General features: G+C 72.0%; 50 protein-coding genes (1 of these 50 only partly in view). 18 read left to right on the forward strand and 32 right to left on the reverse strand.

Annotation, left to right across the window (positions count from 1 at the left end; translation table 11 throughout):
* Positions 1–143: 143 nt before the first annotated feature.
* Positions 144–914: a sporulation protein gene (locus tag QEZ54_RS00005; protein WP_281302337.1), complete on the reverse strand. Its 771-nt coding sequence runs from the start codon at positions 912–914 to the stop codon at positions 144–146.
* A gap of 148 nt (positions 915–1062) precedes the next feature.
* On the opposite strand from QEZ54_RS00005, the gene sigB reads away from it, so the two are divergent.
* Complete coding sequence (sigB, locus tag QEZ54_RS00010) at positions 1063–2058, forward strand: RNA polymerase sigma factor SigB (protein ID WP_281302338.1); 996 nt, start codon at positions 1063–1065, stop codon at positions 2056–2058.
* 160 nt (positions 2059–2218) lie between these two features.
* On the opposite strand, the gene QEZ54_RS00015 is transcribed toward sigB, so the two are convergent.
* Genes QEZ54_RS00015 through QEZ54_RS00025 form a run of 3 tightly spaced genes read right to left on the reverse strand, consistent with a single transcriptional unit; the run spans position 2219 to position 6696 of the window.
* A complete protein-coding gene (locus QEZ54_RS00015) occupies positions 2219–4702 on the reverse strand; it encodes a GNAT family N-acetyltransferase (protein ID WP_281302339.1) in 2484 nt (827 codons plus the stop codon).
* 3 nt (positions 4703–4705) lie between these two features.
* On the reverse strand, positions 4706–5881 hold the full coding sequence (locus QEZ54_RS00020) for an acetoin utilization protein AcuC (protein WP_281302340.1): 1176 nt from the start codon (positions 5879–5881) through the stop codon (positions 4706–4708).
* Positions 5878–6696, reverse strand: a complete 819-nt coding sequence (locus tag QEZ54_RS00025) for a sulfurtransferase (protein WP_281302341.1) — start codon at positions 6694–6696, stop codon at positions 5878–5880. The genes QEZ54_RS00020 and QEZ54_RS00025 overlap by 4 nt, the downstream gene beginning before the upstream one ends.
* 206 nt (positions 6697–6902) lie before the next feature.
* Between QEZ54_RS00025 and QEZ54_RS00030 the strand changes: the two genes are divergently transcribed.
* Positions 6903–7589, forward strand: a complete 687-nt coding sequence (locus QEZ54_RS00030) for a metal-dependent transcriptional regulator (protein ID WP_281302342.1) — start codon at positions 6903–6905, stop codon at positions 7587–7589.
* Between the two features lie 9 nt (positions 7590–7598).
* Here QEZ54_RS00030 and QEZ54_RS00035 read toward each other — a convergent pair whose 3' ends face one another.
* On the reverse strand, positions 7599–8132 hold the full coding sequence (locus QEZ54_RS00035) for a hypothetical protein (protein WP_281302343.1): 534 nt from the start codon (positions 8130–8132) through the stop codon (positions 7599–7601).
* Between the two features lie 73 nt (positions 8133–8205).
* On the opposite strand from QEZ54_RS00035, the gene QEZ54_RS00040 reads away from it, so the two are divergent.
* Complete coding sequence (locus tag QEZ54_RS00040) at positions 8206–8583, forward strand: VOC family protein (RefSeq protein WP_281302344.1); 378 nt, start codon at positions 8206–8208, stop codon at positions 8581–8583.
* Between the two features lie 65 nt (positions 8584–8648).
* On the opposite strand, the gene QEZ54_RS00045 is transcribed toward QEZ54_RS00040, so the two are convergent.
* Positions 8649–9380, reverse strand: a complete 732-nt coding sequence (locus QEZ54_RS00045) for a hypothetical protein (RefSeq protein ID WP_281302345.1) — start codon at positions 9378–9380, stop codon at positions 8649–8651.
* Between the two features lie 144 nt (positions 9381–9524).
* Here QEZ54_RS00045 and QEZ54_RS00050 point away from each other — a divergent pair, with 144 nt between their 5' ends.
* Complete coding sequence (locus QEZ54_RS00050) at positions 9525–10526, forward strand: aldo/keto reductase (protein ID WP_281302346.1); 1002 nt, start codon at positions 9525–9527, stop codon at positions 10524–10526.
* 285 nt (positions 10527–10811) lie between these two features.
* Positions 10812–12014 (forward strand): cellulose binding domain-containing protein, encoded by a 1203-nt coding sequence (locus QEZ54_RS00055; protein ID WP_281302993.1) that lies wholly within the window; start codon positions 10812–10814, stop codon positions 12012–12014.
* 245 nt (positions 12015–12259) lie between these two features.
* Here QEZ54_RS00055 and QEZ54_RS00060 read toward each other — a convergent pair whose 3' ends face one another.
* Positions 12260–13159, reverse strand: coding sequence for a DMT family transporter (locus QEZ54_RS00060; RefSeq protein ID WP_281302347.1), 900 nt, complete (start codon positions 13157–13159; stop codon positions 12260–12262).
* A gap of 196 nt (positions 13160–13355) precedes the next feature.
* Here QEZ54_RS00060 and QEZ54_RS00065 point away from each other — a divergent pair, with 196 nt between their 5' ends.
* Complete coding sequence (locus tag QEZ54_RS00065; protein WP_281302348.1) at positions 13356–13667, forward strand: tetratricopeptide repeat protein; 312 nt, start codon at positions 13356–13358, stop codon at positions 13665–13667.
* Between the two features lie 156 nt (positions 13668–13823).
* Here the strand turns inward: QEZ54_RS00065 and QEZ54_RS00070 are convergent, their stop codons facing one another.
* From QEZ54_RS00070 to nrdR, 6 genes are all read right to left on the reverse strand, one after another.
* Positions 13824–14966, reverse strand: a complete 1143-nt coding sequence (locus tag QEZ54_RS00070; RefSeq protein ID WP_281302349.1) for an epoxide hydrolase family protein — start codon at positions 14964–14966, stop codon at positions 13824–13826.
* A gap of 38 nt (positions 14967–15004) precedes the next feature.
* The gene (locus QEZ54_RS00075) at positions 15005–15169 is read right to left on the reverse strand and encodes a hypothetical protein (protein ID WP_281302350.1); all 165 of its coding nucleotides are present in this window, start codon (positions 15167–15169) and stop codon (positions 15005–15007) included.
* A gap of 83 nt (positions 15170–15252) precedes the next feature.
* Positions 15253–15687, reverse strand: a complete 435-nt coding sequence (locus QEZ54_RS00080) for a PIN domain-containing protein (RefSeq protein ID WP_281302351.1) — start codon at positions 15685–15687, stop codon at positions 15253–15255.
* A complete protein-coding gene (locus tag QEZ54_RS00085; protein WP_281302352.1) occupies positions 15672–16049 on the reverse strand; it encodes a hypothetical protein in 378 nt (125 codons plus the stop codon). Before QEZ54_RS00085 ends, QEZ54_RS00080 begins: the two co-directional genes overlap by 16 nt.
* Positions 16050–16615: 566 nt before the next feature.
* On the reverse strand, positions 16616–19435 hold the full coding sequence (locus QEZ54_RS00090; protein ID WP_281302353.1) for a vitamin B12-dependent ribonucleotide reductase: 2820 nt from the start codon (positions 19433–19435) through the stop codon (positions 16616–16618).
* Positions 19436–19509: 74 nt separating this feature from the next.
* Positions 19510–20040 (reverse strand): transcriptional regulator NrdR, encoded by a 531-nt coding sequence (gene nrdR / locus QEZ54_RS00095; RefSeq protein WP_281302354.1) that lies wholly within the window; start codon positions 20038–20040, stop codon positions 19510–19512.
* A 444-nt stretch (positions 20041–20484) separates the two neighbouring features.
* Here nrdR and lexA point away from each other — a divergent pair, with 444 nt between their 5' ends.
* Entirely contained in the window at positions 20485–21228 is a 744-nt protein-coding gene (gene lexA, locus QEZ54_RS00100) for a transcriptional repressor LexA (protein ID WP_281302355.1), read from the forward strand.
* A gap of 115 nt (positions 21229–21343) precedes the next feature.
* On the opposite strand, the gene QEZ54_RS00105 is transcribed toward lexA, so the two are convergent.
* Together QEZ54_RS00105 and hflX are read right to left on the reverse strand one after the other, a co-directional pair.
* Positions 21344–22969 carry a hypothetical protein gene (locus QEZ54_RS00105; protein WP_281302356.1) on the reverse strand — a complete coding sequence of 542 codons (1626 nt, stop codon included), beginning with the start codon at positions 22967–22969 and terminating at the stop codon, positions 21344–21346.
* A gap of 51 nt (positions 22970–23020) precedes the next feature.
* The gene (hflX, locus tag QEZ54_RS00110; protein WP_281302357.1) at positions 23021–24457 is read right to left on the reverse strand and encodes a GTPase HflX; all 1437 of its coding nucleotides are present in this window, start codon (positions 24455–24457) and stop codon (positions 23021–23023) included.
* Positions 24458–24625: 168 nt separating this feature from the next.
* Between hflX and QEZ54_RS00115 the strand changes: the two genes are divergently transcribed.
* Positions 24626–26062: an NAD-dependent malic enzyme gene (locus QEZ54_RS00115; protein ID WP_281302358.1), complete on the forward strand. Its 1437-nt coding sequence runs from the start codon at positions 24626–24628 to the stop codon at positions 26060–26062.
* A gap of 168 nt (positions 26063–26230) precedes the next feature.
* Here the strand turns inward: QEZ54_RS00115 and dapF are convergent, their stop codons facing one another.
* Complete coding sequence (gene dapF, locus QEZ54_RS00120) at positions 26231–27019, reverse strand: diaminopimelate epimerase (protein WP_281302359.1); 789 nt, start codon at positions 27017–27019, stop codon at positions 26231–26233.
* 82 nt (positions 27020–27101) lie between these two features.
* The gene (gene miaA, locus QEZ54_RS00125) at positions 27102–28064 is read right to left on the reverse strand and encodes a tRNA (adenosine(37)-N6)-dimethylallyltransferase MiaA (protein WP_281302360.1); all 963 of its coding nucleotides are present in this window, start codon (positions 28062–28064) and stop codon (positions 27102–27104) included.
* A gap of 235 nt (positions 28065–28299) precedes the next feature.
* Here miaA and QEZ54_RS00130 point away from each other — a divergent pair, with 235 nt between their 5' ends.
* Both QEZ54_RS00130 and QEZ54_RS00135 read left to right on the forward strand, forming a co-directional pair.
* Positions 28300–29508, forward strand: coding sequence for a DUF349 domain-containing protein (locus QEZ54_RS00130; RefSeq protein WP_281302361.1), 1209 nt, complete (start codon positions 28300–28302; stop codon positions 29506–29508).
* Between the two features lie 151 nt (positions 29509–29659).
* A complete protein-coding gene (locus tag QEZ54_RS00135) occupies positions 29660–31327 on the forward strand; it encodes a cellulase family glycosylhydrolase (protein ID WP_281302362.1) in 1668 nt (555 codons plus the stop codon).
* Positions 31328–31734: 407 nt separating this feature from the next.
* On the opposite strand, the gene QEZ54_RS00140 is transcribed toward QEZ54_RS00135, so the two are convergent.
* The 8 genes from QEZ54_RS00140 to miaB all read right to left on the reverse strand — a co-directional run bounded on the left by QEZ54_RS00140 (position 31735) and on the right by miaB (position 41617).
* Complete coding sequence (locus tag QEZ54_RS00140; protein ID WP_281302363.1) at positions 31735–32649, reverse strand: aldo/keto reductase; 915 nt, start codon at positions 32647–32649, stop codon at positions 31735–31737.
* Positions 32650–32730: 81 nt separating this feature from the next.
* Entirely contained in the window at positions 32731–34128 is a 1398-nt protein-coding gene (locus QEZ54_RS00145; protein ID WP_281302364.1) for a nucleotide pyrophosphatase/phosphodiesterase family protein, read from the reverse strand.
* Positions 34116–35378, reverse strand: coding sequence for a metabolite traffic protein EboE (gene eboE, locus QEZ54_RS00150; RefSeq protein WP_281302365.1), 1263 nt, complete (start codon positions 35376–35378; stop codon positions 34116–34118). Before eboE ends, QEZ54_RS00145 begins: the two co-directional genes overlap by 13 nt.
* Positions 35378–36226 carry a TatD family hydrolase gene (locus tag QEZ54_RS00155; protein ID WP_281302366.1) on the reverse strand — a complete coding sequence of 283 codons (849 nt, stop codon included), beginning with the start codon at positions 36224–36226 and terminating at the stop codon, positions 35378–35380. Before QEZ54_RS00155 ends, eboE begins: the two co-directional genes overlap by 1 nt.
* Positions 36226–37761 carry an EboA domain-containing protein gene (locus QEZ54_RS36345; RefSeq protein ID WP_348650493.1) on the reverse strand — a complete coding sequence of 512 codons (1536 nt, stop codon included), beginning with the start codon at positions 37759–37761 and terminating at the stop codon, positions 36226–36228. Before QEZ54_RS36345 ends, QEZ54_RS00155 begins: the two co-directional genes overlap by 1 nt.
* Positions 37758–38777 (reverse strand): SCO3242 family prenyltransferase, encoded by a 1020-nt coding sequence (locus QEZ54_RS00170; RefSeq protein WP_348650494.1) that lies wholly within the window; start codon positions 38775–38777, stop codon positions 37758–37760. Before QEZ54_RS00170 ends, QEZ54_RS36345 begins: the two co-directional genes overlap by 4 nt.
* Positions 38774–39907 carry an inositol-3-phosphate synthase gene (locus QEZ54_RS00175; RefSeq protein ID WP_281302367.1) on the reverse strand — a complete coding sequence of 378 codons (1134 nt, stop codon included), beginning with the start codon at positions 39905–39907 and terminating at the stop codon, positions 38774–38776. Before QEZ54_RS00175 ends, QEZ54_RS00170 begins: the two co-directional genes overlap by 4 nt.
* A gap of 207 nt (positions 39908–40114) precedes the next feature.
* The gene (gene miaB / locus QEZ54_RS00180) at positions 40115–41617 is read right to left on the reverse strand and encodes a tRNA (N6-isopentenyl adenosine(37)-C2)-methylthiotransferase MiaB (RefSeq protein WP_281302996.1); all 1503 of its coding nucleotides are present in this window, start codon (positions 41615–41617) and stop codon (positions 40115–40117) included.
* Between the two features lie 191 nt (positions 41618–41808).
* On the opposite strand from miaB, the gene QEZ54_RS00185 reads away from it, so the two are divergent.
* From QEZ54_RS00185 to QEZ54_RS00200, 4 genes are all read left to right on the forward strand, one after another.
* The gene (locus QEZ54_RS00185) at positions 41809–42552 is read left to right on the forward strand and encodes an amino acid ABC transporter ATP-binding protein (RefSeq protein ID WP_281302368.1); all 744 of its coding nucleotides are present in this window, start codon (positions 41809–41811) and stop codon (positions 42550–42552) included.
* A 110-nt stretch (positions 42553–42662) separates the two neighbouring features.
* Positions 42663–43517 (forward strand): glutamate ABC transporter substrate-binding protein, encoded by an 855-nt coding sequence (locus tag QEZ54_RS00190; RefSeq protein ID WP_281302369.1) that lies wholly within the window; start codon positions 42663–42665, stop codon positions 43515–43517.
* A gap of 76 nt (positions 43518–43593) precedes the next feature.
* On the forward strand, positions 43594–44268 hold the full coding sequence (locus QEZ54_RS00195) for an amino acid ABC transporter permease (RefSeq protein WP_281302370.1): 675 nt from the start codon (positions 43594–43596) through the stop codon (positions 44266–44268).
* 28 nt (positions 44269–44296) lie between these two features.
* Entirely contained in the window at positions 44297–45202 is a 906-nt protein-coding gene (locus QEZ54_RS00200; protein ID WP_281302371.1) for an amino acid ABC transporter permease, read from the forward strand.
* A gap of 49 nt (positions 45203–45251) precedes the next feature.
* Here the strand turns inward: QEZ54_RS00200 and rny are convergent, their stop codons facing one another.
* The 5 genes from rny to QEZ54_RS00225 form a co-directional block, all read right to left on the reverse strand.
* On the reverse strand, positions 45252–47108 hold the full coding sequence (gene rny / locus QEZ54_RS00205; RefSeq protein WP_281302372.1) for a ribonuclease Y: 1857 nt from the start codon (positions 47106–47108) through the stop codon (positions 45252–45254).
* A 991-nt stretch (positions 47109–48099) separates the two neighbouring features.
* Positions 48100–48765 carry a regulatory protein RecX gene (locus tag QEZ54_RS00210; protein ID WP_281302373.1) on the reverse strand — a complete coding sequence of 222 codons (666 nt, stop codon included), beginning with the start codon at positions 48763–48765 and terminating at the stop codon, positions 48100–48102.
* Between the two features lie 26 nt (positions 48766–48791).
* Positions 48792–49844: a recombinase RecA gene (gene recA, locus QEZ54_RS00215; RefSeq protein WP_281302374.1), complete on the reverse strand. Its 1053-nt coding sequence runs from the start codon at positions 49842–49844 to the stop codon at positions 48792–48794.
* 193 nt (positions 49845–50037) lie between these two features.
* Positions 50038–50238, reverse strand: coding sequence for a DUF3046 domain-containing protein (locus QEZ54_RS00220; RefSeq protein ID WP_281302375.1), 201 nt, complete (start codon positions 50236–50238; stop codon positions 50038–50040).
* A gap of 202 nt (positions 50239–50440) precedes the next feature.
* The gene (locus tag QEZ54_RS00225) at positions 50441–51832 is read right to left on the reverse strand and encodes an MFS transporter (protein ID WP_281302376.1); all 1392 of its coding nucleotides are present in this window, start codon (positions 51830–51832) and stop codon (positions 50441–50443) included.
* Positions 51833–52192: 360 nt separating this feature from the next.
* On the opposite strand from QEZ54_RS00225, the gene QEZ54_RS00230 reads away from it, so the two are divergent.
* Positions 52193–53080 (forward strand): phytanoyl-CoA dioxygenase family protein, encoded by an 888-nt coding sequence (locus tag QEZ54_RS00230; protein WP_281302377.1) that lies wholly within the window; start codon positions 52193–52195, stop codon positions 53078–53080.
* Between the two features lie 91 nt (positions 53081–53171).
* On the forward strand, positions 53172–53606 hold the full coding sequence (locus QEZ54_RS00235) for a zf-TFIIB domain-containing protein (protein ID WP_281302378.1): 435 nt from the start codon (positions 53172–53174) through the stop codon (positions 53604–53606).
* On the opposite strand, the gene QEZ54_RS00240 is transcribed toward QEZ54_RS00235, so the two are convergent.
* Positions 53607–54941: an aminotransferase class I/II-fold pyridoxal phosphate-dependent enzyme gene (locus tag QEZ54_RS00240; protein WP_281302379.1), complete on the reverse strand. Its 1335-nt coding sequence runs from the start codon at positions 54939–54941 to the stop codon at positions 53607–53609.
* Between the two features lie 49 nt (positions 54942–54990).
* Here QEZ54_RS00240 and QEZ54_RS00245 point away from each other — a divergent pair, with 49 nt between their 5' ends.
* Together QEZ54_RS00245 and leuE are read left to right on the forward strand one after the other, a co-directional pair.
* A complete protein-coding gene (locus QEZ54_RS00245) occupies positions 54991–56238 on the forward strand; it encodes a bifunctional pyridoxamine 5'-phosphate oxidase family protein/GNAT family N-acetyltransferase (RefSeq protein WP_281302380.1) in 1248 nt (415 codons plus the stop codon).
* A gap of 9 nt (positions 56239–56247) precedes the next feature.
* Positions 56248–56898 carry a leucine efflux protein LeuE gene (leuE, locus tag QEZ54_RS00250; protein WP_281302381.1) on the forward strand — a complete coding sequence of 217 codons (651 nt, stop codon included), beginning with the start codon at positions 56248–56250 and terminating at the stop codon, positions 56896–56898.
* A gap of 291 nt (positions 56899–57189) precedes the next feature.
* Here the strand turns inward: leuE and QEZ54_RS00255 are convergent, their stop codons facing one another.
* On the reverse strand, positions 57190–57210 hold the end of the coding sequence (locus tag QEZ54_RS00255) for a hypothetical protein (protein WP_281302382.1). Its footprint extends 315 nt past the window's final position; the window shows 21 of its 336 coding nt (coding positions 316–336); the start codon falls outside the window, past its right edge — the gene reads right to left on this strand; its stop codon occupies positions 57190–57192.

Consider the following 57210-nt stretch of genomic DNA (forward strand, 5'->3'; position numbering starts at 1 on the left):
TCGGGAAGCTCATGCAACCTCGGAACCCGACACCGATCAAGTGCCGAACTCCCTTACATGACCCGGAAGTCGATCAGGAAGCCGTGCCCACGACACGCCGTCGAGCTGTGCCATAAGTTCATGATCGACGCCGAAGAGAGGGGCTACAGGAGGGGGCCGCGGCGGGGAGTGGTGGACTGGGTGAGCCAGTCGCCGAGGAGGCCCTTCCAATCGGTGTCGGCGAGGGTGGCGGGGTCGACGGTGAAGCGGCCGAAGATGTCGCGGTCCGCGAGGAGGCCTACCCGGCGGTCCAGTTCCAGGACCACGTGGAGCTTGCGGTCCGTGGTGACGAAGGTGGCTTCCAGGTGGCGCAGGTGCTGGGCGTACGCGGGGCCGGGCAGGAACTCGATCTCCTGGTAGAACGGCAGGGTCTGGGGCAGGCTGCGCAGGCGCCCGCGCTCCAGGTCGGCCTTGACGAACTGGAAGCCCAGCTTCACCAGGGTGTCCAGGATGTGCTGCTGGGCGGGGGTCGGGTCGATCTCGACCGGGTCCTCGTCGGTACGGTCGACCTCCCGCGCCACCTCCAGCTCGGTCCGCAGCCCCACCTTCATGCCGGCCAGCTGCTGGCCGAAGGCGCGGGTCAGCGGGGTCTCCAGGGGTACGTCGCAGACGACGTCGAACACCCGCCGCTCCCGCGCGGCCAGCGTGAAGCCCTCCACCACCCGCTGCCGGTGGAACTCCACGGCGGACACCCGCCCCGGCAGCCCGCCCTCGACGCCCACGTCGGCGACCAGCGCCAGGGCCACGTACCCGATGGCGACCTGGTGGTCGCCGCCGGTCACCTCGACCGTGCCCTTGAACCTGCCGCCGGGCTTGGCCCGCGACACCGACAGCTCCGTCCGAACCGTCGGACCACCCACTCCGAACAACCGCATCAGGCGCTTCACGACCACACGTCCTCCCCGAGTCTGTGTCCGCCGAATCCGAGAATCGTCTCACCGCCGCCTCACGCGCCATGCACCAAGCTGTCAAACAGTTGCCAGTACGGCACAGCGGTGCAAGGGAACACGGGGAGGAACGGCAATGACCGAGAACGTCGAGACCATGGACATGGCCAGCGTGACCGAGATCACGGTGGATCTGGACGAGACGGACGACCGCGGTGTCTCCACCGACCTCGTCCGGGCGTACCTGAACCTGATCGGCCGCACCAAGCTGCTCACCGCCGAGCAGGAGGTGCAGCTGGCCCGCCGGATCGAGGCCGGCCTGATGGCCGAGTACATCCTGGAGTCCGAAGACGACCCCCGCGCCGAGACCCTGCGCCGCGAGCTGGAGCTCGTGGCCCGCGAGGGCAAGGCCGCCAAGGACCACCTGCTGGAGGCGAACCTCCGCCTGGTGGTCAGCATCGCCAAGCGCTACACCGGCCGCGGCATGGCGTTCCTGGACCTGATCCAGGAGGGCAACCTCGGCCTCATCCGCGCCGTCGAGAAGTTCGACTACACCAAGGGCTACAAGTTCTCCACGTACGCCACCTGGTGGATCCGGCAGGCCATCACCCGCGCCATGGCCGACCAGGCCCGCACCATCCGCATCCCGGTGCACATGGTGGAGCAGGTCAACCGCATGGTCCGGGTGCGCCGCGACCTCGCCACCGCGCTGGGCCGCGAGCCGTCCATCGCGCAGATCGCGCAGGCGCTCGACGTGCCGGAGTACCAGGTCATCGAGCTCATCTCGTACGACCGGGAGCCGGTGAGCCTGGACCAGGCCGTCGGCGAGGACGGCGAGAGCGCGCTGGGCGACTTCGTCGCCGCCGTCGACCCCCGGGGCGACGCCGCCGACGCGCTGGCCCAGGGTCAGCTGCGCGACGAGGTGGAGATCGTGCTGGGCACCCTGTCGCAGCGCGAGCAGGAGGTCATCCGGCTGCGCTTCGGCCTGGACGACGGCCGCCAGCGCACGCTGGACGAGGTGGGCAAGGAGTTCGGCCTGTCCCGCGAGCGCATCCGCCAGATCGAGAAGACCACCCTGCTGAAGCTGCGCAGCGGCGACCGCGCCGAGCGCCTGTCGGTGTACGCCGCCTGACCCGCGGCGCCCCCTGCTCCGGCAGGGTGCCGCCCCGGCCGCCCCGGCCCCACCTAGCATTGACGCTGGCCTATCTAGAGGACGGATTTCCGAAAATCGTCCACTAGATAGGCCAGCGTCAATTTAAGGACGGGGCGGGCAGCGGGCTGGAGGGGTCCGGTCAGCGCAGGTGGCGGGGGCCGGTGTCGGGGCGGGGCTGGGGGTCGGCGAGTTCGCCGCTCGCGTGCAGCACCGACAGCCCCGTGGGCCGGACCAGCACCGGGTTCAGCGTCAGCCGCCGCAGCCGCGGCGCCTCCTCGGCCAGTTGCCCCACCCGCACCAGCAGCTCCGCCAGCGCGTCCAGATCAGCGCCGTGCAGCAGCGGAAACGCCCTCGGCGCCCGTACCAGCGCCGCCGCGTCGGCGTCGGTCAGCGGCGCCGCCCGCCAGGCCCGGTCCCCCACCAGCTCGGTAACCGGCCCGCCCAGCCCGAACCCGACCACCGGCCCGAACGCCGGATCGTCGGCCACCTCGACCACCACCGCCACGCCCGGCGCGACCATCGGCTGCACCAGCGCCTCGACCCCGGCCCCGAACAGCTGCTCCAGGTCGGCGTACGCGCGGCGCGCCTCGTCCGGCCCGGCCAGGTTGAGCCGTACCGCGCCGAGGTCGATCCGGTGCGGCCGGTCGGCCACCTTCAACGCCACCGGCCCCGCGGCCGCCTCGACCGCCGCGGCCACGGCCCCGGCTCCGACGGCCCGCACCGAGCCGACCACGTCCACGCCGTACGACGCGAGCAGGGCCTCGACGGTGGGCGCGTCCGGGTCGGCGCCGGGGGGCGGGGGCGGCAGGACGCCCGGGGGCACCCGCAGCCAGGCGGCGCGCCGGATCACCTGGGCCAGCGCCCGCACCGCCTCCTCGATGGACCGGAACGACGGCACCCCGGCGGGCCCCTGCCCGGCCAGGAAGCTCGCCACCACCGGCTTGTCCGCCTCGGCCACCGCCCGCGCCAGCGCCGCCGCGTACGGCGCGAGCAGCTCCGTCTCGGCGCTCTGGTCGGCGGCCAGCGGCCCGGTCGGCAGCGGCGGCGCCACGACCACCACCAGCGCGTCCACGTCGTCGCTGCGCACCACGTCGCGCACCGCCGCTCCGAACTCGGCCGGGTCCGCGCCGGGGCCGACCGAGCCGGCGCGCCCGACCGGCAGCCCGCTCGCGCGGATCTCGGCGGCGGCCAGCGCGGCCAGCGGGTACGCGTTGGCGATGACGCCGATGCGCTCGCCGGTGGGCACGGGCTGGCCGGCCAGCACCACCGCCACGTCGAACAGCTCGCCGACGGTGCCGACCTCGATCACGCCGGAGTGGGCGCGCAGCGCCTGCATGGCGGCGTCGTCCAGCGCCGAGCCGCCGATGCCGGTGTGCCCGGCGAGCATCACGATCGGCTTGTGCCGCCCGACGGCGCGGGCGATGCGGGCGAACTTGCGCGGGTTGCCGAACGTCTCCAGGTACGTCGCGATGACGTCGGTGTGCGGGTCCTGGGCCCAGAACTGGAGCAGGTCGTTGCCGGAGACGTCGGCGCGGCGCCCGGCGCTGACGAACGACGAGACGCCCAGCCCGCGGCGGTCGGCCTCGGCGAGCAGCAGCAGGCCCAGCGTGCCGGAGTGGCAGAACAGGCCGACCCGGCCCGGCGGCGCGGGCGGGGCGGGCCAGGGCAGGCGGGGCACGAGCGTGGCGTTGAGCCGTACCGTCGCGTCGGCGACGCCGAGGCTGCCCGGCCCGATCACCCGCATGCCCGCGGCCCGGGCCGCCCGGACCAGTTCGCGCCGGGCGGCCGGGTCCAGCTCGGTGAGGACCAGCAGGCCGTGCACGCCCCCGGCGGCCGCGTCGGCGACGACGTCCGCGATGGCCGGGGGCGGCACCGCGACCACGGCCAGGTCGACCGGACCGTCCACCTGCGACACGGTGGTGACCGGGCCCTTCGGGTGGATCTCGTGGACCGGTCCGGCGAACCCGGCGCCGCGCAGGTGGGCCAGGACCGCCGCGCCGACGCCGTGCCCGGCCGAGCTGGCGCCGTAGACCGCGACCGCGCCGGGGCGCAGCAGCCGCGCCACGGAGCGGGCCTCGGTGCGCTGCTCGCGGTCGGCCTGCACGGCCCGGGACCGCTCGGTCGGGGCGACCGGGAACGTCAGCGCCACCACGCCGTCGGCGAACTTGCGGCTCACCTCGTACCCGGCGTCGGTGAACACGCGCAGCATGGCGCCGTTCTCCGGCAGCACCTCGGCCACGAACCGGCTGATGCCGACCTCGCCCGCGGCGGCGGACAGGTACTCCAGCAGCACCGAGCCGACGCCCCGGCCCTGGTAGGCGTCCTCGACCACGAACGCGACCTCGGCCACGGGCGCGCCCTCGCCCAGGCGCTCGTAGCGGCCGACCGCGATCAGCCGGTCGCCCGCCGCGACCACGAACGCCTCGCGGTCGACGTGGTCGACGTTGACGAACCGGTGCAGGTCGCGGGCGGGAATCCGGGGGTACGGCGAGAAGTAGCGCAGGTAGCGGGTGCGCTCGGAGAACCGGGCGTGCATCGCCACCACCGCGTCGGCGTCGCTCGGCTCCACCTGGCGCAGGTGGACCGCGGTGCCGTCGGCGAGCAGGACGTCCGCGCTGCGCACCGCTCAGTCCCTCGGGTCGTGCGGGTCGAGCCCGTGCAGCGGGTACACCGCGCGCCGGGTCGCCATTATCGCCCGGTCCAGCGGATCGGCCTCGGCCTCGGGCTGCCACGGCGTGTACGTCGGCGTCGCGCCGTCGCCCAGCGTCGCGGGCACCGCCCGGTCGGGGCGCAGCCGCTGCGCCAGGTCCCGCCAGGCCTGCGGGGTGGGCGTGGCCGGGTCCAGCGGGTCGCCGGTGATCATCGCCAGCAGGTGGGTCCAGGTCCGGGGCACCACCTCGACCAGGGCGTACCCGCCGCCGCCGGTGGCGACCAGGCGCCCGTCGCACAGCTCGTCGGCCAGCTCGCGCACGGCCAGCTGCGCCGCCCGCTGCCCGTCCACGCTCAGGCGCAGGTTGGCCAGCGGGTCGAGCCGATGGCTGTCCGCCCCGGCCTGCAGCACGATCAGCTGCGGACCGAACGCCCGCAGCACCGAGGGCACCACCGCGTGGAACGCGCGCAGCCAGCCGCTGTCGCCGGTGCCGGCGGGCAGGGCCACGTTGACCGCGCTGCCCTCGGCGTTGGGGCCGCCGGTCTCGTCGGGGAAGCCGGTGCCCGGGAAGAGGGTCAGCGGGGTCTCGTGCAGGCTGACCGTGAGCACGCGCGGGTCGTCGTAGAAGATCTCCTGCACGCCGTCGCCGTGGTGCACGTCGATGTCGACGTAGGCGATCCGCTGCGCGCCCTGGGCGAGCAGGTCGGCGATGGCCACGGCCGGGTCGTCGTACACGCAGAACCCGGCGGCGCGGGCGGGCATGGCGTGGTGCAGGCCGCCGGCGACGTTGACCGCGCGCTGGACCTGGCCCGACCACACCGCCCGCGCGGCGGCCAGGGTCGCGCCGCAGACCAGCGCGGACGCCTCGTGCATGCCGTCGAAGACCGGGTTGTCGGGGGTGTTGAGGCCGTACCCGCGGAAGAACGGGTCCTCCGGCGCCGCCCGGACCGCCTCCAGGTAGTCACGCCGGTGCACCCGCAGCAGCTCGTCGTCGGTCGCGGGCTCGGGCGTGACGGTGCGCACCCCCGGCCGGTCGAGCACGCCCAGCTCCCGGGCCAGCGCCATGGTCAACCGGACCCGGACCGGGTCCAGCGGGTGGTCGCCGAGGTCGTACGACAGGAGCTGGTCGCTCCACACCACCAGTGCGTTCATGCGCCCGTCCCGATCGGGCGGGCCGGATCGGTGATCCAGTGGCTCCACGAGCCGACGTACAGCGCGGCGTCGTCGCGCCCGGCCGCGTGCAGCGCCAGCACGGTGTGCGCCGCGGTCACCCCGGAGCCGCAGTACGCCCCGACCGGCTCGCCCTCGAACCCGGCGAAGATCTCGGCCAGGTCGCCGCGCAGCGTGCCGTCGGCGTTGACCAGCTCGCCGTAGAACAGGTTGCGCGCCCCCGGGATGTGCCCGGCGACCGCGTCGATCGGCTCGGTCTCGCCCCGGAACCGGGCCGCGGCGCGCGCGTCGAGCAGCACCCCGTCCCGGGCCAGCGCGGCGGCGTCGTCGGCGTCGAGCACCGGCAGGCCGCCCGGCCGCACCACCAGGTCGCCCCGGGCCACCGAGGGCTGGCCGGTGTCGACCGCACCGCCCGCGGCGGTCCAGGCCGGGAAGCCGCCGTCGAGCACGCGTACGTCGGCCACGCCCGCCCAGCGCATGGTCCACCAGGCGCGGGCCGCGGCCAGGCCGTCGCCGCCGTCGTAGACCACCACGGGGTCGCCCTCGCGCAGCCCGGCGGCGCGCAGCGCGCCCTCCAGCGCCTGCGGGTGGGGCAGCGGGTGCCGGCCGCCGGCCCCGGGCGGGCCGCACAGGTCCCGGTCCAGATCCACGAAGACCGCACCGGGCACGTGTCCGGCGTCATAGTCGTCGCGCCCGGGCGGCCCGGCCAGTCGCCAGCGCAGGTCGAGGACGGTCGGCGGCTGGGCGCCGCGCAGCAGCTCGGAGAGGTCCGCCGCACTGATCAGAGGTGTACCCACGTAGCCAAGTCAACACCATCGGGCCGGACCCACGCGTGTCGGCGCGAACCGTCGGCCCCACCTGCCACACTGCGGCGGGCGCACTGCGCTCTCCCCGAGATGACGGATCCGGCCGGACACCGCATGATCAACCGGTTGCACCTCGAAGGTGTCGCCGCGGTGACGCGCAATAGAATCGCTTCCAGCGACTTGGAGAGGACCATTTCATGTCCGACCTCATTGACACCACCGAGATGTACCTGCGCACGATCCTCGAACTCGAGGAGGAGGGCGTGCCTCCGCTGCGCGCCCGCATCGCCGAACGGCTGCACCAGAGCGGCCCGACGGTGAGCCAGACGGTGGCCCGGATGGAGCGCGACGGGCTGCTCACCGTCGTGGAGACCGACCGCCACCTGCAGCTGTCCGAGTCCGGCCGGGCACACGCCGTCGCCGTCATGCGCAAGCACCGCCTCGCCGAGCTGCTGCTGGTCAACGTCATCGGCATGCCGTACGAGGAGGCCCACGAGGAGGCCTGCCGCTGGGAGCACGTGATGAGCGACGCGGTCGAGAAGCGGGTCTACGACCTGCTCAACCGGCCGACGCGCTCGCCGTACGGCAACCCGATCCCGGGCCTGGACGCGCTGGACACCAGCCCGCGCGAGTCGGTCGGCGACGACCCGGAGCGCAACCTGGCCTTCCCCGGCCTGACCGGCCAGGTCGTGGTGCGGCGGATCTGCGAGAGCGTGCAGACCGACTCCGAGGTGCTGCGCCAGCTGCACCACGCCGGGGTCGACCCGGGTGCCACGGTCACCGTGGCGCAGGAGCGCGACGGCGTGGCCATCGACCACGGCGGCGAGCCGGTGCGCCTGCCCCGCGAGGTCGCCTCGCGGGTGTTCGTCTCGACGTCGCGCTGAACCGATCGGTCAGATGCCGGCCCGGTCGATCTCGCGCGCGAGGTCGACCAGCTTCGGGGCGAGCGCGGCCGAGTCGCCGCCCGCGGGCAGGGTCACCTTGAGCAGGATCAGCCGGGCGTTGCCCGCCAACCACCCGATCTCCACGGACGGCCCGCGGCCAGAGGCCGCGGGCCGTACCGATTGGTAGGCGACCCGGCCCAGCTCGGTGACGGTGCTGGCCCCGTCCGGCGGGATGGTGTCCTTGAACACGGCCACGTCGGCGGTGGTGGGGGTGACCGACAGGCTCAGCTCGGGCAGCGGGGTGTCGGTGCGGCGCGCCACGCAGGTGTTGGTCTTGCCCTTCTTGGCCGACCCGGCGACGCTCAGGTCCAGCCCGAGGCTGCGCGTGATCAGCTCGTGGTCGAGCAGGCGGCAGGCGCCGCCCGCGGCCGCGGTGGCGCGCACCGGCGCCGACGGGGCGGCTTCGGGCTCGCCCTCGGCCGGGCCGGAGCAGCCCGCGAGCAGACTCGCGCCGATCACCAGGGTCAGGACCGTCGTTCGCACCGGAACAACCTAGCCGCCGGGCCGGTCGGCCGAAAGTCGCACCCGACGGCGCCGACCTGCCTAGCCTGGTCCCATGACCGGCAAAGTGGTGCATTTCGAGGTGCCCGTCGACGATGTGGAGCGGGCCCGCAGCTTCTACACGGACGCCTTCGGCTGGCAGCTCGACGCCATGCCGGGGTTCGACTACATCTGGGCGCGGACCACGCGTACCGACGACCGGGGCATGCCCGCCGAGCCCGGGGCCATCAACGGCGGCATGACCCGGCGCGAGGCGCCGGTGACCCAGCCGACGATCACGATCGAGGTCGACGACATCGACACCGCGCTGGCCAAGGTCGTCGCGCTGGGCGGCACGGTGCTGCAGGAGCGGCAGGCGGTGGGCGAGATGGGGTTCACGGCGTACATCGCCGACACCGAGGGAAACCCGCTCGGGCTGTGGCAGAACGCCTGACCCGGGGTGCGCCCCGGACACGGCGATGCCCGGCCGGACGCGGTCCGACCGGGCATCGCGGTGGGTCAGCCGACCTTCTCGACCTCGCCGCGCAGCGTCACGAACTCCGACTTGATGTCGTCGACGGACTTGAAGTACCAGACGAGCATGCCGAGGCTGCCGTTGTCGGCCCACGCGCAGACGGCGAGCTTGACGCCGGAGGTGGTGGCCGTGCCGCACTTGGCCGAGCCGCCCAGCGGGCCCGGGTTGATCTCGGCGATGCCGGTGGCGTTCAGGCCGGAGGTGCCCATGCCCTTGAAGGCGTCGTCGAGCTCCTTCTCCGGGTTGCCCATCTTCGCCGCCGCGGCGAACAGCATGACCAGGTCCTGCTTGACCGGGTCGCCGTAGAAGCCGGCCACCACGTTCGAGGCGCCGGGGACCGCGGACGACAGGCCCGACTTCATGGTCTCCGCCAGCGACTTCAGCTCAGCCTGCTCGACCGGGTCGCGGCCGCCCAGCGTGGCCGGGGTCACGATGGTGATCTTCTTGGTCGGCAGCTGCGCCTGGGCCGAGGCCACCGCGTTGTTGACCTCGTCGACGGCGTCCTTGACATCGTCCTTCACCAGGAAGAACACGCCGACGACGCCGCCGATGCACAGCAGCAGCACCACGCCGATGATGCCGAGGATCAGGCCCGCCTTCGACTTCTTCGGCGGCGCGACCGGGGCCAGGGGCTGGGTCGGGTAGGGCTGCTGGCCCGGGTACTGCGGCTGGGCCGGGTACGGCGGGGGGTAGTCCGGGGTGGGAGGCTGGGACACGCGAACGCTCCTGAGTCATGCGTCTATGGGGTTGAGCCGCATCGTAACCAGGGCTGGCGACAGTGTCGCAGCGGGTTTCGCGTTCAGTGACGACTTCGGCGCGCAAAAGACGAGATCACGAGCACCGACAGTGAGGAGACGGCCATGAGCACCACCCGGCGTATCGGCGCGAACGGGCCCGAGGTCAGCGCGATCGGCCTGGGCTGCATGGGCATGAGTTTCGCGTACGGCCAGCGCGACGACGAGCAGTCCGCGGCCACCCTGCGGCGCGCCCTCGACCTGGGCGTGACCCATCTGGACACCGCCGACATGTACGGCTTCGGCCACAACGAGGAGCTGATCGGACGGACCCTCGGCAACCGCCGTGACGAGTACATCCTGGCCACCAAGTTCGCCAACCGCGCCGAAACGGATGACCAGGGCCAGCCGGTACGCCGCTTCGTGGACTCCTCGGCCGCCTGGGCGCGCCAGGCGCTGGAGGATTCACTCCGGCGGCTGAACACCGACGTGATCGACCTCTACTACATGCACCGTCGCAATCCCGACACTCCGATCGAGGAGACCGTCGGCGCGATGGCGGAGTTCGTCGCCCAGGGCAAGGTCCGGCACCTCGGCCTGTCCGAGGTGAGCCCGCAGACGCTGCGCACCGCCCACGCGATCCACCCCATCGCCGCCGTGCAGATGGAGTACTCGCTGTTCACCCGGTTCGTCGAGGACGAGATGCTGGCGACGTGCCGCGAACTCGGGGTCAGCCTGGTCGCGTACTCACCGGTCGGGCGCGGCTGGCTGACCGGCAAGGTGACCTCGCGCGAGGACCTCGCCGACGACGACTTCCGGCGCAGCGTGCCCCGCTTCGCCGAGGAGAACTTCGCCCACAACCTCGCCCTGGTGCAGGCGGTACGCGAGGTCGCCGACGAGGTCGGCGCCACTCCCGCCCAGGCGGCACTGGCCTGGCTGCTGGCCCAGGGCGACGACATCCTCCCGATCCCCGGCACCAAGCACGTGTCGTACCTGGAGGAGAACACCGCCGCCGCCCAGCTGACCCTCACCCCCGCCCACCTCGCCCGCCTCTCCGCCGCCGTCCCCGCCGACGCCGTAGCCGGCGCCCGCTACAACCCCCAGGGCATGCACACCGTCGGCCACTGACCACCCCCTCCCCCCGCCTCGTTGATCATGAACTTATGGGCGGGTTCGACGGTGTGTCGCGCCCATAACTTCATGATCAACGGGGCGGGGGCGGTTGTGGGAACGCTCCCAGTCGTATAGGATTCGTGGCGCTCAATGCGTGCCGCCGAGACCGGGTACTCGTCCACGCGGATCACCCGTCAGCGCGCAGCTAGCGCGCCCGAATCCGCTCCGGGAGTCACCTTGTCCCCCATCAGAAGGCGCCTCGTCGCGTCCCTCGTCGCCGCCACCGCGGGCCTGGCCACCATGGCCTGGGGCATGTTCGTGCCCACCGCACATGCGGCCGCCGCCGGCTGCCAGGTCACCTACCGCGTCTCGTCCCAGTGGGGCGGCGGCTTCACCGGCGACGTCGCCCTCACCAACCTCGGCGACCCGGTCACCGCCTGGACCCTCAAGTGGACCTTCCCGGCGGCGGGCCAGACCGTCAGCCAGGGCTGGAACGCCACCTTCAGCCAGAGCGGCGCCCAGGTCACCGCCGTCAACCTCGGCTACAACGGCAGCCTCGGCACCGGCGCCAGCACCTCCATCGGCTTCAACGGGGCGTGGACCGCGGCGAACCCCGTACCGACCGCGTTCACCCTCAACGGCGTCACCTGCACCGGAACGACGACCCCGGCCTCCCCGTCGGCGTCGCCCTCGCGCAGCACCGCCCCGTCGGCGTCGCCGTCCCGGTCGGCCGGCCCCAGCCCGTCCACCAGCCCGAGCAGCAGCGCCTGGAACCCGCCCGCGAGCCTGGTCCAGCCGCTCAACGAGGTCTGGGCGCACTACGAGAGCACGTACAACCAGCTCTACACGTTCCGCAACTACGGCTGGGACCAGGTCATGGCCGGGGGCGGCCAGATCAACTACTGCGTACGCTGGGACTCCAGCGCCCACGTCACCGCCGCCCAGCGCGACCAGATCCACGCCGCGCTCGGTCGGCAGTTCAAGAAGTGGATCGACGTGATGGCGGGCCACAACGGCTGGCCGTACCCGAACGTGCCGGTCAAGGTCGTCGGCTGGGCCGTGCGCGACCGGTCGACGCTGGAGTGGACCGACAGCTCCGTCGACGTCTACGTCAACAACATCCGCGAGAACGCGCCCCAGTGCAGTGAGCCGTGCGGGCGCTTCTTCCACCAGGACGGCAACTACTCCGGCTGCCCGGGCGGCACCGCGCACCACTACGACATGTCGCTGTGGCTGACCGCGGGCATGAGCGGCGGAGCCGGCGGCGACTGGGGGCAGCGGATCGGCAGCGAGTACTACACGAGCAACCTGAACAGCGACAACATCCACATCCTGCTGCACGAGATAGGGCACACGTTCGGTCTGGACGACTTCTACGACTGGACGCCGACCGGCCAGTGCTGCTTCATCATGAAGGCGGGCAGCGCCACGTCGATCACCGACTTCGACAAGTGGATGCTGCGCGACTGGTGGCGCCACCTGAAGTCCCGCTGGGGCTACTGACCCCCGTCCCCGTCCCCGCTCCCCCGGGGACCCCAGGCGGGATCTCGGGGTGCGCCCCGCCCCGCCTTGAATAGACGCTGGCCTATCACATCGACTTCGATCTTCCCCCAGTCGATGTAATAGGCCAGCGTCGATCAAAGGTCGCCCCGTGATCGCCGGTTGCGGTCGAGTCGGCCGCTTGGCGAGGGCCGGGTGACCCCAAACGGCGATCACCGCGCGGCAGCGCAGCCGCAGCCGCAGCGCAGTCAGCGGCGGGACAGCCCCGCCACCGCGGCCAGCATCAGTCCGGCCCCGGCGGCCGCCGCCACGGTCAGCCGCTCCCCCAGCAGCCCGACCGCGATCAGCACCCCCGCCACCGGCTCCAGCAGCGTCACCACCGCCGTCACCGTCGCCGGAACAGCCGCCACACCCGCGAAGAACAGCCGGTACGCCAGTGCCGTCGGCACAGCCCCCAGGTACAGCAGCCACACCCCGGTCACGGCGACCGTCCCGGCCGCGGGCAGCAGCCCCTCCCACGCCGCCAGCGGCGCCACGCACACCGCGGCGACGACGAACGCGGCCGAGGTGACCGAGGACAGGTCGCCCCCGGCCCGCCGCGAGTAGATCGTGACCACCGCGTACCCGGCCGCCGACAGCACCCCGAACGCCGCCCCGAGTAGCGGATCAGGACCCGCCGCACCCGCCGCCCCGACCAGCAGCACCAGCCCGGCCAGCGCGGCGCCGATGTAGCCCGCCCGCGCGAAACTCAGCGTCTCCCGCAGCACCACCCGGGCCGCGAGCGCGATCACCACCGGGCACGCCCCGAGGGTCACCACGGTGCCCACGGCGAGCCCCGCGTACGCGATGGAGCCGTAGTAGGCGGTCTGGTAGACGGCCAGCCCGATCCCGAGGACGAGGGCGTCGCGGGGGCGGACCGGGGTGCGGTCGCGGGTGAGCGCGCGCAGGCCGTACAGCATGGCGATGCCGCAGACCAGGCGCCAGAACGACACCGCGAGCGGGCCGAGGCCGCTGGTGCGGTAGAGGACCGAGGCGACGGCGCCGCCGGTGCCCCAGGCGACCGCGGCGGTGCCGACGAAGAACAAGCCGCGCCCGTACGACGCGGTGGTGCTCGCGCGATCGAGCGCGAGCCCGGTTGAGGACTCCATTTTCCTGCTTCTCCACTGTCTCGATGGCCGTCGGTATCCGCGCATGCGGACGGGCCACCGCGGCGCGACGGGTCAGGCCGTCACGGCAGTGGGGCGACGCCGTCCGCTCAGCGGACCGGCGGGGAGATGATGGAGTGCGCCATGGCGTCGATGCTGCCCCGGAATGCCGCGAACCGCCAAACGGTTACACCACATCGTGAGAATCCTGGAGGAGTACGAGCGCGGCCGCCTGTTCTTCGACTACGGCGACTACATCACCGCGGCCGGTATCCTCGCCGACGTCGTCGCCGAGGTGCCCGAGGACGTCGCCCCGCGCCTGCTGCTGGCGCGCGCCTACTACCACTCGGCCCAGCTGCACCGGGCCGAGGAGCAGCTGCGGGTGATCATCGAACGCGACCCCGCCGAGCACTACGCCCACCTGATGCTGGGCCGTACCCTGCAACGCCAGAGCCGCCACGACGAGGCCCGCCGCCACCTGCGCATCGCCGAGGCCATGGGCGCCTGCTGACGCCCCGCCCGCGCCGTCGCCCAGCCGCGCGCCGCGCCGCGCGGTGGCTGCAGTTTCGGGGAAAGTGCTGGAATCTCGGCCCGAGTTCGTGCAGTTTCCCCGAAACTGCACGAACTCACCGCGCGGCCCGCGCCCGCGCTCACGCCCGCCGCGCGTTCATGCCTCGCCGCGCAGCGGGCGGAAGAACTCGCGCATGTCCTCGGCTACCTGCTCGGGCTCCTCGAACGCGACGAAGTGCCCACCCGACCCCAGCGGGTGGAAGAAGCGCAGGTCGGTGTAGGTGCGCTCGGCCAGCTCACGCGGCATGCCCTGGTCGGCCAGGCTGACGCTCACCCCGGCCGGCACCTTGACCTGCGGCAGCACCGGCTCGTGGTGCTCGTCGAAGTACGGCCGCATCGCGGTGCCGACCGTCTCGGTCACCCAGTACAGCGTGATCACGGTGAGCAGGTCGTCCTTGCTCCAGCGGCGCTCGAGCTCGCCGCCGCAGTCGCTCCACGCCCGGAACTTCTCCACCAGCCACGCCGCCAGTCCCGCGGGCGAGTCCAGCAGCGCCGCCGCGAGCGTGTCCGGGCGGGTGGCCTGCAACTCGGCGTATGCCTCCCCACCGGCCCACTTGGCCTTCAGCCAGTCCAGGAACGCGTCCTCGGCCGGGGTCAGGTCGGTGCGGCGGGAGCGGGGCGGGTAGGCGGCGTGTGCCGCGTACAAGCCGATGATCTTCTCGGGGTGGCGGACCGCGAGCCAGTCGCTCACGCCCGCGCCGACGTCCTCGCCCGACGTCCCGAACCTGCGGTAGCCGAGGCCGGTCATCAGCTTCGCCCACACGTCGGCGGTCCTCGGTTTGGTCGACGGGCCGGTGAACGGCAGGTCGCTGAACCCGTACCCGGGCAGCGACGGGATGACCACGTCGAACGCGTCTGCCGGGTCGGCGCCGGACGCGGCCGGGTCCGTCAGCAGCGGCACCAGTTTCAACATCTCGATGAAGGAGTACGGCCAGCCGTGCGTCACGATCACCGCCAGCGGCGGCGGCCCGCCCTCGACTCGCTTCCCGCGCACGTGCACGAAGTGGACGGTCTGCCCGTCGATCTCCGCCAGGAACTGGGGGTACGCGTTGAGCCGCTGCTCCTGCGCCCGCCAGTCGAACTCCTCGGCCCAGTAGTCCAGCAGCTCGGCCAGGTAGTCCGGGTCGGCCCCGGCGTCCCACGGCTGCGCCCCGCTACGCCTCCCGAACCGGGTCCGCACCACCCGCTCCCGCAGGTCGTCCAAAACCCCGTCAGGCACCTCGATAAGGAATGGTCGCACCCGCCGATTCTGCCACCACGCCGTGTGCGCTCAGCTGCTCACAACCCGCAAAGCCAAGCACGAATCTGGTTGTCGTCAGCCGCAGTCACCATTTCGACAAGACCGAGGTTGTCCGAGTGGTTCGGCGCCTGAAACAGGCGATCGACCCAGTCTCTGGCGTAATCACGCAGCGCATCAACCGCCTCGTCCAGGGCTTCCTGCAACGTAGCTCCATCGGCAGCGACGGGTGTTCCGCAAACAAGGACGGACCAACCTCTGCCTTCCGCAACGATTAGAGCCGCTGCCATCAGACGTGCACCACGACCACGCGGTGCTCCTTGGGGCAGTCAGGTTCCTCCACGAGGCGACTCAGGTCATCTGGGTCGCTTGTAAGCAGGACGACAGGCCGCGCCATCTCCAAGGCCGTGGCGGCCACGATGGCGTCTATGGCGTATCGATGCCCTGAAAGACCGGTCTTTCCTAAGAGTTCACCTGCCCGGCGCCCCAACTCGGCCGATATCGGGATCACGACAACTCGCGACAGGGCTCGATGCACTTTGGCGTCACGCGGAACGCCACGAAGCACCTCGGTCAGCGTGATGGCGCTGACCGCGACCCGGGCACGCCTCGCACGTGCTTTCTCGAAGTGCGCACGAACACTGCTGTGCCCGTCAGCGAGCTTTGACAGTCCCTCACTGTCGAGCATCAAAGTGCCGGTGGCGGTGATCAGACGTCCGGCCACGCGGCACCCGCCTCGGCCAGCGCTTCCTCGGATACCGGACCGTACTCGGCTTCAAGTAGCGCAGACAGTTCCGCGAGAAGGTCCAACTCCAGTTGCTTGGAGACCGCCTCGGTGACGTACTGACTGAATTCGCCGCGCCCTACCCGGCGTTGGACAGCGGCCGTCAGTTCCTCTGGCATCGACACGCTCACCTTGCGAGCTTTGCCCAGCGGCCGGACGTTATCCGGCAGGCGGAGCACCTGATCAAGGCGATCGCGCAGCTCAGGTGAGGCACTTGCCAGCTCGCGATAGAGAGCGAGCAACCGTATGAGGTCGCCGTCCCCGATGTCATCGGGGAGAGCCTGATGAGCGTCTGCGGTCACCCCACCATGCTACCGCCGGTGGCAACATCTTGGAACCCGAGCGCGCGCTTACGGAAAGGGCGGAGCGACAAACCGCCACCCTGCCCTTTGTAGCTGCTGTTACTTCTTGGGCAGCGCCAGCAGGTTGTTAGTCCAGACACCGTCGGCACGCGTCTGAAGATACTTCGGACCACGGGAAGGCGTGACCACGAGCACAGCCACCCGGCTGGCCCCATCGCCAACGCATGCTTCGACGCCATAGCTCTCGATCAAACTGACGACCTCCCCCCGGCTGCCGTTCCGGTGCGTTGAGGTATAGAGGTCAGTCCACCAGAGCCACCCGATGTGCTCATGCCCGCTTCCGCCAACGAGGCGAATTGCATCGATACGAATCACTGCTGTAAGCTCATTTCTGCTAGTTGGAGGCATCCTGAAATCTTTTCGGCTAGCGAGAAGCCCTCGTTCCAGCGGGGGCTTCTGCTTTTGTTGCGGTACGGGCCCGTCTCGGACCATGCGAACTCCCTCCTTAGTTAACTTCGACGATGGGGGTGCGATCTACGCAAGATCGCACCCCCAATCGTTCTGGTTCAGCTGCAGCCGCTGGTGGAGCCGCAGCCCTCGCAGACGTAGCAGCTGCCCGCCGGGCGCATCTTCGTGCCGCACGTGTAGCACAGCGGCGCGTCCGACACCCGGCCGGTGATCGACTCCAGCACCTCGGTGGACGACCCGACCCGGGTCACCGGAATGACCGTCACCCCGGCCTGCGGCGCGGCGGCCGGCGTCGGCGGCACGTAGTCCACCCCCTCCTCCTCGGCCCGCAGCCGCGCGGCCCGCTCGGCGGCCGTGAAGACGCCCAGCTCAGCCCGCTGCTCGTACGGCAGGAAGTCCAGCGCCAGCCGCCGGAACACGTAGTCGATCACCGAGTTCGACAGGCGGATGTCCGGGTCGTCGGTCATGCCGGCCGGCTCGAACTTCATGTTCATGAACTTCTCGACGTAGGTCTGCAGCGGCACGCCGTACTGCAGCGCGACCGAGACGGCGATCGAGAACGCGTCCATGACCCCGGCCAGGGTCGAGCCCTGCTTGCCGAGCTTCAGGAACACCTCGCCGAGGCCGTCGTCGGGGTACGACGACGCGGTCAGGTAGCCCTCGGCCTCGCCGACGGTGAACGACACCGTCTGCGACGGGCGCTTCTTCGGCAGCCGCTTGCGCACCGGCCGGTACTCGATGACCTTCTCGATCACCGGAGCGGCGGAGACCGGGGCCACCGCCTGGGCGGCGGCGGGCTCCTTGTCCTTCTTGGCGACCGACAGCGGCTGGCCGACCTTGCAGTTGTCGCGGTAGATCGCCAGCGCCTTGAGGCCCAGCTTCCAGCCGTCGTAGTACATCTGCTCGACCTCTTCGACCGTCGCCGACTCCGGCATGTTGACGGTCTTGCTGATCGCGCCGGAGATGAACGGCTGCACCGCGGCCATCATCAGCACGTGGCCCATGGGCGCGATGGAGCGCTCGCCCATGGCGCAGTCGAACACGGCGTAGTGCTCCAGCTTGAGGCCGGGGGCATCGACGACGTGGCCGTTCTCGGCGATGAACTCGGTGATCGCCTCGATCTGCTCCTCCTGGTAGCCCAGGTTGCGCAGCGCGCGCGGCACGGTCTGGTTGACGATCTGCATCGAGCCGCCGCCGACCAGCTTCTTGAACTTGACCAGCGCCAGGTCAGGCTCCACGCCGGTGGTGTCGCAGTCCATCATGAAGCCGATGGTGCCGGTGGGGGCGAGCACGCTGGCCTGGGCGTTGCGCCAGCCCTGCTTCTCGCCGAGGCTGTTGCCGGCCTTCCACTCCTTGCGGGCGGCGGCGGCCACGGCGGTGGCGACGGGGCCGTGCGGGGTGAGCGCCTCGGCGGCCTGGGCGTGCTTGCGCATGACCTTCTGGTGCGGGGTCGCGTTGCGGGCGTAGCCGTCGTACGCGCCGACGACGCCGGCCAGCTCGGCCGAGCGGCGGTAGGCGGCACCGGTCATCAGGGCGGTGATCGCGCCGGACAGGGAGCGGCCCGCCTCGGAGTCGTACGGCAGGCCGGAGGCCATCAGCAGGGCGCCGAGGTTGGCGTAGCCGATGCCGAGCTGCCGGTAGGCCCGGGTATTGTCGGTGATCTTCTGGGTCGGGAAGTCGGCGAAGCAGATCGAGATGTCCATCGCCGTGATGACGAACTCGACCGACCGGGTGAACTTCTCGATGTCGAAGCTGCCGTCGGGGCCGAGGAACTTCATCAGGTTCAGCGACGCCAGGTTGCACGAGGTGTCGTCCAGGTGCAGGTACTCCGAGCAGGGGTTGCTCGCGGTGATGCGGCCGGTCTCGGAGCAGGTGTGCCAGGCGTTGATGGTGTCGTCGTACTGGATGCCGGGGTCGGCGCACTCCCACGCGGCCTGCGCGAGCTTGCGGAACAGGCCCTTGGCGTCGATGGTCTCGATGACCCGGCCGTCCAGGCGCCCGACCAGGTCGAAGGACTTGCCCTCCTCGACTCGGGTCATGAACTCGTCGGAGACGCGCACCGAGTTGTTGGCGTTCTGGTACTGCACGCTGACGATGTCGCGGCCGCCCAGGTCCATGTCGAAGCCCGCGTCGCGCAGGGCGCGGATCTTGTCCTCCTCGCGCGCCTTGGTCGCGATGAACTCCTCGATGTCGGGGTGGTCCACGTCGAGGATGACCATCTTGGCCGCGCGGCGGGTGGCGCCGCCGGACTTGATGGTGCCCGCGGAGGCGTCGGCGCCGCGCATGAAGCTGACCGGGCCGGAGGCGGTGCCGCCGGAGGAGAGCAGCTCCTTGCTGGCGCGGATGCGGGACAGGTTGATGCCGGAGCCGGAGCCGCCCTTGAAGATCAGCCCCTCCTCCTTGTACCAGTCCATGATGGAGTCGACCGAGTCGTCCACGGACAGGATGAAGCAGGCGCTGACCTGCTGCGGGCTGGCGGTGCCGACGTTGAACCACACCGGCGAGTTGAAGCTGAACACCTGGTGCAGCAGCATCCAGGTCAGCTCGTGCTCGAACACCTCCGCGTCGGCCGCGGTGGCGAAGTAGCGGTACTCCTCACCGGCCTTGCGGTAGGTCTTGACCACCCGGTCGATGAGCTGGCGCAGGCTCCACTCCCGCTCCGGGGTGCCGACCGCGCCCCGGAAGTACTTCGTGGTCACGATGTTGGTCGCGTTGACGCTCCAGGCCTCGGGGAACTCGACCCCGCGCTGCTCGAAGTTGATCGAGCCGTCGCGCCAGTTCGTCATCACGACGTCGCGGCGCTCCCAGGTGATCTCGTCGTACGGGTGGACGCCCTCGGTCGTCCACACCCGCTCGATCTTGAGACCACCGCCGCCCGCCCGCGTGCGCTTGGCGCTCGCTGTTGCGTTCTCCCCCACGTCAGCCCCCTAAGGTTCATCCGTTACAACAACAACTTCAACTTCAACTGCTAAAACACGTTCTGGTACGGGCCTCAGCCCGCGACCTGCCCGGCCCTGGCGCCCGCGTCGGCGTCCTCGTCGACGTCCGGCACGGCAGCCTCTTGCCCCGGGACGGGCTGGTTATGCCGCCGCAGCGACTCGATCTCGCGGATGAAGTCGTCGGCGGACTGGAAGTCCTGGTACACGGAGGCGAACCGCAGGTACGCCACCTCGTCGAGCTCGCGCAGCGGGCCCAGGATGGCCAGACCGACCTCCTGGCTGGGCACCTCGGCGGCGCCGCGCCCCCGCACGACGTCCTCGACCCGCTGGGCCAGCAGCGCGATCGCGTCCTCGGCGACCGGGCGGCCCTGGCAGGCCTTGCGCACCCCGTTCATGATCTTCGAGCGGCTGAACGGCTCGGTCACGCCACTGCGCTTGACCACCGACAGCACCGTCTCCTCGACCGTGGTGAACCGCTTGCCGCACTCGGGGCAGTGCCGCCGCCGCCGGATGAGCGCGCCGTCCTCGGCCTCGCGGGAGTCGACCACACGTGAATCGGGGTGTCGGCAGTACGGGCATCGCATCGCTGTCACCTCCACGTCGTCGTCACCGTCCGGGTGGTGCGGGCACTGCTCCGGGCATGACTTCGCCGACGGTCGCGAATGCGGCCGCCAACGGGTACAACGACGGAGAGTGACTCGGCCGTACCCCCACGAGACGGGCCCTTAACCCAATCTGTGGGCGGTCGGCTCGACACCACCACAAGATGTGGGGTTGAACTTATGCCCCAGGGGCCCCGGTCGCAAGTTGACGCGCCCGAATTTGGGACGTGTCGCGAGCAACAACACGCACCGTCACCCGCAGGGGGCACAGCGGTGATCATGCATCGACACGAATGATGGATCGTACAGATGTTTGAAACTGACACCAAGTCGCATTAAGGTGTCCGGTAAGAACCACTCGTAACGTTCACCGCCACCGATGCACAACTTGGTGGCTGCGCATATGCGACATCACCGGAGGTCCGAATGTCCCCCAATGAGCGAGCGTCGCGACCTGGTAGGCCGCCGACCGCGCCCGCCGGAGCGGGACCCCTGCGCGCGGTGGCGGCGACCAGCGGCTCCGCCGCCGACCTGCAGAGCAGTGACCTCAGCAGCCGGCAGCGGCGCATCCTCAGCGTGATCAAGGAGTGGGTGGAGCAGCACGGCTACCCGCCCACCGTGCGCGAGATCGGCGAAGCGGTCGGCCTGGTCTCCCCCTCGTCGGTGGCCTACCAGCTCAAGGAGCTGGAGCGGAAAGGCTTCCTGCGCCGCGACCCGTCGCGCCCGCGCGCCGTCGACGTGCGCACCCCGAACGACACCGCCGACACCGACGAGACCACCCTGGCCGCCCGCCCCACCCCGGTCTACGTGCCGCTGCTGGGCCGAATCGCCGCCGGTGGCCCGATCCTGGCCGAGGAGTCGATCGAGGAGGTGCTGCCGCTGCCGCGCGAACTCGTCGGCCAGGGCACGCTCTTCTCGCTCCAGGTCAAGGGCGACTCGATGATCGAGGCCGCCATCTGCGACGGCGACTGGGTCGTGGTGCGCCAGCAGCAGGTCGCCGAGAACGGCGACATCGTCGCCGCGATGATCGACGGCGAGGCCACGGTGAAGGTCTACCGGCTGCGCGAGGGGCACGTCCAGCTCATGCCGCGCAACCCGGCCTACGACCCCATCCCCGGCGACGCCGCCGTCATCCTCGGCAAGGTCGTCTTCGTGATGCGCCGCGTCTGAGGTAAGGAAGGGCCCCTTCTTATCGCTTTCCGTAGTAGAGGGGCCCCTTCTCAACCCGGTTCGAACAGCGAACGGCCCCGGCAGGACTCCTGCCGGGGCCGTGTCATGTCGTGCGTCAGCGGTACTGCTGGTAGCCCTGGTCGCCGTACTCCTGGCCATAGCCCTGGTTGCCGTACTGGCCGCCCTGCTGACCCTGCTGTCCGTAGCCCGGCTGCTGGCCGTAGCCGTCCTGCTGCTGGCCCGCGTACGGGTCGTAGCCGGAGTCGCCGCCGTAGCCCTGCTGCTGGCCGTACTGCTGGCCCGCGTACGGGTCCGCGCCGTAGCCGCCGCCCTGCTGGCCGTAGCCCTGCCCGGCGTACACCTGCTGGCCGCCGCCGTACTGGTCGTAGCCGCCCTGGCCGCCGTACTGCTGCCCGGCGTACTGCTGGCCGCCGTGCTGGTCGTAGCCGCCCTGCCCGTAGCTCTGCTGCTGGCCGTAGGCGTCGGCGTAGTAGCCCGACTGCTGGTAGCCGCTGACGGGGGCGAGCATCGCGGTGGCGGAGTTGTCGGCCGGCGCCAGGTCGTCCAGCGGTTCGTCGCCGCCCTTGCGGGCCGCCCTGCGCTTGCGCGACTTGACGATGCCGAACACGCCCAGCAGCACCAGCAGCACGCCGAAGACGCCGACGCCGCCCAGGGCCAGGTACAGGTCGTCGACGCTGCCGAAGAGGCTGAGGTACCAGGCCTTCTCGGCCTTCTTGGGGCCCGACTGCGGGGCCGCCTCGACGAACTTCTCGACGCTGGGCGTGTAGCTCCAGATGACGGGCTTGCGGGCCGCGTCGCCGGACTTGAGGTGGTCGGTCTCCGAGACGGTGAGGAACTTGGTGCCGTCGGCGGTGTAGGTGATCGCCTCGCCGCGGCGCGGGTCGTCGGGGACCGAGGTGACCCGGGGCTTGCCCTTGGTCAGCGCGCCGATGATGTCGCCGTTCGCGACGTCGAACTCGAGCGCGTCGCCGTAGGTGCGCAGCACCACCTTCTTGCCGTCGGGCGAGGCCGCCGCGCCGGTGACCATGCGGCGGGCCACCGAACCACCGATGACCTCGGTCTGGGTGACCGGCAGCTTGATCGTGCCGACTTCTTTCAGTTCCGTGGTCGAGCCGACGGCGCCGAGCGGAGCGGCGGTCGTGAAGATGTGGGTGGTTCCGGCGGCGGTGAAGTCCCAGTTCTTGGTGACGATGATCGGGTTGCCGTCTTTGTCGATCAACAGCGCCTCGGCGTCGTACTTCTTCTCCGGGTACTTCAGCCGGTACGGCCCGGTGACCTTGTCGTTGACCATCTTCCACAGCGCGACCGTCTGCCGGGTCTGCTTGTAACTGGCGTTGTTGTCGCCGGTGTCGGCGATCCAGATGGTCCTGCCGTCAGGCGCGAGCGCCATGTCCTCAGGATCGGCGGCGCCGTTGCCCGCGTAGTTGATGGCGCTGCCCACGATCCCGCACTGCTTGTTCAGCTTGAAGATCCGGGTGCGGCCGGCGATGTCCGAGCCGTCGTTCATCACGTAGTAGAAGTTGCCGACGGCGACCATGCCGGACAGCTCGGTCAGGCGGGTGTCGTTGATCGTGCACACCTTCGTGCCCGGGACCGCCGCGGGCGCCGCGTTCGGGGACGGGCTGGGTTCCGCCCCTGCAGGGGCGCTGACCAGCCCGGCTCCGAGCGCGACGCCGAAGGTGGCCGCGCATGCCTTGACCAGGAATCCCGTTAACCGCATCCGGACAGTTTGCCACGACCGGATGCAGTCCTGTGTAACGCGATTAAACCGTCACGATGCGTCTGAGGCCCAGTCACTTTCGGTGATTGCGAATCGGTCCAGCTCAGCTGCCAGTTCCCGATCCACCCGCACCTTGAGCTGCGTACCGGCGGCGGTGTGACCCGACGCGAGCACCTCACCCCTTCGGTGGACCTTCGCCACCAGATCGCCCCGGTCGTACGGCACGCACGCCGTCACCTCGACCGCCGGGACCGGCAGCTTCGACTCGATCACCTCGCGCAGCTCGTCGATGCCCGCGCCGGTGCGCGCCGAGACGAACACCGCCTCGGGCCACTCGCGCTTGAGCCGCAGCAGCGTCTCGGCGGGCGCCGCGTCGGCCTTGTTGACCACCAGCAGCTCGGGCAGCCGGTCGGCGCCGACCTCGGCCAGCACCTCGCGCACCGCCCGCACCTGCTCGGCCGGGTCCGGGTGGGCCCCGTCGACCACGTGCACGACCAGGTCGGCGTGGGCGACCTCCTCCAGCGTCGAGCGGAACGCCTCGACGAGCTGGTGCGGCAGGTGGCGCACGAACCCGACGGTGTCCGACAGCGTGTACTGCCGGCCGTCGCGGGCCGTGGTGCGCCGCGTCGCCGTGTCCAGCGTCGCGAACAGCGCGTCCTCGACCAGCACCCCGGCTCCGGTGAGCCGGTTGAGCAGGCTGGACTTGCCCGCGTTGGTGTAGCCCGCGATCGCGACCGAGGGCACCTCGGCGGCCAGGCGGCCCTGCCGCTTGGTGTCGCGGATGGTGCCCATCGCGACGATCTCGCGCTTGAGCTTGGCGATCCGGGTACGGATGCGCCTGCGATCGGTCTCCAGCTTCGTCTCACCGGGACCGCGCAGACCCACGCCGCCGCCCGCGCCGCCGCCGCGACCGGAACCACCGGTCTGCCGGGACAGCGCCTCACCCCAACCGCGCAGCCTGGGGACCAGGTACTGCAGCTGGGCGAGCTCGACCTGGGCCTTGCCCTCCTTGCTCTTGGCGTGCTGGGCGAAGATGTCCAGGATCAGGGCGGTCCGGTCGACCACCTTGACCTTGATCTTCTGCTCCAGGTTGCGCAGCTGGCTGGGCGACAGCTCGCCGTCGCAGATCACGGTGTCGGCGCCGGTCGACTCGACCGCCGCCCGCAGCTCGTCGACCTTGCCGCGGCCGATGAACGTGGCCGCGTCGGGCTGGCTGCGCCGCTGGATCAGGCCCTCCAGCACCTGCGACCCGGCCGTCTCGGCCAGGGCCGCGAGCTCGGTGAGCGAGTTCTCGGCGTCGGTGACGGTGCCGGAGGTCCAGACGCCTACCAGCACCACCCGCTCGAGCCGCAGCTGCCGGTATTCGACCTCGGTGACGTCGGTGAGCTCGGTCGAGAGTCCGGCCACCCGGCGCAGCGAGTGCCGCTCGGCAAGCTCCAGGTCACCGGTGGTCTCGTCGGCCACCAGCGTGTCGGGAAATGTAGGCAAATCTGCTCCTCCATCGTTCAGGTGTACGGCTTCAAGGTTGGCACGCTCGAAGCAGGAGCGCACCTCCATTCGCCGTAGCGTGGTTACCCATGAGTCACGGGGCCGTAAAACCCTCCGTTCCAACGAGTGGGAAAATCTAGGCCGAATCTCGACCCGAAAGGCGACATCGTGCCCACAACCCGCCTGCCCAGCGCCGGATACTCCATCACCGTACGAGTGGCGGTCGTCGCCGACTCCTCGGCGATCGGACGACTCACCACGGCGGTAGGCGAGGCCGGAGCGATCGTCACCGCCGTCGACGTGGTCGACTCCGACCACGTACGGGTGGTCGCCGACGTCACCTGCGACACCGCCGACAGCGCCCACGCCGACCAGGTCGTCAAGGCCCTGGAGGCGATGGACGGGGTCGAGGTGCGCAAGGTCTCCGACCGCACCTTCCTGCTGCACCTCGGCGGCAAGATCGAGGTGACCTCGAAGGTGGCCCTGCGCACCCGCGACGAGCTGTCCCGGGCGTACACCCCGGGGGTCGCCCGCGTCTGCCAGGCCATCGCCGACAACCCCGACGACGCCCGCCGCCTGACCATCAAGCGCAACACCGTCGCGGTCGTCACCGACGGCTCGGCCGTGCTCGGCCTGGGCAACCTCGGCCCGGCCGCCGCGCTGCCGGTGATGGAGGGCAAGGCCGCCCTGTTCAAGCGCTTCGGCGGGGTCGACGCCTGGCCGGTCTGCCTCGACACCCAGGACACCGAGGAGATCATCCAGATCGTCAAGGCGATCGCCCCGGTGTACGGCGGCATCAACCTGGAGGACATCGCCGCCCCGCGCTGCTTCGAGATCGAGGCGCGGCTGCGCGAGCTGCTGGACATCCCGGTCTTCCACGACGACCAGCACGGCACCGCGATCTGCGTACTCGCCGCGCTCACCAACGCGCTGCGCGTCGTCGGCAAGAAGATCGAGGAGGTCAAGGTCGTGGTCTCCGGCGCGGGCGCCGCCGGTACGGCGATCATGAAGCTGCTGCTGCGCCAGGGCGTCGGCGACGTCATCGCGTACGACCGCCGCGGCGCCCTGAACCGCGACATGGCCGGCCTCGGCCCCGACTGGCAGTGGCTGGTCGAGCACACCAACCGCGACAACTACTCCGGCGACCTGCCCGGCGCCATCGCGGGCGCGGACGTGTTCATCGGCGTCAGCGCGCCGAACCTGCTCACCGGGGACGACATCGCCCGGATGGCCCCGAACTCCATCGTGTTCGCGCTGGCCAACCCCGACCCCGAGGTCGACCCGCGCGAGGCCCGCAAGCACGCCGCCGTCGTCGCCACCGGCCGCTCGGACCAGCCCAACCAGATCAACAACGTGCTGGCCTTCCCCGGCGTGTTCCGCGGCATGCTCGACGCCCAGGCCCGCGAGTTCACCGCCGAGATGGCCCTGGCCGCCGCGATGGCCATCGCGGACGTGGTCGGCGAGGAGAAGCTCAACCCGAGCGTCATCGTCCCGAGCGTCTTCGACGCCCGCGTCGCGCCCGCGGTGGCCGCCGCCGTGCGCGCCGTAGCCCAGCAGGCCACCACCACCCCCACCCTGGACACCGACCCCACCGCCACCGCCTGACCCACCCCCCGGCCGCCCCAGAAGCGGGGCGCTCGGGGCGCGGGGCGCCATGATCGACTGCAGTTTCGGGGAAAGTGCTGGAATCTTGGGCATCTTTCGAGCACTTTCCCCGAAACTGCACCGATCTTGACCCGCACGACGCGTGGTATGGCGGTGCGGTGATCGGGGTCAGGCGGGCGGGAGGGTGACGTCGCCCGTGTAGGTGAGGACGGCGGGGCCGGCCAGCCAGCTGGTGTGCGCGTCGAGGGTGACGGCGAGGCGGCCGCCGGGGACGTCCACGGTGACCGTGCCCGCGTCGCGGCCCGAGGTGTACAGCGCCGCGACGCCGACCGCGGTCGCGCCGGTGCCGCAGGACATGGTCTCGCCGGAGCCGCGCTCGTACACCCGCATGCGCCGGTGGTCGTCGGCGACCTTGAGCGAGAACTCGACGTTGACCAGAGCCGGGAACATCCCGGCGTCGGTCTTCGGCGCCCGGCTCAGGTCGACCGTGGCCAGCGCGTCGGCGTCGACGTCGCAGACCAGGTGCGGGTTGCCCATGGAGATGCCCAGACCCCGGTACTCGACCCCGTCCACGATCGCGGTGGACTCGCCGAGAATCACCGGCGCGGCCATGTCGACCCGGATCCAGTCGCCCTCGACGTACGCCGTGCGCAGGCCGCCGCGGGTGGAGACCGGGATCACCTCGCCGGCCAGGCCGCGGGTGTGCAGGTAGCGGGCGAACACCCGGACCCCGTTGCCGCACATCTCCGACAGGGAGCCGTCGGAGTTCCAGTAGTCCATGAAGAACTCGGCAGCCGGGTCGGTGGACCGCTGCACCCGCAGCACCCCGTCGCCGCCGATGCCGAAGCGCCGGTCGCAGAGGGCGGCGACCTGGGCCGGGGTCAGCTCCACCGTGCCGTCGAGATCCTCGATGATCACGAAGTCGTTGCCGGTGCCGTGCCCTTTGGTGAACCTCATGCCACTCCCAACACGCTCGCCTGCCACCGCGGCCTTGCCCGACGCCATCCTCCGCTGCGCCGCGGACGGCGTCGAGCGGCCGCTACCGCAGGCGGGGCGCAACATCGTCGATGATCTTCACCGCCTGCTCGACGAGGTCGGGCGCGGCGCCGTCGAGCCAGCGTACCGAGGGGTCGCGGCGCAGCCAGGAGCGCTGCCGCCGGACGAACCGGCGGGTGCCGGTGACCGTGTCCCGGTGCGCCTCATTCTCCTCGCACTCGCCCCGCAGGAAGGCCAGGACCTGCTGGTACCCCAGGGCGCGGGAGGCGGTGAGGCTGCCGTCGAGCCCGTACGGCAGCAGCCCGCGCACCTCGTCGACGAACCCCGCCGCCCACATCCGGTCCACCCGCCGCTCGACGCGTACGTCGAGGTCGGCCCGGTCGACGGCGAGCTGCAGGCACCGGTACACCGGGACCGGATCGGGCAGCGAGGCGGTGAACGGCTGCCCGGTGATCTCGATCACCTCCAACGCGCGGACGATCCGCCGACCGTTGCTGGCCAGGATCTTCGCGGCGGCCACCGGGTCGGCCTGGGCCAGCCGGGCGTGCAGCGGCGCCGGGCCGCGGGCCTCCAGCTCGGCCTCCAGGCGCGCGCGTACGCCCGGATCGGTCCCCGGGAACTCGAAGTCCTCCAGCACCGCCCGCTGGTACAGCCCCGAGCCGCCGACGAGCAGCGGCACCCGCCCCCGCGCCCGGATGTCGTCGATGGCGGCGCGGGCCAGGCGCTGGAACTCGGCCACGCTCGCGGGCGCGGTCACCGGCCAGATGTCGAGCAGGTGGTGCGGCACGCCCTCGCGCTCGGCCTCGGTGAGCTTGGCGGTGCCGATGTCCATGCCCCGGTAGACCTGCATCGAGTCGCAGTTGACGATCTCGCCGCGCAGCGCGTGCGCCAGCGCGATGGACAGCGCGGACTTCCCGGCGGCCGTCGGCCCGACGACGGCGACCACCTCGGGCGCGGCGCGGTCGGGGGCGAGTATGGGGCCGCTACCGGGCCGGACGGGGTTCACGCGGACAACCGTAACCGGATCGTGCCCTGCCGGCCGGGGTACACCAGGTGCGGTGCGGGCGCGGACCCCGTAAGGTCACCTTGTCCTGGGCGCGCGACACGTGCCCGGCAGGACCTGTGACAATGCTTCTGGGAGCGGCGTACTCTCCCACGGGATCACGGGTTTGACTGCGCTATGGCGGCGACCTCGGCACGGACGTGACGGGGTTCGGTCGGGAAGAACGAGGATGGACATCATGAGCGACTGGGCATCGTACGGCCGGGTGGACGCCGACGGCACGGTCTGGGTGAAGTCGGCCGCGGGCGAGCGCGCCGTCGGATCATGGCAGGCCGGCACGCCCGAGGAGGGCCTGGCCCACTTCGTCCGGCGGTACGAGGATCTCGTCACCGAGGTCGACCTGATCGAGACCCGGCTCAACTCGGGCGCGGCCGACGCCGCACAGAGCGTGAGCACGGTCAAGCGCCTGCGGGCGAGCCTGGACGAGGCGCACGTGGTCGGCGACATCGACGGCCTGGCCGCGCGCCTGGACCGGCTGTCCGCGCTGGCCGACGAGAAGGCGGGTGCCGCCAAGGCGGCCCGCGACGCCGCTCGCGCCGAGGCGGTCGCCCGCAAGACCACCCTGGTCGAGGAGGCCGAGAAGCTGGCCGCCGAGTCGACCAGCTGGAAGGCGACGGGCGACCGGTTCAAGGAGATCCTCGACGAGTGGAAGACCATCCGCGGCGTCGACAAGAAGACCGACGGCGACCTGTGGAAGCGCTTCTCCGTCGCCCGGGACAGCTTCACGCGCCGTCGTGGCGGCCACTTCGCCACCCTGGACGCGGCCCGCAAGCAGGCCCAGACCGTCAAGGACGACCTGGTGGCCGAGGCTGAGGCGCTGGCCGAGTCGACGGACTGGGCGGCCACCGCGGCCCGGCTCAAGGAGCTGATGGCGGACTGGAAGACCGCGCCGCGCGCCTCCAAGGAGGCCGAGCAGAAGCTGTGGGACCGTTTCCGGGCCGCGCAGGACGCCTTCTTCTCGCGCCGCAGCGAGGTCTTCTCCGCCCGCGACAACGAGCAGAAGGCCGCGCTGGTGCGCCGCCAGGAGCTGCTGTCGCAGGCCGAGGCGATCGACGTGGACGCCGACCCGAAGGCCGCGCAGAACGTGCTCCGCGAGATCCTGGGCCAGTGGCACGACACCGGCCGGGTCCCCCGCGAGGCGGTCGCCGGGCTCGACCGGCGCCTGCGCGCGGTCGAGGACAAGGTCCGCGAGGCGATGGACGCGGCGTGGCGGCGTACCGAGCCGTCGGCCAACCCGCTGCTGGCGCAGATGCGCGAGCAGGTGGCCGAGGCCGAGGCGCGGCTGGAGCGGGCCCAGGCGGCCGGCGACGCCAAGCGCATCAAGGAGGCCGAGCAGGCCCTGGCGGGCAAGCGAAACTTTCTTGCCCTGGCTGAGAAGGCCAGCTGAGTTTCAGCAGATCAACGAAGAGGGGCGGGCGCTGCGGCGCCCGCCCCTCTTGCTGTGTACCGCATGGACGGTGCACGATGTCTCCGGAGCCAGGGCAGGCACGCGCATTTCCCGATCAGCAGAAGTCCGTTATGGATGGAGCACACCCGAAATGCGTTTCAAGTCTCGTCCGGCTGCCCTCGTGGCCGCCGTCTCGGCCGCGCTCGCCGCAGCGGCCACCGCCCTCGTCGCGGTAACCCTCAGCGCCGGCCCGGCCAGCGCCGACACCGGCACCGGTTACCTGCGCACCAGCGGTCGCAACATCGTCGACAGCGCCGGCAAGGTCGTCCGGCTGACCGGTATCAACTGGTTCGGCATGGAGACCGACAACAAGACCTTCCACGGCCTGTGGGCGGGTGCCCCGGCCACCTGGAAGGGCCAGCTCGACCGGATGGCGTCGCTGGGCTTCAACACCCTGCGCGTGCCGTACTCCGGTGACGCGCTCAAGCCCGGCGCGGCCGCCACCGGCATCAACGACTTCACCAACCCGGACCTGGTGGGGCTGTCGCCCCTGCAGATCCTGGACAAGGTGGTCGCGTACGCCGGGACCAAGGGGATGCGCGTCATCCTGGACCGGCACCGGCCGACCGCGGCCGGGCAGACCCCGCTGTGGTACACCGCCACCGTCTCCGAGGCCAGCATGATCGCCGACTGGCAGATGCTGGCCGCGCGGTACGCGGGCAACCCGACGGTGATCGGCGCCGACCTGTTCAACGAGCCGCACGCCGAGGGCACCGACCCGAACGCGACCGGCGCCTGCTGGGGCTGCGACGTGCAGGCCCGCGACTGGCGGCTGGCGGCCGAGCGGATCGGCAACGCGGTGCTGCAGACCAACCCGAACTGGCTGATCTTCGTCGAGGGCGTGAGCTGCCTGTCCGGCGGCGTGGCCAACGTCTGGGACAACATCCCGGACGACCCGATGGCCTGCGACTGGTGGGGCGGCAACCTGTCCGCCGCGATCGACAAGCCGGTCCGGCTGAACGTGGCCAACCGCCTGGTCTACTCGCCGCACGAGTACGGCATCTCGGTCTACGACCGGCAGTCCTGGTTCAACGACCCCAACTTCCCGAACAACCTGCCGGCTGTCTGGGACTCCTTCTGGGGCAAGATCGCGAAGCAGAACGTGGCCCCGATCATGATCGGCGAGTTCGGCAGCACCCTGGCCAACCCGCTCGACGTGCAGTGGCTGACCAAGCTGATGGCCTACATCGGCGACAACGGGCTGTCGTTCACGTACTGGTCGTGGAACCCCAACTCGGGTGACACCGGGGGTATCGCACTCGACGACTGGTACTCGATCAACCAGACGAAGTACAACATCCTGCAGCCGTACCTGAACCCGCCCACCACCAACCCGTCGCCGACCTCGTCGGCCAGCCCGTCGCCCTCGCGGTCGGCCTCGCCCTCGCCGTCGGTGTCCCCGTCGCGGTCGGCCTCGCCGTCCCCGTCGGCGTCGCCCAGCGGCAACGGCGGCTGCACCAAGCTCGTGACCATCACGAACGCGTGGCAGGGCGGCTACCAGGCCGAGGTGAAGGTGACCAACACCAGCACCAGCACCATCAGCCCGTGGACGGTCACCTGGACCGTGCCCAGCGGGGTGACGCTCACGAACGGCTGGAACGCCACGGTGACCCAGAGCGGCACCACCATCACGGCGGCCGCGCCGAGCTGGGCCCAGTCGCTGGCGCCCGGCAACTTCGTGACGATCGGCTTCACGGCCACCGGGCCGTCCAGCCCCGGGCCGAGCAACGTCAAGCTCAACGGCGTCACCTGCCTGTGACGCCCCGACCGGCGGCGACAGCCGCCAGCCCGCCGCCGCGCACCGCGCGTGACCTCCGCGGCGGCGGGTAACCCTCTCCTGGCGCTGCATCGATCCACCGGTGACCACCGGACCAGCGCGCCAGGCTCGTCGGCCCGGACCATGCCTCGTCCGGGCCGACGAGTACTCCCCTCCGCGCCGCCGCCCCGCCGCCCCGCCGCCGCGCCGCCGCGCCGCCGCACCTGCAGTTTCGGGGAAACTGCACGAATCGCGGCCAAGATTCCAGCACCTTCCCCGAAACTGCACGACCCCCGGACCGCACCCGGCAGGCGTGCCCTGCGCACCCCGCCCCGCGCACGCGGGCAGGCGTTAGGAAGGGGCCCTTCTACTACGGAAAGCGATAAGAAGGGGCCCTTCCTTACTCCGAACTACCCGAGCGCGCCGAGCGCGGCAAGGGTGGCGAGGGTGGCGGGGCTGAGGCGGACGGCGCCGGCGGCGACGTTCGCCGCCAGGTGGGCGGCGTCGCCGGTGCCGGGAATCGCGAGCACGTGCGGGCCCTGGTGCAGGGTCCAGGCCAGGCGGAGCTGGTGCGGGGTCATGTCGTGGGCGCGGGCGAGTTCGGCCAGGGTGGCGCCGTGGTCGGCGGAGGCGCCCGCCTCGCGGCCGCCGCCCGCCAGGGCGAAGAAGGGGGTGTACGCCACCCCGCGCCGCCCGCACTCCCGCAGCAGCTCGTCATCGGCGCGGTTGAAGTCCAGCGCGTACCCGTTCTGCACGCAGGCGACGGGGGCGATGGCCTGCGCCTCGTCCAGGTGGTCGAGCCGGACGTTGGACAGGCCGAGGTTGCGGATCAGGCCCTCGTCGCGCATCCGGGCCAGCGCCCCGAACCGCTCGCCGACCGAGTCCCGGCCGGGCCGCTTGACGATCCGGAGGTTGACCAGGTCGAGTTCGTCCCGGCCGAGGCGGCGGAGGTTCTCCTCCACCTGGGCGCGCAGCTGGGCGTACGTGGTCGCCTCGCCCCACTCGCCGTGCTGGTCCAGCCCCGGGCCGACCTTGGTGGCGATGAAGAGGCCGGCGGGGTAGGGCGCGAGGGCTTCCCTGATCAGCTCGGTCGCGTAGCGCACCGGGCCGGGCGGGCCGTCGATGATGCCGCCGGGCGAGAAGTAGAAGGCCGCCGTATCGATGTGGTCGACGCCCAGCTCGACCGCCCGGCGCAGCACGGCGATCGCGCGCTCGCGGTCGGGGTTGGCCGTCAGGCGCATCGAGCCGAAGCCCATCCGGTGGACGGTGCGGTCGCCGAGGAGCCAGGTGCCCGCGGCGGCCGCGGTGATCTCACGCGTAGGCATCGGGCGAACGTAGTCGCAGCGTGGCAGGGTGCGCAGCCGGTCGGTCGCCCGATACCGCGAAACCGTGTGCTCTGTTAGCTTTTATGGCAGAGGGGTCGAGCCGGACAGTCGCAGCATCAGGTCCTTGACCTCGGTGGCGGCGAAGCCGTCGCGGGCCGCCGAGGCGTCCGAGCAGATCAGCAAGGGTCCGTCGGCCGGGTCGTCGGGCAGCCGTCCGTGCGTGCCGCGTACCGCCGCCGCTCCGGCGTCCAGGCCCACGACCTGCATCAGATACCGCATGCCGAGCTTCTTGCGCAGCAGTGCGGTCGCCGCGCGCCGCTTGGCCGCGCCCGGCCCGGCCGGGTCGAACAGCAGCTCGGCGGGGTCGTAGCCGGGCTTGCGGTGGATCTCCACGAGGCGGGCGAAGTCGGGCGCGCGGTCGTCGTCGAGCCAGTAGTAGTAGGTGAACCAGGCGTCGGGCTCGGCGACGAGGACGAGTTCGCCGGCGCGCGGATGGTCCAGGCCGTGCCCGCGCTTGCCGTCGGCGTCCAGAACCTGGCCCACCCCGGGCAGTCCCGCGCAGACCTTCTGGACCAGCGCGAGGTCGGCGGGGTCGCGGACGTACACGTGGGCGAGCTGGTGGTCGGCGACGGCGAAGGCGCGGGAGGTCCACGGGTCGAGGTACTCCATGCCCGCCTGGGTGTGCACGCGCAGCAGGCCCTCGGCGCGCAGGGCGCGGTTGACGTCGACGGGGCGCCGGGCGGGCGTGATGCCGTACTCGGACAGGGCCAGCACGGTGGCGCCCCGGGCGGCGGCCGCGTCCAGGAGCGGGCCGACGACGGTGTCCAGTTCGGCGGCGGCGGTCGCGGCGCGCGGATCGTCGGGGCCGTACCGCTGCAGGTCGTAGTCGAGGTGCGGCAGGTAGACCAGGGTCAGGTCGGGGGCGTGCGCGGACATGATCCGCCGGGCCGCCGCGCCGATCCAGCGGGACGAGGCGAGGCCCGCCCCCGGGCCCCAGAACTGGAACAGCGGGAACGTGCCCAGTTCGGCGGTGAGCTGGTCGCGCAGCGCGGGCGGGTCGGTGTAGCAGTCGGGCTCCTTGCGGCCGTCGGCGCGGTAGACCGGGCGCGGCGTGACGGTCCAGTCGACGTCGGCGCCCATGGCGTACCACCAGCACACGTTGGCGACGGTGTAGCCGGGGTGGGCGCGGCGGGCGGCCTGCCACACCTTCTCGCCGCCGACCAGCGCGTGGTGCTGCCGCCACAGCAGCACCTCGCCGAGGTCGCGGAAGTACCAGCCGTTGCCGACGACGCCGTGCGCCGACGGCGGCGCCCCGGTGAGCAGCGTCGCCTGCACCGAGCAGGTGACGGCCGGCAGCACCGGGTCCAGCCGGGCGGCGAACCCGGCCTGGGCCAGCGCGTTCAGCCGGGGCATGTGCGGCAGCAGGCGCGGCGTCAGGCCGACGGTGTTCAGCACGACGAGCGGCGTCACCTGGCCCATGGCGCGCCTCCGGCGACGAAGCGGGCCGGGGCGGGTTCGCCCGGGACCGTGTCGACCAGGCCGAGGCCGCGCAGCTCCTCGCGGGCGAAGGCCAGCTCGGCGGCGATGCCCGCGGCCAGCTGCTCCGGGGTGTCCGGGCGCTGGCCGGGCGGCAGCACGCTCCACGTGTACGTCTCGACGTCGACGTGGTCGCAGGCCATGGTCGGGCCGCCGTACAGCTCGCGCAGCGCGGTCCGCAGCACGGGCAGGGTCGAGGCGAGCGGCGGGGCGGGTTCGACGTGCAGCGGCACGTGGAAGTGCACCCGCCAGCCCTGCCCCGGCACCTGCGCGGCCCGGACGGACCGGTGCGACGGGCGGTGCGCCGCCACGTGCGCGGGCGCGTGCAGCAGGTCCAGGGCCTGGTCGAGGTCGTCGGCGGCCTCACCGGCGGCGCTGCGGGTCTGGTGCAGGAACTTCGGCTCGGCGTACCCCCGCAGCACCGACGCGGCCGCGACCGGGTCCTCGGCCGCCAGCGCCGCCGACACCTGCACCTTGACCACCGGCAGCCCGGCGCGGGCCAGCCGGGCCAGCGCCGCCGCGGGCTCCTCCCAGGCGCAGGCCAGGTGCGCCAGGTCCAGGCAGACGCCCAGCCAGTCGCCGTCCATGCCCGACCACAGCCGGGCCGCCTGGTGGGTGTTCTCGACGACGCAGCCCGGTTCGGGCTCGAACCCGACCTGCACGGTCCGGCCGGTACGCCCGGCGATCTCGGCCAGCCCGTCGGCCAGCTCGGCCAGCGCCCGGTCGACCGCCCCGGCCCGCTCCGGACCCCACGGCTGGCGCCAGGCCACCGGCAGCGTCGAGATCGAGCCGCGCGCCGCGTCGTCGGGCAGCAGGTCGGCCAGCACCCGGGCCAGGTCCAGGGTGTACGTCAGCCGCTCGCGGGTGGTCCAGTCCGGGTGGTAGACGTCGTGCTTCACCACGTCGGCGTGGAACGCCTGATACGGGAACCCGTTGAGCGTCACCACCTCCAGCCCCCGGGCGTCCAGTTCGGCCCGCAGCCTGCGCCGCAGCACCGGCTCGTGGGCCAGCGCGGCGGCCACCGGCGCGGCCAGCCACAGCCCCAGCCCCAGCACGTCCGCGTCGAGCTTCTTGCGCACCGCCAGCCCGTACGTGTCCAGCTGCGCCACGATCCCGTCGAGGTCCTCGGCCGGGTGCACGTTGGTGCAGTAGCTCAGGTGGACCGTCTGCCCGTCCCGATGGGCCAGCCGCATCAGGCACCCCCGCGCATGATCGAGTTCCCCGCGTACGTGGCCTGCTCCGCGACGCTGTCGAGGTCGAGCCGCTGCGACTGCCCGTAGAACTCCACCGGGTTGCGCCACAGCACCCGGTCCACCTCGTCGGAGTCGAACCCGGCCGCCAGCATCGCCTCACCGGTACGCAGCGTGAGCAGCGGATCCGACCTGCCCCAGTCGGCGGCCGAGTTGACCAGCATCCGCTCGGTGCCGTACTCGCGCAGGATCGCCACCATCCGCTCCGGCGACATCTTCGTGTCCGGGTAGATGGAGAAGCCCAGCCAGCAGCCGGTGTCGCGGACCAGCCCGACGGTGACCTCGTTCAGGTGGTCGATGACCACCGCGGCCGGGTCCAGGCCCGACTCGGCCACCACGGCCAGGCTGCGCCGGGTGCCGGTGACCTTGTCCCGGTGCGGGGTGTGCACCAGCGCGGGCAGGCCGTGCGCCAGCGCCAGCGCGAGCTGCGCGGCGAACACCTCGTCCTCGGCGGGGGTCATCGCGTCGTACCCGATCTCGCCGACCGCGACCACGCCGTCCTTGTCCAGGTAGCGCGGCACCAGGTCCAGCACCTCGCGGCAGCGCGGGTCGTTGGCCTCCTTCGGGTTCAGCGCGATCGTGGCGTAGTGCCGGATGCCGAACTGCCCGGCCCGGAACGGCTCCCAACCGATCAGGGCGTCGAAGTAGTCGGTGAACGAGCCCGCGCTGGTCCGCGGCTGGCCCAGCCAGAACGCGGGCTCCACCACCGCCCGCACCCCGGCGGCGGCCATCGCCGCGTAGTCGTCGGTGGTGCGCGAGGTCATGTGGATGTGCGGGTCGAAGATGCGCATCAGTTCCCCTTCTCCAGGCGTTCCAGCAGCCGGGCCGCGTCGTCGGGCAGGGTCCGCCCGGCCGCGTGCCGCTCGGCCGACAGGCCCGCCAGCATCGCGGCCAGCTCCCGGTCGGCGCGGCGGTCCAGCCCGTCCACGGCGGACAGGGCGATGCCCATGAACACGCACTTGAGCACCGCCTGCCGCCAGGCGGCGGCGTCCAGGTGCCGGGCGTACGGCCCCAGCGCCGCCGCCACCAGCCGGGTGTCGTTGGTACGGATCGCGTCGTGCAGCAGGTCCACCGCGTCGGGGCCGACCGGCAGCAGCGGCAGCGCCCGCAGCACCGCCCGGCGCTCGGCGGCGTCGCCGTGCCGGTACAGCTCCCGGGCCTGCCCGGCGACCTCGGCGGCGGGCAGCGCCGACAGCAGCAGCGCGCGGGCCGCCTCGTCGGCGCTCCAGCCGGGCACGGCGGCCAGCGGTTCCCGCCCGCACCGGCGCCCGGCCGCGGCGAAGAAGGCGCCGATGCGCGCGGGCTCGGCGGCCACCCCGGCCAGCGCCCCGCGCAGCCAGGCCGGACCCTCCGCCCGCAGCCCCGGCGCCGGGTGCAGCAGCGCGGCCCGCAGCTCGGCCAGCCCGGCCCGGCGCGGCTGCCGGTCGGGTCGGCGCTGGCCGGGCGGCCCGACCGGCTGCCCCACCGGCTGCCCTGCCGGCTGCCCGGAGGCGGCCCGCAGGAACGCCAGCGACCGGGCCGCCACCTCGGGCGCGGCGTGCGCGTGCCGGGGCAGCTCGACGGCGACCAGCCCCCGGTAGCCGCACTCGGCCAGGGCCCGCAGCACCGGCGGGAAGTCGATCTCGCCCGCGCCGAACTCGAGGTGCTCGTGCACCCCCCGCCGCATGTCCTCTACCTGCACGTTGACCAGGTACGGCGCCGCCTGCCGGACGCACTCGGCGACCTCGGCGGACTCGTTGGCCCGGCAGTGGCCGAGGTCCAGGGTCAGCCCGAAGCCGTCCGGGCTGCCCAGGCCGCGGTGCAGCGCGTGCCAGCCCGCGAGGTCGGCGACGAGCATGCCCGGCTCCGGCTCGAAGCCCAGCGGCACCCCGGCCGCCTGCGCGGCCTTGACGACCTGCTCGCAGCCGTCGAGCAGCCGGTCCCAGCCCTGCCGGCGGGACACGTGGCCGGGCAGCACGCCCGACCAGCACGACACCGCCTCGGCCCCCAGGTCGGCGGCGATCGCCACGGCCCGGCGCAGGAAGTCCAGCCGCACCTCGCGGTCGTCGTCCAGCAGCGTGGGCGAGTGCTTGCGGTACGGGTCGAGCAGGTAGCGGGCGCCGGTCTCGACCACCACCGACAGGCCCAGCGCGGACAGCCGCGCGGCGGTCCCGGCGACCCGCCGGGCCAGCGCGGGGGCGTACGGGTCGAGGTGGTGGTGGTCCAGGGTCAGCGCCACCCCCGTGTAGCCGAGCCCCGCGATGACGTCGAGAGCGTCGGTGAGGCGGTGGTTGGTGAAGCCGTTGGTGCCGTAGCCCCAGCGGATACTGCCGGAACGCGGGTTCATGTGGGCGAGATCCTCCGAGCCAGGCGCCGGGCCAGCGGCGCGGCGGCGGACAGCACGAGGGCGGTGACGCCCGCGCCGTGCCGGGCGGTGAGCGCGGCCTGCAGCGTCGGCAGCCCGGTGATCCCCGAGCCGACCGCGGCCCGCACCTGTGCCGCCGCCGGCTGCCGCGCCGCCCGCACCTGCGGACGGCCGTAGTGGTTGAGGTAAAGCCCGGCCAGGGCCACGGGCAGCACCGCCCGCCAGCCCCGCCGCCCCCGGTCCTGGCGGCACTGCGCGCCGGCTGCGGTGGCGGCGACGGCCAGCGTCCCGGCCAGCGTCGCCACCGGCAGCCGGCGGTCGGCGCCGTCCATCTCCCGCCGCGACAGCGCGGTCACCGTGTAGGTGTGCGCGGCGACCGTCGCCGCGGCGGGCAGGGCCCGGCGGACTGAGCCGCCGGTGGCGCCGAGGAGCACGTCCAGTCCCCGGCAGGCGGCCATCGCAGCCGGCCCGGCGGGTCCGTTCTTGGCGAGCAGGTCGTACGCCCAGACCGCCCCGGCCAGCGGCGCCGCCACGGCCAGCGCCCGCCTGCCGCCCGCCCACGCGGCCAGCGCGAGCCCGGCCCCGGTCAGCCCGGCGGCCAGCCCCAGGGCGGTGTTCGGGCTGACCCGGCCGCTCGGGATGGGCCGCTGCGGCCGCTCGACCGCGTCGACCTCCCGGTCGGCCCAGTCGTTGGCGGCCATCCCGGCCAGGTAGAAGCAGACCGACGCGGCGGCCAGCCCCGGCGTACGCCGCCCCAGCGTGCCCGCCGTGGCCGCCCCGACCAGCACGTCCCCCGGCACCGACAGCGCGGCCGGGGCCCGCACGAGTTCCGCGAGATCGCCCAGCCGGGGCAGGCCGCCGCGGCGCGGACGGCCGCCCGGATGCGGTGCGGCTCGCTGCGCCGGCGCGCCCGGCCGTGCCGCTTCGGCCGTCCGCGCCGCGATCGTCGCCACCCGGTTCGCGCCGCCGCGCCGGGACAGGTCGTCCGACCAGCTCACGCCAGCCCCGCGACGAAGGCGCGCAGAACCTCGAACTGGCCGCTCAGGTCGTGGCCGACCGTACCGATCGGGTCCTTGAAGAAGAACGCCAGCTCCGGCAGCGGCCCACTGCGGCCGGCCGCGTGCGCGGCGGCGGTGATCCGGGCCAGGTCCAGCACCAGCGGCGCGGCCAGCGCCGAGTCGCACCCGTGCCAGGTGAACTCCAGCCGCATCGGCGTGCCGAGGAACCCCCGGAAGGTGACCAGGTCCCAGGCGGCCTTGAAGTCGCCCAGGTCCGCGACGTACTCGATCCGGGTGTGGCCCTCCGGCTGGTAGCCCAGCGTCTCGGCGAGCACCCGCTGCTTGCTGGCCGCCTTGGCCGCGTTGGCATCCGGCCGGGCCAGGTTGGCGCCGTCCCCGCCCCCGAGCAGGTTGGTGCCCGACCACGACCGCACGGCCAGGTTGCGCTGCGCGAACATCGGCGCGAGCACCGACTTGACCAGCGTCTCCCCCGTCTTGCCGTCGTGCCCGCCGTACGGGACGCCCGCCCGCAGCGCCAGCTCGTGCAGCGCGGGCAGCCGCGCCCCGGTCGACGGCGTGAAGTCGACGTACGGACACCCCGCCGCGAAGGCCGCGTACGCGTACAGCGAGCTCGGCGGCAGCACCTCGCCCTCGCCGTCCAGCGCCGCGGCCAGCGCGTCGGCGTCGGTGTGGGCCGGGTGCGGCACGGCGGCGGCCTCGGTCGAGGACAGGTTCACCACGATCACGCGGGCCAGGCCGTGCCGGTCACGGAAGTCGGCGAGGTCGGCGGCGGTCTGGGCGGCGGTGGCGGCCTGGGTGTGCCCGCGCGGCGCCGGGCGCAGCTCCGACTCGACCGCGGCCAGGTCGGGCTGCAGGGCCGCGACCAGGCGGGCGGGCAGCACCCCCGCCTCGGCCAGCTCGTCGGCCCGCTTGAGCAGCGGCGTCGACACCTGGTCGTGGCCGCCGAAGACGAGGTCGGCCAGGGCCGGCAGCGCGGAGCTGCGCAGTTGCGGGAGTTCGGTGACGCATCCGGTCGGCTCGGCCAGCCCGGCACGCAGCCCGGCGGCCCCGACGATGGTGGTGACGGCGACAGACCCCCGCCCACCGACCAGCCAGACACCTGTTCGCATTGTGGTCTCCCGGGGAGATTGAGGAGAAACCAAGCCAGATTACTTGATTTCGCCACAATACCCGGAAGAACACCCTATGTCCGTTTGCTGGCCATCCCCCCAGCTCACCACCGCGTGTTCCCGGGAGCGAAGATCGCCGACGAGAGCGTTAAGAAGGGCCCCTTCCGCTACGGATAGCGATAAGAAGGGGCCCTTCCTTCGCCTGAGTCAGCAGGTGGAGCAGGCGCTGTCGGTGGGGGTGGGCTGGGTGGGGGGCTTGCCGATGGTGGGGAGGCCGAGCATGACGCCGGGGGTGCGGACGGCGCGGCCCGCCTCGTACGCGTCGCCGGCGCGGGTGCGGCGGTGCGACAGCAGCGGACCGTCGGCGTTGAGGTGGTGCGGGGCGGCGTAGCTGACCTCGGTGTGCACCACGTCGCCGGGGCGCACGGCGGCCGCCTGCTCGGGCGTGACCGCGAAGTGGACCAGGCGGCCGTCGCGCGCGCGTCCGGACATACGCCCGGTGGCCTCGTCCTTGCGGCCCTCGCCGACCGCGACCAGGACCTCCAGCTCGCGCCCGACCTGCTTTCTGTTCTCCGCCCAGGTGATGTCCTCCAGCGTGGCCACCAGGCGCTCGTAGCGCTCCTGGACCACCTGCTTGGGCACCTGCCCGTCCATGGTCGCCGCGGGCGTGCCGGGCCGCTTGGAGTACTGGAACGTGAACGCCGAGGAGAAGCGCGACTCGCGCACCACGCGCAGCGTCTCCTCGAAGTCGGCGTCGGTCTCGCCGGGGAAGCCGACGATGATGTCGGTGGTGATCGCCGCGTCCGGCATGGCCGCGCGCACGTTCTCGATGATCGACAGGTACCGGTCGGACCGGTACGACCGCTTCATCGCCCGCAGCACGGCGTCGGAGCCGGACTGCAGCGGCATGTGCAGCTGGTGGCACACGTTGGCGGTCTCGGCCATCGCCTCGATCACGTCGTCGGTGAAGGCGGCCGGGTGCGGGCTGGTGAACCGCACCCGCTCCAGCCCGCGCTCCTGCAGCTGCCCGCAGGCGCGCAGCAGCTTGCCGAAGGCGAGCCGGTCGCCGAACTCCACGCCGTACGTGTTGACGTTCTGGCCGAGCAGGGTCACTTCGAGCACGCCCGCGGCGACCAGCGCCTCGACCTCGGCCAGGATCTCGCCGGGGCGGCGGTCCTTCTCCTTGCCGCGCAGGCTGGGCACGATGCAGAAGGTGCAGGTGTTGTTGCACCCCACGGAGATGGACACCCAGCCGGAGTAGGTCGACTCGCGCCGGGTGGGCAGGGTCGAGGGGAAGACCTCCAGCGACTCCAGCAGCTCGACCTGGGCGGACTCGTTGTGCCGTGCGCGCTCCAGCAGCACCGGCAGCGAGCCGATGTTGTGGGTGCCGAACACCACGTCGACCCAGGGCGCCTTCTTGACGATGTCGCCCTGGTCCTTCTGCGCCAGGCAGCCGCCGACCGCGATCTGCATGCCCGGGTTCTTGTCCTTCACCGGGCGCAGGTGGCCGAGGTTGCCGTAGAGGCGGTTGTCGGCGTTCTCGCGGACGGCGCAGGTGTTGAAGACGACCACGTCGGGCACCCGGCCGGGCTCGGCGGCCGGGTCGAGCCGCACGTAGCCGGCGCCGTCGAGCAGCCCCGAGATGCGCTCGGAGTCGTGCACGTTCATCTGGCAGCCGTACGTGCGGACCTCGTAGGTGCGCACCGGCATGGCCTCGCCGTCTGCGGCGGTCTGGGTGTCAGGCAGGGTAGTCATCTCAACCGAAAAGGGTATCCGGTCGGGCGTGGATCGGCCGAACCGAGGGAAGTTACCCGGATGTGACCCGCCGGGGGCGCCACTTTCACTTCCGTCCCTCTAGTCTCACTAGTCAGACGATGTACCGACACCGAAAGGACGGTGGCATGTCCGACGAACCGCTGATCGTGCTGGACTCCGTGAACAAGTGGTTCGGAGAGCTGCACGTGCTGCGCGACGTGAACCTCACGGTCGAGCGGGGCGAGGTCGTCGTGGTGGTCGGCCCGTCGGGTTCGGGCAAGTCCACCCTGTGCCGCACCATCAACCGGCTGGAGACCATCAACTCCGGCACCATCCGCTTCGACGGCCGCGACCTGCCGGCCGAGGGCCGCGCGCTGGCGCGCCTGCGCAGCGAGGTCGGCATGGTCTTCCAGTCGTTCAACCTGTTCGCGCACATGAGCGTGCTCGACAACGTGATGCTCGGCCCGGTGAAGGTGCGCAGCGAGTCGCGCACCGCCGCCCGCGACCGCGCGCTGCAGCTGCTCGACCGGGTCGGCATCGCCGACCAGGCGGGCAAGCTGCCGGTGCAGCTGTCCGGCGGCCAGCAGCAGCGTGCCGCGATCGCCCGCGCCCTGGCCATGCAGCCTAAGGCGATGCTGTTCGACGAGCCCACCAGCGCGCTGGACCCGGAGATGGTCGGCGAGGTCCTCGACGTGATGACCTCCTTGGCCCGCGACGGCATGACCATGATCGTGGTCACGCACGAGATGGGCTTCGCCCGCCACGCCGCCCACCGGGTCGCGTTCATGGCCGACGGCCAGTTGGTCGAGCAGGCCGCGCCCGCGGAGTTCTTCGCCAACCCGCGCAGTGACCGGGCCCGCGAGTTCCTGTCGAAGGTCCTCCAACACTGAGGGCGCCGATCGACGACCTGGATGAGACTCCGTCGCCGGACCGGCGGCGGCAGGAAACGCCCCGGCGTCGCTCACCGTGACGAGGGCGTTGAACGAGGAGGGACGAATCAATGCGTTTCACGCGTATGGCGGCGGTCGCCGCGGTCGCGCTGCTCGCACTCGGCACGGCTGCCTGCGGCAGCGACGAGCCCGCGACACCGGCCGGTGGCACGCCGCTGACGGCCAAGGCCGCCGCGGGTGACCTCAAGTTCGGCGTCAAGGCCGACCAGCCGGGCCTCGGCCTGCAGACGGGCAGCAACTACGAGGGCTTCGACATCGAGATCGCGAAGATCATCGCGAAGGGCCTCGGCGGCGACCCGGCCAAGAACAAGTACGTGACCACGGTCTCCGCCAACCGTGAGCCGTTCCTGCAGCAGGGCACGGTCGACGTGGTCGTCGCGACGTACACCATCAACGACGACCGCAAGAAGAAGGTCAACTTCGCCGGGCCGTACTACACCGCCGGGCAGGACCTGCTCGTGAAGGCCGACTCGACGATCACCGGACCGGAGCAGATCGACGGCAAGAAGGTCTGCTCGGTGACCGGCTCGACCCCGGCCAAGCGCATCGCGGAGAAGTACCCGAAGGCGCAGCTGCAGCTGTTCGACAACTACTCCAAGTGCGTGACGGCGCTGAACGACGGGACCGTCGACGCGGTGACCACCGACGACATCATCCTCGCCGGCTACGCCGCGCAGCCCGACTTCGCAGGCAAGCTGAAGCTGGTCGGCAAGCCGTTCTCGTCCGAGCCGTACGGCATCGGCGTGAAGCTGGAGGACAAGGCGGGCTGCAACAAGATCAACGAGATCCTGAAGGCCGCCGTGGCCGACGGCTCGTACGCGGCGGCGTGGAACGCCACGCTCGGCAAGAGCGGCACGCCGGCCCCGACGCTGGACACGACCAAGCTCACCAACTGCCCCGCGTGACCGCAGCCGGTGGGGCGGGAGGTCCGGCTGCCCGCCCCACCGGACCCGCGACCACGGGCCACCCAGAGGAAACACGATGGACGTCTTCTCCGATCCGGTGAACCGGCAGGCCTTCCTGGACGGCTTCGCGATGATCCTGAAGCTGACCGCCGCGTCGGCACTGCTGTCACTGGCGCTCGGGCTGCTGCTGGCCGCCTGCCGGGTGTCCCCGGTGCCGGTGCTGCGCGCGGTCGGCGCGGGCTGGGTGCACCTGTTCCGCAACACCCCGCTGACGCTGATCATCACGTTCTGCTTCTTCGGGCTGTACAGCGCCATGGGCGTGAAGTTCTCCGACGACATCGCCGTCAACAACTACTGGCTGGCGGTGGTGGGGCTCTCGGCGTACACGGCGGCGTTCGTGTGCGAGGCGATCCGCTCGGGCATCAACACCGTGCCGATCGGGCAGGCCGAGGCGGCCCGCGCGCTCGGACTCACCTTCTCGCAGAACCTGCGCCTGATCATCCTGCCGCAGGCGATGCGCTCGGTGGTGGCGCCGCTGGGCAGCATCCTCATCGCGCTGACCAAGAACGCGACCATCGCCGGGGTGATCGGCGTCATGGAAGCGTCGTCGCAGATGAAGCAGCTGATCAACGACAACGGCGACGCCGCCGTGGAGATCTTCGCGGTCTTCGCACTCGCCTTCGTGGTCCTGCTCGTCCCCGTCGGGTACGGCTTCAGCGCCCTGGCCAACCGCCTGGTGGTGCGCCGATGACCCGCCGCCCCGACACTCTGGAGATGCGATGAGCGCGAGCGTCCTCTACGACCACCCCGGCCCCCGCGCGCGCCTGCGCAACCGGGCGCTCAGCGTCGTCGTCGTCGCCCTGCTGCTCGCCGGCGCCTACTGGGTCTACCGGGCCTTCGACGCCAAGGGCCAGTGGGACTGGAAGAAGTGGCAGCCCTTCTTCCAGGAGATGCCCAACCCCGGCGGCGCCCCGGTCAACGTGTGGACCGACTACATCGTGCCCGGTCTGGTCGGCACGCTGACCGCCGCCGCCACCGCGATGGTGCTGGCGCTGGCGTTCGGCCTGCTCTTCAGCGTGGCGCGGCTGTCCGAGCACGCCTGGATCCGGGTGCCGTCGGGCATGGTGGTCGAGTTCTTCCGGGCCGTGCCGCTGCTGCTGATGATCTTCTTCCTGGTGTACGGCGGCTACTACGTCTTCGGCACCGCCGTGCCCGCCTTCTGGGCGGTCGTCATCGGGCTGACGCTCTACAACGGCTCGGTGCTGGCCGAGGCGTTCCGCGCGGGCATCCGCGCAGTGCCGGGCGGGCAGGCCGAGGCGGCGTACAGCCTGGGGCTGGTCAAGAGCCAGGTCATGCGGCTGATCCTGATCCCGCAGGCCGCCCGCAGCATGCTGCCGGTGATCGTGAGCCAGCTGGTGGTGGTGCTCAAGGACACCGCGCTGGGCTACATCGTGGCGTACTCGGAGCTGATGCTCGAAGGCAGCAAGATCTACGCCAACTACAACAACGTGGTCCCGGTGTTCCTGGTCCTCGCCGCGATCTACATCGTGATCAACGCGACGCTGACCCTGATCGCACACCTGCTGGAGCGGCGCGCCAACCGCCGCGGCGTGGCCACCCCGGCCGCCCGCCTCGGCGCGGCGAACGCGGCCGCCTCGGGCGTCGGCGGCGGTGGCGGCGCCTGACCTGCGAAAGGCGCCGCCCCGCAGTTCGGGGCGGCGCCTTTCGACTCCGTCAGCGGGCGATCTCGGTGGTCCGCGACTCGCGCACGACCGTGATCCGGATCTGACCCGGGTAGGTCAGCTCCTCCTCGATCTGCTTGGCCACGTCCCGGGCCAGCACCGCGGCACCGATCTCGTCGACCTCCTCCGGGCGCACCATCACCCGGATCTCCCGACCGGCCTGCATCGCGAACACCTTGTCGACGCCCGACTTGGCCCCGGCGATCTCCTCGATCCGCTCCAGCCGCTTCACGTACGCCTCCAGCGACTCCCGGCGCGCGCCGGGACGGCCGCCCGAGCAGGCGTCCGAAGCCTGGGTCAGCACCGCCTCGATCGTCTGCGGCGGCACCTCGTTGTGGTGCGCCTCGATCGCATGCACGACCTCCTCGCTCTCCCCGAACCGGCGGGCCACGTCCGCGCCGATGAGCGCGTGCGAACCCTCCACCTCGTGGGTGAGCGCCTTGCCGATGTCGTGCAGGAACGCCGACCGCTTGATCAGCTCCGGGTCCAGCTTCAGCTCGGCGGCCATGATCCCGGCGATGTGCGCCGTCTCCACCAGATGCTTCAGCACGTTCTGCCCGTACGACGTCCGGTAGCGCAGCCGCCCCAGCAGCGTGACCAGCTCCGGATGGATGTCGGTGATCCCGACCTCGACCAGCGCGTCCTCCGCCGCGCGCTGGCACATCCGCTCCACCTCGAACCGGGCCACGTCGTAGACCTCTTCGATGCGGTGCGGGTGGATGCGCCCGTCGAGCACCAGCTTCTCCAGCGTGAGCCGCCCCACCTCCCGGCGCACCGGGTCGAAGCAGGACAGCAGCACCGCCTCCGGGGTGTCGTCGATGATCAGGTTCACGCCGGTGACGGTCTCGAAGGCGCGGATGTTGCGGCCCTCGCGGCCGATGATGCGGCCCTTCATCTCGTCGCTGGGCAGGTGCAGCACGCTGACCACGCTCTCGGCGGTCTGCTCGCTGGCCACCCGCTGGATCGCGTCGACCACGATGTGCCGGGCCCGCTGCTCACCGGTGGCGCGGGCGTCGGCCTCGATGTCGCGCACCAGCAGCGCGGCCTCGCGCTTGGCCTGGTTCTCGATCGTCTCCACCAGCTCGGACTTGGCCGCGTCGGCGGTCAGCCCGGCGACCCGCTCCAGCTCCCGGCGGCGCACCTCCTGCGCCTGGGCCAGCTCCTGCTCCTTGGCCTGCAGGGCCAGGTCCCACTTGGCCAGCTCGGTCTCGGCGGCGGCGATCCGGCGGTCCCGCTCGGCCAGCCGCTCCGCCTCCTCGACGTTCTGCCGCTCCCGCTCGGCCAGTCGCTCCGCCTCCGCGGCGTGCAGCCGCTCGCGCTCGTCCAGCCGCTGCAACCGGCGCTCGGCCTCGGCGGCCTGCTCCTTCGCGGTCGAGGTCAGCATCGCGATCTCCCGCTCGCCGGTCCGGCGGGCGGTGCTGCGCACCTGCTCGGCGTCCTCCTCGGCCTGGCGGTGCGCGCGCTGGAGCACGGTGTCGGCCTCGGCGTGCGCCGCGTCCAGCACCCGCTGCGCCTCGGCCCGGGACGTGGCCACCTCGGCCTTGGCCGCGGCGTTCTCGGCGCGTACGGCGGTGGCCTCCGCGCGGGCAGACGCCACCGAACGGCGCTCGCTCTCCAGCGCGGCCTGCGCGTCGGAGACGGAGTTCTGCAGCTCGACCAGGGTCTGGCGCTGCCGCTCGCGCTCGGCGACCGCCTCCGGGTCGTCCACGACCACACTCAGCGGCAGCCCGGTCGGCGCGGTGGGCGCGGCCAGCCGGCGCATCAGCCGCGAGCCCAGCACCAGCACCAGGGCGACGAGCAGCGTGAGCACGACGATCGCCGCGAGCAGCGCTGTCTCCACAACGCTCATGGCGCGTTCCCGTCGTGCTCGGTCATGGCCCGCCTCCTGACGCTCGGTCCCGGCCGGCACGGTGGTGCCGGTGCGGAGGCACCCGACCAGGGTGGGGGGTGACGGCACCGCACGGTCATCGCTGCACACAGCGCGTTGTGACGAGACTACATTCCGCTTCGGTCAGCGGGTAGCCTCGTCCCGTCGCGCTGCCCAACCGGCGCCAAGGCGCGTCGGAGCTGCGACTTCGTGTGGTCGGCCGCGCTGGGGTGTCGGCGGCCGAGTGTGTTCACCAGGCAAAACTGTTGTCGTACTGTTACGCGTTCTATGTTGTGTGGTTTAACACGAGCTGGTCGGTGATACCTCTTCATGCGAGGCTAGGTTGCCGGAGGCGGTCCGGTCAAGAACTCATGATCGGACACCAACTCGCACGCATCGCCCATTGTGTCCGGATGCCAAGCGATGCGACCTGTCCGTAACGGTTCTGAATCCCGGCGTGTCGCGCGTGTCCGCGCTTCCACCCCGCCACCTGGCCCGCCCCGCCCGAACCCCGCACCCCAGGAACGCCCCACTCCCCAGAAAACGTTGTCATCCCACCCAGCCCCGGACCGCCGGCCACCGCGGCCGCCAGCCGGCGCGGCCCGCCGACCACCGCGGCCGCCAGCCGGCGCGGCCCGCCGGCCACCGCGGCCGCCAGCCGGCGCGGCCCGCCGACCGGTGCGGACCGCCGACGGCCACCCGCTTCTTCGCCATGATCAACCTTACGGGTCGGAAAGTGGCCCTGAACCAGACCCCCTGCCCCAAAACGCCGATCATCGTGAACTTCGCCACCCACGCGGCCCGCTTGCCCACTCCCCACCCTCCGGAGCAGCGTGCAGTTTCGGGGAAACTGCAGGAATCGCGAGCCGAATTCGTGCACCTTCCCTGAAACTGCACGAAGAAGGCCGCCCTCGTCCCTGCAGGTGACGAGAACGGCCGGGTGCGATCAGCCCCCCGAGATGTCAGGGTGTGATCAGTCGTCGAAGGTGTCGGGGTCGATCAGTTCGGCGAGTTCGGCGTCGGCGGCGCTGCGGGCCGCGAGTGCCTCCTTGACCGCGCGAACCGCCACCCCGCCCGGGTACCCCTTGCGCGCAAGCATGCCCACCACCCGCCGGAACACCGCGTCGGGCTCGCCGCGCACCGTCCGCAGCTTGCGCTCGGCCAGCTCGTACGCGGTGCGCTCCTGGGTCTCGTCGTCGAGCTCCGACAGGGCCTCGGTGACGGTCTCCTGATCCACGCCGCGGCGCCGCAGCTCCTGCCCCAGCGCCCGAGCGGCCAGACCGCGCCCATGGTGCCGACTGTTCACCCAGGCTCGGGCGAACGCCGCGTCGTCGATCATCCCGACTTCGTCGTAGCGGTCGAGCACCGCCGCCGCGACCTCGTCCTCCACCCCACGGGTACGCAGCGCCGCGGCCAGCTCCGACCGGGTACGCGGGCGTACGGCGAGCTGGCGCAGGCAGATCTCCCGCGCCAGCTCGTACGGATCACGGGGAGCCGGTTGCGGTCGGGTCGCCGCCGTCGGGTCGTCCGACGGCTCCCGCTCCCGCTCCGCAGGCTCCCCGGTGCGCGGCGCCCGGGGCGGGGCGGGTGGCTTGGCGTCCCAGCCCCTTCCGGTACGCGCGCGCCGACGTCCTGCCATCGTGGCGTCTCAGCCGGTCAGGCGGCTCAGAAGTCCACCGGCGGCAGCGCCGGGCCGCCCGCGGCGTCCGAGGCGCTGGACACACCGACGCCGAGCTTCTCGAGGATCTTCTTCTCGATCTCGGCGGCGACGTCCGGGTTCTCCTTGAGGAACTCGCGGGCCTTCTCCTTGCCCTGGCCGAGCTGGTCACCCTCGTACGTGTACCAGGCACCCGCCTTGCGGATGATGTTCTGCTCCACGCCGACGTCGATCAGCGAGCCCTCGCGCGAGATGCCCTTGCCGTACATGATGTCGAACTCGGCCTGCTTGAACGGCGAGGCGACCTTGTTCTTGACGACCTTGACGCGGGTGCGGTTACCCACGACCTCGGTGCCGTCCTTCAGGCTCTCGATGCGGCGGATGTCCAGGCGCACCGAGGCGTAGAACTTCAGCGCCTTACCACCGGTGGTGGTCTCCGGGCTGCCGAACATGACGCCGATCTTCTCGCGCAGCTGGTTGATGAAGATCGCGGTGGTGTTGGAGTTGCTCAGACCGCTGGTCATCTTGCGCAGCGCCTGGCTCATGAGGCGGGCCTGCAGACCGACGTGGCTGTCGCCCATCTCACCCTCGATCTCGGCGCGCGGCACCAGGGCGGCCACCGAGTCGATCACGATCAGGTCCAGCGCGCCCGAGCGCACCAGCATGTCGGCGATCTCCAGCGCCTGCTCACCGGTGTCGGGCTGGGAGACCAGCAGGGCGTCGGTGTCGACACCGAGGGCCTTGGCGTACTCCGGGTCGAGGGCGTGCTCGGCGTCGATGATCGCGGCGATGCCGCCGGAGCGCTGCACGTTGGCGATCGCGTGCAGGGCCAGCGAGGTCTTACCGCTGGACTCCGGGCCGTAGATCTCGACGATGCGGCCGCGCGGGAGGCCGCCGATGCCCAGCGCCACGTCGAGCGCGATGGAGCCGGTCGGGATGATCATCATCTGCACCTGGGGACGCTCGCCCAGGCGCATCACGGAGCCCTTGCCGAACTGCTTGTCGATCTGTGCCAGCGCCAGATCCAGCGCCTTTGTCTTGTCGGGATTCGTCGTCGCCATCTTCGTCGCCACCTCTGTCAGTGCACTGTCAGTCGACTTCGCAGCCTTTTTCGTCACGCGGTCACGCTAGGCGCTGGGTCCGACAAAGCGATACGGGCACGCCGCGCCTGTGGACAAGCGCACGGGACTGGAGATTAGCCGAACACTTGTACGAGCGCCATCCTGCCACGCCGTAGTCGTGCCCACACCCGCGTCAGCGAAGTCGGGCAGGCACCCGATCGGAGTACTGCTCGCAGACGGCGCGCCAGACCACGTGCACTTCCTCACCCTCGGCCAGCGCGGTGTCGATGGTGCGCCCGCCGAGCCTGGCAAGCACCTGGTCCTTGGCCACGCTGGTCGCGTAAACCGGGCCGAACACCTCACGCAGGCGTTCCCAGAAGTCCGTCCGTCGCATCCGGCCAGTCTGCCACTACCGGCCGATCTCCGCCCGTCCCCACCTGCATGATCACCCCGCACCGCGGTTCCTGCAGTTTCGGGGAAAGTGCACGAATCCCGCCCAAGATTCCTGCACTTTCCCCGAAACTGCCCGCCCCGCCCCGCCCCGCTCCGCGCGCCCCGCGCGGCGGGGCGCGGCGGCGCGGTGCGGGGGGCGCGGGTCAGGGGGTGGCAGGGGTGGGGGTGAGGGCGGCGAGGGTTGAGGGGCGCAGGGCCAGGGCGATCAGCGGGAGCGTCGCCAGCACCGCCAGCAGGGCCAGCACGCGGTATCCGGACAGCTCGACGATCACCCCCGACACCGCCCCGGACCCCGCCGCCGCCAAGCCCATGACCAGGTCGGACACGCCCTGCGCGCGGGCTTTCACCGCGACCGGCACCGATTCGGCGAACAGGGTCGACCCGCCGACCATCGTCCCGGACCAGCCGAGCCCGAGCAGCACCAGCGCCACGGTGATCAGGTCGGTGCGGTCCCCCGCCGAGGCCGCCGTGATGCCGGCCGCGATCAGCAGCGCGACGCCGCCGAGGATCACCCGCAGCCGGCCGAGCCGGTCGGTGAGCCAGCCGACGACCGGCGCCAGCGCGTACATGCCGGCGATGTGGGCGCTGAGCACGAGGCCGACCAGGCGCAGCGTGTCGGGGCCGGAGTGGGTCGCGCCGATGTGCACCGGTGTCATGGACATCACGCCGACCATGACCAGGTGCCCGAGCGCCATGGAGGCCATGCCGAGCCGCGCGGCGGGCGAGGCGAGCACCGCCCGCATCACGTCCGCGAACCGCGGCCGCCCGCCCGCCGAGCCGCCGGACGCCACCGGCTCCAGGCTGCTATTCCGGGGAACCTGCTCGAATTCCGTCCCCGATTCCTGCACTTTCCCCGAAACTGCACCCTCGCCGCCGGGCGCGAGGCGGCCGGGCGCGGGCGTCGTGGACGCGAGGCGGGTGGACAGGAGGAGGGGGTCGGGGCGCAGGAGGAGGGTGAGCAGGGTGGCGGCGAGTACGAAGGACAGGGCGCAGAAGGCGAACGGCCCTGCCAGCAGCGGTATGCCGTACGGCTCCAGCAGGCGGCCGAGCGGCGCGGCGAGGTTGGGCCCGGCCAGTGAGCCGAGCGTGGTGGACCAGACCACCAGCGACAGCTGCCGCCCGCGCCGGTGCGGTTCGGCCAGGTCGGCGGCGGCGTAGCGGGACTGGAGCTTGGCCGCGCTGCCCGCCCCGAACAGGAAGAACCCGACGAACAGCAGCGGTGCCGAGTGCAGCAGCACGGAGCCGAGCACGCCGGCCGCGCCGAGGGTGCCGACGAGGTAGCACGCGGCGATGCCGGGGCGGCGGCCGTACCGGCTCATCAGGCTCGTGGCCGGGATCGCCCACAGCGCGCCGCCCACCACGGACGCGCTCTGGGCCAGGCCGGACAGCGCCGCGGTGCCGGTGATGTCCTGGGCGAGCAGCGCGCCGATGGAGATGCCCATCGCGGTGCCGAGCCCGCTGATGATCTCCGCGCCCATCAGCACCCGGACGGTGCGGGCCTGGACGGGGGCGTAGTCGGCCAGGGTGGCGCTCACGAAGGCTCCCGGAGGGGTCGGGGGTAAGGGGTGGTGCCGCTTTCTCTACCTTGCCTCATGGTGCCGGTCGGCACCGGCCCCGGGCTAGTCGAAGACGATTCGGGTATCGTCTTGGCCGCAGCAGGAAAACGCATGCCACCTGGGGTCCCTCCACGGCACACGCACGTGGTGCGGGCCGTGACCCCGGCGGCGCGCACAACTGAACCGACCGGATTGCCTCGGACGTCCGGTCAGATCTTGATCCCTGAGGCAACGTCGCTCCCGACCAGCACGTCCAGTGCGCAAAGGGCAGCGTCGCTGCCCCGCAAGAGCCACTGGGCGACGCCGCGCGCCACCCAGCCGATCGGGGAAGGACAACCCGTGACCATCACCCCCGTCACGCCGCGCGCGATGACTGCCGAACAGCGTGAGCAGTTCGAGCGCGACGGCTATCTGATCATCCGCAACGTGCTCACGCCCGACGAGGTCGCGCACTACGCCGCCGCCGTCGACCGGGTGTACGCCGAGCACGAGGCGGTCGGCAAGCTGGGTGCGGACGCGTCGCTGCACAAGCTGAGCGCGGTCGCCAGCTGCCCCGAGCTCAACGGCCTGGTCGACCACCCGGCGGTGTTCCCGCTGGTCTGGTCGATGATCGGCTGGAACGTGCACGTCTACCACTCGCACCTGGACGTGCACCCGCCGATCCGCCAGCCCAAGCCGTACCGGTTCGAGTGGCACCAGGACGGCGGCCGCCAGAACGGCGAGCTGGAGACCGACCCGCGCCCGCGCCTGTCGGTGAAGCTGGCGTTCTGGCTGTCGGACGTGTCCGAGCCGGGCCGCGGCAACTTCAAGGTCGTGCCGGGCAGCCACAAGATGAACCGCATCGACGGCCCGCCGAGCCGCGACATCGAGTGGCCCGACCCCGCCGGCGCCATCGAGGTGTGCGTGCACCCCGGCGACGCGGTCTTCTTCGACCGCCGCATCTGGCACGCGCGCTCGAACAACTTCTCGGAGATCACCCGCAAGGCGGTCTTCTTCGGGTACACGTTCCGCTGGATCGCCACCCGCGACCAGAAGCCCGCCCCGCAGGACGTGGCCCGGCTCAGCCCGGTGCAGCGCCAGCTGGTCGGCGCGCTCGAGGGCCGCATCGACGACCCGGTGGACGGCGGCGACCACGCGTGGGGCTACTTCCCCGACGAGGTTCCGCTCTACACCGAGCTGAAGGAGCAGGGTCAGCTCGACTCCTCCTTCCCCTGGCTGCGTCGCTGACGGAGCGCCCGCGCGAGAGGCCGTCCCCGGTTGCGGGGGCGGCCTCTCGCCGTACGGGGCCGGTTTGGCGAGCCTGGCTAGGCTCGGGCGCATGGACATGACCTGCCCCAAATGCCATGCCCCGATGCGGCAGTACGAGCGCAACAGCGTGACCATCGACCAGTGCACCGAGTGCCGGGGCATCTTCCTCGACCGCGGTGAGCTGGAGCGCCTGGTCGACGCGGAGAACGCCTGGCACGGCGCGCGCGCCCAGCAGCACGCCCAGCCGCAGCACGGCCAGCCCGGCCAGTACCCGCCGCCCGCCCCGGGCCACGCCCAGCCGGGCTACCCGCAGCAGCACGGCTACGGGCAGCCGCAGCAGCACGGGTACGGGCAGCCGCAGCAGCACGGGTACGGGCAGCCGCAGCACGGGCAGCACGGATGGCGCGACTACGACTCCGACGAGTACCCGAAGTACGGCCACGGGCAGCACGGCCACCACAAGAAGCACAAGAAGGAGAGCTTCCTGGAGGAGCTGTTCGACTGATCAGCGCGTGATCGGGGCGGGGCCGCCGGCCAGCGCGGCCGCGACCGCGGCGGCCAGCGGCTCCACCTCGTCCAGCCCGAGGGTCGCCGCGGTCAGCCGGATGCCGGGGCCGGTGGCGGTGCGGTAGACGTGGCCGGGGGTGACCGCGTATCCGGCGTCGCGCAGCGACGCGACCGCGCGGGTCTCGTCGGGCACCGGCACCCACACGTTGATCCCGGTGCGCCCGCTCGCCGCGACACCGTGCCGGGCCAGGGCGGTGACCAGGGCGGACCGGCGCTGGTCGTACGCCCGGCCGGCAGCCTCGATCCCGGCGCCGATCCCCGGATCGCGCCACAGCCGCAGCAGGGTGCGCTGCAGCACGGTCGAGACCCAGCCCGCGCCCAGCCGCAGCCGGCCCTCGACCCGCGACACCGTCTCGGCGTCCCCGGCCAGCACCGCGCAGCGCAGGTCCGGCCCGTACGGCTTGGCCGCGCTGCGCAGGAACGCCCAGGTCGCGCCGCCGCCGACCGGGTGCAGCGGCACATCGGCCAGCTCCCCGGCGTGGTCGTCCTCGATCACGAACACGTCGCGCAGCAGCGGCCGCAGCTCAGCGGCCCGGTCCGCGCTCACCGCGCCGCCGGTGGGGTTCTGCGCCCGCGCGGTGACGACCGCGGCCCGCGCCCCGGCGGCCAGCGCGGCGCGCACCCCGGCGACCGTCGGTCCCTGGTCGTCCACCGGCATCGACACCGGCACCAGGCCCTGGGCCGCGACGAGGTCGAGCAGCGCGGCCCAGCCCGGATCCTCGACCGCCACCCGGTCGCCGGGCCGCAGCCTGGCCGCGAGCAGCCGGTCCAGGCCGTCGAGCGCGCCCGAGACCAGGGTGTACGACGCGTCGCCGGGCAGTTCCGGCAGCCGCTGCCGGGCCAGTGCCAGCAGCTCGGGCAGCGGCTCGCCCTCGGCGTAGCCGACGGCGCCGTCGCGGGCGGCCAGCTCGTCGGCGACCTCCCGCAGGATCGGGCCGAGGTTGGGCAGCAGCCTCGGGTCGGGATCGCCCGCAGCCAGGTCGCGCAGGCCGGACGGCACCGGCATCGAGGCCCGCGCCGCGCGGGTGGCCGCGATCGGGGTGACCGCCCGCACCCGCGTGCCGTGGCGGCCCGCGGTGACCACGATGCCCCGGTCGCGCAGCCGCTGGTACGCCGCCGCGACGGTGGCCGGGCTCACCGCCAGCTCTGCGGCCAGGGCCCGCACGCTGGGCAGCGCCGCACCGGGGGCGAGCGCCCCGTGGCGCACCCCCGCCTCGACCGAGTCGCTGATCGCGATTGCCGAGTTCCCAGTGATCAGATATTGTGCTGTCACAAAACAGAGAATGTACTAGTACGAACCTCGAACCGCAAGGAGCCGGGCCGTGACCGAGTACCCGCAGACCGAGCGCACCACCGCCCTGCGGATGCGCGAGCGCATGTCGTACGACCGGGAGGCCGCGCACGCCATCCTCGACGAGGGCTGGCACTGCTCGCTGGCGTTCGTCCGGGACGGGCTGCCGCAGGTGCTGCCCACTTTGCACGTCCGCCTCGACGACACGCTCTACCTGCACGGCTCGACCGGCGGCCGGATGGGCCTGGAGGCGCGGGGCGGCGGCCTGCCGGTGGCCGTCACCGTCACCCACCTCGACGGCCTGGTGCTGGCCCGCTCGCAGTTCCACCACAGCGCCAACTACCGCTCGGTGATCGCCCACGGCACCGCCACCCTGGTCACCGACCCGCAGGAGAAGCTGCGGGTGCTCACCGCGCTGACCGAGAAGGTCGCCGCCGGACGCGCCGCGCAGACCCGCGGCCCCAACGACCGCGAGCTGGCCCAGACCGCCGTGCTGGCGCTGCCCCTGGCCGAGGTCTCGGTGCGCAGCCGCACCGGCACCGCCGGGGACGACGACGAGGACCTCGACCTGCCGTACTGGGCCGGGGTGGTGCCGCTGCGCCTGGCCGCCGGCCTGCCCGACCCGGCTCCCGGCGTGCGCGTGCCGGTCCCCGACCACCTGCGGCCCGCCGCCTCGCCCTGGCTCACCCCCACCCCGCTGCGCGGCACCCACGTGCACCTGGAGCCGCTCGACCTGGCCCACACCGACGGGCTGTTCGCCGCGCTCGGCGGCGACGAGCAGGTCTGGGAGCACCTGCCCAGCCACTGCCCGCAGACCCGCGAGCAGATGGAGACCGTCGTCCGCGCCATCCTGGCCGAGTACGCGGCCGGCCGCCGCGTGCCGTACGTGCAGCGCGACGCGGTCACCGGCGAGATCCTCGGCACCACCTCCCTCTACCCGGAGGAGCGGGTGCGGGCGCTGGAGATCGGCGGCACCATCGTGGCCCGGCCGCGCTGGCGTACGGCGGTCAACACCGAGGCCAAGCTGCTGCTGCTCACACACGCCTTCGAGGTGCTCGGGACGCGGCGGGTCACCTGGCAGACCGACGTACGCAACCTGCGCTCCCGGGCGGCGATCGAGCGGCTCGGCGCGGTGCCCGAGGGCGTCCTGCGCGGCAACCGCAACCGCAAGGACGGCTCGGCCCGCGACTCGGCGCTGTACAGCATGCTCGCCGATGAGTGGCCGGCCGCACAAAAGCAGCTGACCAGCCGACTTCTGCACGGGGTCGCGGCACGGTAAGGATTAGACATGCTCGGCGTCACTGACATCTGGACCTACGTCCTCGGCACCGTCGCCATCGTGCTCCTGCCCGGACCCAACTCGCTGTATGTGCTCTCCACCGCCGCCTCCCGCGGCGTACGGCAGGGCTACCGGGCCGCCTTCGGCGTGTTCGCCGGGGACAGCGTGCTCATGTTCGCCTCGGCGGCGGGCGTGGCGTCGCTGCTGCGCACGTACCCGCCGGTCTTCCTGGTGATCAAGTACGCCGGTGCGGCGTACCTGGGGTATCTCGGGGTGCGGATGGTGGCCTCGGCGGTGAGCCGGTGGCGCTCGCGCGGCGTACCCGCCGAGACCGTCGCCGACACCGAGCCGGACACGACGAACCCGTTCCGCAAGGCGTTCACGATCAGTCTGATGAACCCGAAGGCGATCCTGTTCTTCGTCTCGTTCTTCATCCAGTTCGTCGACCCCGGGTACGCCTACCCCGCCGTCACGTTCCTGCTGCTGGCGACCATCGCGCAGCTGTTCAGCGCGGCGTACCTGAGCGTGCTGATCTTCAGCGGGAACCGGCTGGCCCAGGCGTTCCGCCGCCGTCGGCGGCTGGCCGCCGCCGGCAGCACCACCATCGGCGCCCTGTTCCTCGGCTTCGGCCTGAAACTGGCCACCGCCTCCCTCAACTGACCACCGCCGCCGACCCGCCCAGCCCCCGTCGACCCGCCTCACGCGGCGCCGCACGCGGCGGCACCCTTACATAAACAGTGGCCTATCTAGAGGACGAATCTCGAAATTCCGTCTTCTAGATAGGCCACCGTCGAAGTCAAACGCGGGGGTCGGTCGTGCAGTTTCGGGGAAAGTGCTGGAATCTTGGGCCCCTTTCGTGCAGTTTCCCCGAAACTGCACGACCCCGCCCCGCCCCGCACGAGCCCCGCACGAGCCCGCCCGGCCAGGGCGGCGTCGCTCGGCGGGCCGGGTTCAGCTCAGTGCCGGTTCCGG

The sequence above is a fragment of the Catellatospora sp. KI3 genome (assembly GCF_029948125.1).
GTDB lineage: Bacteria > Actinomycetota > Actinomycetes > Mycobacteriales > Micromonosporaceae > Catellatospora.

What these genes read in the sequence shown, in the direction of transcription:
- miaB (WP_281302996.1), bottom strand. Translation starts at nt 41,617, where the DNA reads ATGCCGGTGCGCACCTACGAGGTCCGCACGTACGGCTGCCAGATGAAC.
- rny (WP_281302372.1), bottom strand. Translation starts at nt 47,108, where the DNA reads ATGAGCGTTGTGGAGACAGCGCTGCTCGCGGCGATCGTCGTGCTCACG.
- QEZ54_RS00190 (WP_281302369.1), top strand. Translation starts at nt 42,663, where the DNA reads ATGCGTTTCACGCGTATGGCGGCGGTCGCCGCGGTCGCGCTGCTCGCA.
- QEZ54_RS00195 (WP_281302370.1), top strand. Translation starts at nt 43,594, where the DNA reads ATGGACGTCTTCTCCGATCCGGTGAACCGGCAGGCCTTCCTGGACGGC.
- QEZ54_RS36345 (WP_348650493.1), bottom strand. Translation starts at nt 37,761, where the DNA reads ATGAACCCGCGTTCCGGCAGTATCCGCTGGGGCTACGGCACCAACGGC.
- QEZ54_RS00175 (WP_281302367.1), bottom strand. Translation starts at nt 39,907, where the DNA reads ATGCGAACAGGTGTCTGGCTGGTCGGTGGGCGGGGGTCTGTCGCCGTC.
- QEZ54_RS00210 (WP_281302373.1), bottom strand. Translation starts at nt 48,765, where the DNA reads ATGGCAGGACGTCGGCGCGCGCGTACCGGAAGGGGCTGGGACGCCAAG.
- QEZ54_RS00200 (WP_281302371.1), top strand. Translation starts at nt 44,297, where the DNA reads ATGAGCGCGAGCGTCCTCTACGACCACCCCGGCCCCCGCGCGCGCCTG.
- QEZ54_RS00105 (WP_281302356.1), bottom strand. Translation starts at nt 22,969, where the DNA reads ATGCGGTTAACGGGATTCCTGGTCAAGGCATGCGCGGCCACCTTCGGC.
- nrdR (WP_281302354.1), bottom strand. Translation starts at nt 20,040, where the DNA reads ATGCGATGCCCGTACTGCCGACACCCCGATTCACGTGTGGTCGACTCC.
- QEZ54_RS00055 (WP_281302993.1), top strand. Translation starts at nt 10,812, where the DNA reads ATGGCCTGGGGCATGTTCGTGCCCACCGCACATGCGGCCGCCGCCGGC.
- sigB (WP_281302338.1), top strand. Translation starts at nt 1,063, where the DNA reads ATGACCGAGAACGTCGAGACCATGGACATGGCCAGCGTGACCGAGATC.
- QEZ54_RS00145 (WP_281302364.1), bottom strand. Translation starts at nt 34,128, where the DNA reads ATGGGCCAGGTGACGCCGCTCGTCGTGCTGAACACCGTCGGCCTGACG.
- QEZ54_RS00040 (WP_281302344.1), top strand. Translation starts at nt 8,206, where the DNA reads ATGACCGGCAAAGTGGTGCATTTCGAGGTGCCCGTCGACGATGTGGAG.
- QEZ54_RS00140 (WP_281302363.1), bottom strand. Translation starts at nt 32,649, where the DNA reads ATGCCTACGCGTGAGATCACCGCGGCCGCCGCGGGCACCTGGCTCCTC.
- QEZ54_RS00060 (WP_281302347.1), bottom strand. Translation starts at nt 13,159, where the DNA reads ATGGAGTCCTCAACCGGGCTCGCGCTCGATCGCGCGAGCACCACCGCG.
- recA (WP_281302374.1), bottom strand. Translation starts at nt 49,844, where the DNA reads ATGGCGACGACGAATCCCGACAAGACAAAGGCGCTGGATCTGGCGCTG.
- QEZ54_RS00130 (WP_281302361.1), top strand. Translation starts at nt 28,300, where the DNA reads ATGAGCGACTGGGCATCGTACGGCCGGGTGGACGCCGACGGCACGGTC.
- QEZ54_RS00235 (WP_281302378.1), top strand. Translation starts at nt 53,172, where the DNA reads ATGGACATGACCTGCCCCAAATGCCATGCCCCGATGCGGCAGTACGAG.
- QEZ54_RS00220 (WP_281302375.1), bottom strand. Translation starts at nt 50,238, where the DNA reads ATGCGACGGACGGACTTCTGGGAACGCCTGCGTGAGGTGTTCGGCCCG.
- QEZ54_RS00050 (WP_281302346.1), top strand. Translation starts at nt 9,525, where the DNA reads ATGAGCACCACCCGGCGTATCGGCGCGAACGGGCCCGAGGTCAGCGCG.
- QEZ54_RS00020 (WP_281302340.1), bottom strand. Translation starts at nt 5,881, where the DNA reads ATGAACGCACTGGTGGTGTGGAGCGACCAGCTCCTGTCGTACGACCTC.
- QEZ54_RS00005 (WP_281302337.1), bottom strand. Translation starts at nt 914, where the DNA reads ATGCGGTTGTTCGGAGTGGGTGGTCCGACGGTTCGGACGGAGCTGTCG.
- leuE (WP_281302381.1), top strand. Translation starts at nt 56,248, where the DNA reads ATGCTCGGCGTCACTGACATCTGGACCTACGTCCTCGGCACCGTCGCC.
- QEZ54_RS00135 (WP_281302362.1), top strand. Translation starts at nt 29,660, where the DNA reads ATGCGTTTCAAGTCTCGTCCGGCTGCCCTCGTGGCCGCCGTCTCGGCC.
- QEZ54_RS00185 (WP_281302368.1), top strand. Translation starts at nt 41,809, where the DNA reads ATGTCCGACGAACCGCTGATCGTGCTGGACTCCGTGAACAAGTGGTTC.
- QEZ54_RS00030 (WP_281302342.1), top strand. Translation starts at nt 6,903, where the DNA reads ATGTCCGACCTCATTGACACCACCGAGATGTACCTGCGCACGATCCTC.
- eboE (WP_281302365.1), bottom strand. Translation starts at nt 35,378, where the DNA reads ATGCGGCTGGCCCATCGGGACGGGCAGACGGTCCACCTGAGCTACTGC.
- QEZ54_RS00155 (WP_281302366.1), bottom strand. Translation starts at nt 36,226, where the DNA reads ATGCGCATCTTCGACCCGCACATCCACATGACCTCGCGCACCACCGAC.
- dapF (WP_281302359.1), bottom strand. Translation starts at nt 27,019, where the DNA reads ATGAGGTTCACCAAAGGGCACGGCACCGGCAACGACTTCGTGATCATC.
- lexA (WP_281302355.1), top strand. Translation starts at nt 20,485, where the DNA reads ATGTCCCCCAATGAGCGAGCGTCGCGACCTGGTAGGCCGCCGACCGCG.